Genomic DNA, 57,671 nt, shown 5'->3' with positions numbered 1-57,671 from the left:
TGACGGACCGTTCTACGAGCCTCTTCCCTGAGGAAGAACGCGGACGAACGCGGAGGTACCCCCCGGCCTTTCCGGCCGGGGGGTACCTCCGTCTCAGGGCTCGATCAGGCCCACCCTGATCGCGTAGCGGGTCAGTTCCAGACGGTCCCGCAGGCCGAGCTTCTGGAGGAGGTTCGCCCGGTGGCGCTCCACCGTCTTGGGGCTGATGACCAGCAGATCGCCGATCTCCTTCGAACTGTGTCCCTCCGCCACCAGCTTGAGGATCTCCTCCTCGCGCTCCGTCACCGCCTTGGCCGGCAACGGCCTGCCCTGCTCCGCGCGGTCCAGGTAGGTGCGGATGAGGGCCGTCTCGACGCCCGGGTGGATGAACGGTTCGTCGCGGACCGCCGCCCTGCACGCCTCGACCAGGTCGCGGTCCGCCACCGACTTCGGGACGTAGCCGCTCGCGCCCGCCTTCAGGGCCTCGAAGAAGTACTGCTCGTTCTCGTACATCGTCAGGATCAGGATGCGCAGCTCCGGCCGGAGTCGGCTGAGTTCCCGGGTCGCCTGGAGGCCCGTCATACGGGGCATCGAGATGTCCAGGACGGCCAGGTCGACGTCCTCGGAGCGGGCCAGGGCCACCGCCTCCGCCCCGTCCGCCGCCTCGGCCACGACCGTGAGGTCCGGTTCCGCGTCGAGGATGAGACGGACGCCGCCGCGCACGAGCGCGTGGTCGTCGGCGAGGAGGATGCGGGTGGGGGGCCTCGGTTCCGTGGGGTCGGCCGGGCGGCTCGCGGCCCCCGGTCCGGTCGGTCCCGTCGGTTCGGTCATGGCGTCGGCCCGTCCGTCGTGGTGTCGAGGCGGACGTCCGTTCCGCCGTCCGGGCCGTTCCGCACCGTCAGCTCCGCGCCGATCAGCAGGGCCCGCTCCCGCATGCCGGTGAGCCCCGCTCCGTCGGGGGACCGGCCGATCCCGCGGCCGTCGTCCCTGACCAGGAGGCCGACCCCGCCGTGGGGGAGCCGGCGCAGACACAGGTCGACCCGGGTCGCCGCCGCGTGGCGGGCCGCGTTCGTCAGGCCCTCCTGGGCCACCCGGTAGATCACCAGTTCCGTCCCGTCGTCGAGTTCCGGCAGACCCGGCTCGATGTGCGGCCGGACCGTCAGCGAGCGGGTCGAGAACTCCGAGGCCAGGGACCTGAGCGCGCTGTGCAGCCCCAGTTCCTCCAGTACCCCGGGCCGCAGCCGGCGCGCGATGCGGCGGATCTCCTCCAGCCCGGCCCGTGTCGTCTCCTGCGCCTGGTGGAGTTCGGAGCGCAGTTCCGCGGGGGCGTGGTCCGCGGTGTGCTTCAGCTGGAGCAGGACGGCCGTCAGGGTCTGGCCGACCTCGTCGTGCAGCTCCCGCGCGACGCGCCGGCGCTCCTCCTCCTGCGCCGAGAGCGCCCGCGCCGTGCTGGCGGCCCGTTCGGCTTCGAGCCGGTCGAGCATCGTGTTGAACGTACGGGTGAGGGCGGCGATCTCGCCGCGCCCGGACACCTCGGGGCGCCGGCCGGGGCGCCGGAGGTCCGCCGTCCGCATCGCCCGGGTGAGCCGCTGGAGCGGGGCCAGGGCGACCCGGAGGAGGAAGCCGTTGGCGAGGAGCATCGCGACCAGGCCCGCCACGAGCACGATGGCCTCGCCGAGGAGGACGGGTGTGGAGACGGTCACCGGGCCGAACAGCAGCAGGACGGCCACGACCAGGACCGAGGCGTTGAGCAGGAAGATGCGCCAGTACAGCGACACCGCTCCACCTCTCCCGTCGCTCCGGCCCCGCCGACGCCTGTTCCCATGGGCCCTGGCGGGCCTCTGACCTGCGGAGGGATCCATGTCCCCCGTCCATCCTGACCAGGGTCGGGCGGTCCTGTCCATCCGTGCCGACACCCATGTTCCGGCGCTCGCGGCGGATGGCACGATGGCCCGCGCACCACGACCATCCAAGGCCGTCCGCGACCACCCACGACCGGTCATGGCCGTCCTCGATCACCCCTGATCACCTGAGACCCATTGGAGGCGACGGGCCCGTGCCTGCTCCGCGGATGAGAACGACACCCCTGCCCGGCATCGGAGTGCAGTACGACTTCACCACCCGGGAACACCGTCAGCTGTCGGTCATCGCCCACCGCGACGGCACCCGGACCGTGAACGTGTACCGGGGCGACGACCCCGACGCCTGCGCGCAGTCCCTGCACCTCACCGAGGCCGAGACGGCCTCGCTGATCGACGCGCTGCTGCCCGCGCACCACAGCGCGAACGTCCTTCACACCACCGACCTGGGGCTCGTCGCCGAACGCATCGAGCTCTCCGCGCACTCGTACTGGAACGGGCGCCTGCTCGGCGACACCCGGATGCGGACCGAGGCGGGCGCCTCCGTCGTCGCCGTACTGCGCCGCTCCGGGGCCGTACCGTCCCCGACGCCCGCCTTCCGCCTCGCCGGCGGCGACACGCTCATCGTCATCGGCACCCGCGAGGGTGTCGACGCCGCCGCCGCGATCCTCGGTCAGGAGTGAGGGCCCTGTGCATTCTGCGGTCTTCCTGATCGAATTCGGCGCCATCATCCTCGGACTCGGCCTGCTCGGGCGTCTCGCCGGCCGGTTCCGCTTCTCCCCGATCCCGCTCTACCTCCTCGCCGGACTCGCCTTCGGCAAGGGCGGCCTGCTGCCGCTCGGCGCCAGCGAGGAGTTCGTCGCCATCGGCGCCGAGATCGGTGTCATCCTCCTGCTCCTCATGCTCGGCCTCGAATACACGGCCAGCGACCTCGTCACCAACCTCAAGACCCAGTACCCCGCGGGACTCGTCGACTTCGCCCTCAACGCCCTGCCCGGCGCGGCCGCCGCGCTGCTCCTCGGCTGGGGACCCGTGGCCGCCGTCGTCCTCGCCGGCGTCACCTGGATCTCCTCCTCCGGAGTCGTCGCCAAGGTCCTCGGCGACCTCGGACGGCTGGGCAACCGCGAGACCCCGGTGATCCTCAGCATCCTGGTCCTCGAAGACCTCGCCATGGCCGTCTACCTGCCCATCATCACGGCCCTGCTCGCCGGGGTGGGCCTCGCGGCCGGCAGCGCGACCCTCGCCATCGCCCTCGGCGTGGCGGGCGCGGTGCTCTTCGTCGCCGTCCGCTACGGCCGGCTGATCTCCCGCTTCGTCTCCAGCGACGACCCGGAGAAGCTGCTCCTCGTCGTCCTCGGCCTGACCCTGCTGGTCGCCGGTGTGGCCCAGCAGCTCCAGGTCTCCGCCGCCGTCGGCGCGTTCCTCGTCGGCATCGCGCTCTCCGGAGAGGTCGCCGAGGGCGCCCACGCGCTGCTGAGCCCGCTGCGGGACCTGTTCGCCGCGGTGTTCTTCGTCTTCTTCGGCCTGCACACCGATCCGGCCAGCATCCCGCCGGTGATCCTCCCCGCGTTCGCGCTGGCCGTCGTCACCGCGCTGACGAAGATCGCCACCGGCTACTGGGCGGCCCGCCGGGCCGGGATCGGCGTCAAGGGACGCTGGCGGGCCGGCGGCACCCTGGTCGCGCGCGGCGAGTTCTCGATCGTCATCGCCGGGCTCGCCGTCACGGCCGGGGTGCAGCCCCAGCTGGGGCCGTTCGCCACCGCGTACGTCCTCGTCCTCGTGGTGATCGGGCCGCTCACCGCCCGCTTCACCGAGCCGATCGCCGCGTACGTCACCCGGCGCCGCGCCCCCGCCTCCCCGGTGGCCGCGGCGGCGCCCGAGCCGGCCCCCGGGGCCGGCGCACCGGCCGCCGGGCCGGACCTCCTCGACACGGAGACCGCCGCCGACCGGGTGTGAGGGACGGCGGCCCGTGGCGGCGGCCGCGCCGTTCAGTACGATGGGCCGCTGTTCCGAAGCGGAGGAGGGTGACATGACCGACGGGAACGACGTCGGGGCGGAGCCCTCCCCGCCCAGGCGCGGGCAGGGACAACTGGAGGCGCAGGTGCTCGCCGCGCTCCGTGCGGCCTCCGAGCCGGTGCCCGTGGCCTGGGTACGCGAACGCCTCGGCGGCGGCCTCGCCTACACCACCGTCATCACCATCCTCACCCGCCTCTGGGCGAAGGGCGCCGTCGAACGCGAGCGCGCCGGCCGCTCCTTCCGCTGGACGGCGGTCGCCGACGAGGCCGGGCTCGCCGCCCTGCGGATGCGGAAGGTGCTGGACGCGGAGGCGGACCGGCAGGCGGTCCTGGCCCGGTTCGTGACCGGACTCTCGCCGAACGAAGAGCGACTCCTTCGTGAACTGCTCGCCAGGAACGCCGAGGAGGAGGAAGGCTAGCCGCCATGGGAGTCTTCGTCTTCCTTCCCCTGGTCCTTCCGCTCACCGCGTGGCCGGTCGCCCGCCTCGCCGAACAGCGGCTCCATCCCCGTACCGCGACCCGGCTGCTCGCCGTCGTCGCCGGTGTCTCGGCGGTGTGCAGCACGCTCTGCCTCGGGCTGCTCGTGATCGTGGGCACCGCCCAACTGCCCGGCAATCCGCTCCCCGACAGCTGGTCGGACCCGGATGTGCGGGCGGCCCTGCCGTACGACGAGATCGCCGGCCGCGCCGCGATCCCCGCGCTGTTCGCCGTCCTCGTCTCCTGCGGGGAGGCCGCCTGGCGCCAGCTGCGGGTACGCCGCAGGGCGGCGGGCGCGCTCGGCGGGCTGCCGCCGACGTCCGTCGCGGTGCTGCCGGACCGCACCCCGTACGCGTACGCGCTGCCCGGGCGGCGGGGCCGGATCGTCGTCAGCACCGGCATGCTCACCGGGCTCGGCCCGGACGAGCGCCGGGCCCTCTTCGCGCATGAGCGGGCCCATCTGGCCGGGCGTCATCACCGGCACCTGCTGACGGTCCATCTCGCGGCACGGGCCAACCCGTTCCTCCGGCCGCTGCGCACCGCCGTCTCGTACACCGCCGAACGCTGGGCCGACGAGGACGCCGCCGCCGAGGTCGGCAGCCGTCGCGTCGTCGCCCGTGCCATCGGCAAGGCGGCCCTGCTGGCTCCGCGCGCACCGGCCGCCACGCTCCCGGCCCTGACGGGGGCGGGGCCGGTGCCCCGGCGGGTGGCGGCCCTGATGCGCCCGGCCCCGGTCGGCCGCGCCTGGCCGCCGGCCTGCACGGCCGTCGGCCTCGCCACCTGGGCGGCGGCCGCCGGCGCGACCGTCTCCGCGCTGTCCTCGGCGAACTCGGCGGTCGTGCTGATCCTCGTGCTCCGAGGGGTCGCGGCGCCGGTGCAGTGAGAGGGGTGCGGGACCCGCGTCCGCGGGCCCCGCACCCCTCCTGTCAGCGCACTCCGGCCGTCAGAGGTCGAACTCGTGCGGCGGCAGGTCCAGCGTGAAGCACGCCTCGCGGACCACGGCCTGCTCGGTCTTGTCGAAGTCGCCGTCCGCGCCGCCGATGACGATGCCGATCTGGACGACGGCCCGCGCCTCCGCCGGCTTCTTCTTCGCCTTCGCGATCTCCTGGAGCACGCTGACCTTGCCGAAGTCGAAGTCGGCGGTCAGCTTGTTCAGGTTGTCGTCGAAGCGGCGCTGAAGGTCGGTCGCGTCGAAGTTCTGCAGCACTTCGTTGCTCGCGATGAGCTGGGCGACCCGGCGGCGCTCGGCGGGGTCGATCGTGCCGTCGGCGGCGGCGACCAGCGCGCACATGGCCATGCTCGCGTCCCGGAACGCGCCGCTCTTCAGGTCGTTCTTCTTCGCCACCAGCTGGGTCTGCATCGTCGATGCGGATTCCCTGATGCGGTCCCACAGGGCCATGAACAACTCCAGACGTCGATTACTTCTACGATTCTGTAGAACGTAGCAGCGCGCCGCGGGGTTCCCGGGAAGCGAGGGCCGTTCACATCGTGGAGTTCCCCGTTCCCCTGTCCGATAGCGAAACGTGACATTGTACGATGCTCCTCCGTGACACCTCGGAGGACGCACGATGGGTGACCTGAAACAGTACGGCCTCGTCAGAGCCCAGGAGCGGCTCCGCGACCAGGTCGGGCACGCCCTGCGCGCCGCGCTCATAGCGGGCGAACTGCGCCCCGGCCAGGTCTACTCGGCCCCCGGACTCGCGAGCGACCTCGGCGTGTCCGCCACCCCGGTCCGCGAGGCCATGCTCGACCTGGCCCGGGAGGGCCTGGTCGAACCCGTCCGCAACAAGGGCTTCCGCATCACCGAGGTCAGCGAGCGGGACCTCGACCAGTTCACCGAACTGCGCACCCTCATCGAGGTGCCCACCATCGGCCGCGTCACCGAGAAGGCCGACCGCGAGCAGCTGGAGGCGCTGCGGCCGGTCGCCGAGGAGATCGTCTCCCGCGCCCGTGACCACGACCTGATCGGCTATCTGGAGGCGGACCGCCGCTTCCACCTGGCGCTCCTCGCCCTCTCCGGGAACGACCGCCTGGTCGAGACTGTGGGGGAGCTGCGCAAGCGGTCCCGTCTCTACGGTCTGACCGGCCTCGACGAGGCCGGCAAGCTCGTCTCCTCCGCCGAGGAGCACATCGAGCTGCTCGACCTGATGATCGCCGGCGACGCGGGCGGGGCGGAGGCATGCATGCGGCGCCACCTGGGCCACGTACGGTCGCTGTGGGCCGACGCCCGCGACGAACCGGTCGGTCGCAAGGACTGACGGGGCGCCGGGAGAGGCGGCGGGGCGGGCGGCGCGAGGGGCGGCGGAACGCGGCGGTTCCGGGAGGTCAAGTCGCCCCCACGCGGCGGCTCCGGGAGGTCAACTCGCCCCGACGCGGCGGGAATCGAGCTCCTGGACAGCCTCCCGAAGCTCTATATGCTGACAGCATGCTTTCAGCCGACTCCGTGCCCGGGAACGCCACCGCCCCCGTCGCCCCCGTGCCCGCACCGGCCACCGCGGCCCGGCTGGCCACCGTCGGTTCGTCACCGGTACGTGAGATCCTGGCGCTCACCGCGAGGCCCGAGGTCATCTCCTTCGCGGGCGGTCTGCCGGCGCCCGAGCTGTTCGACGTCGAAGGCATCCGTGCCGCGTACGACCGGGTCCTGACGGAGCATCCGCGGTCCGCGCTCCAGTACTCGACGACCGAGGGCGACCCGGAGCTGCGCACGGCCGTCGCCGCCCGGCTCACCGCGCGGGGCCTGCCCACCGAGGCCGACGACCTGCTCGTCACCACCGGCTCGCAGCAGGCCCTCACCCTCCTCACCACCGCCCTCGTCGAGCCGGGCGACGTCGTCCTCGTCGAGGACCCCTGCTACCTCGCGGCCCTCCAGACCTTCGGCTTCGCCGGGGCCCGCGTCGTCCCCGTGCCCACCGACGACGACGGCATCGTCCCGGAGGCACTGGAGGAGATCGCGGCCCGCGAGAAGCCCACCCTCCTCTACGTCGTTCCCACCTTCCAGAACCCCACGGGCCGCACCCTCCCCGCGGAGCGCCGCCACGCCGTCGCCGAGGCCGCCGCACGGCACGGGTTCTGGATCGTCGAGGACGACCCGTACGGCGAACTGCGGTACGACGGCGAGCACATGCCCTCCATCGCCTCCGACCCGGTGGCCGCCGACCGCACCGTGCTCCTCGGCTCCTTCTCCAAGGTGATGGCCCCCGGCCTCCGGCTCGGCCACCTGCGCGCCCCCGCCGGGCTGCGCCGCGCCTGTGTGATCGCCAAGCAGGCCGCCGACCTGCACACCTCGACCATCGACCAGGCCGCGGCGGCGCGTTATCTGCGCGACAGCGACCTCGACGCGCACCTCGCGGTGATCCGGGCCGCGTACCAGGAGCGCAGGGACGCGATGCTCGGCGGGCTGCCCGGCGCGCTGCCCGAGGGCAGCCGGTGGAACAGGCCGGAGGGCGGCATGTTCATCTGGGTGACCCTGCCCACGGGCCACGACGCGACCGCGCTCCTGGAGACCGCGATCGGCCACGAGGTGGCGTACGTCCCGGGGGCGCCGTTCTTCTGCGGCGAGCCCGACGCCCGGTCGATGCGGCTCTCGTTCACCACGCATGCGGCCGAGGAGATCCGAGAAGGTCTCCGGCGGCTGGCGAAGAGCTTCGCGTAGCCACGACCGGGGGACCACACCGTGACACAGCACGAACTCGACATCCTCGCCTCCGACCGGGAACGGTTCGAGGCCGAGGAGCGACTGCGGGCCGCCGTGGAGAACGGCAGACTCGCGCTGGAGGAGCTCGCGCCCCGGCTCGACGAGGTGCACGCCTCGCGCACCCGGGGCGAACTGGAGACCGCCTGCCGCGGGCTGCCCGCTCCGGGGCCCCGCGACTCGCTCGTGGTGGACCGCGCCCCGACCTCCCGGGGCTTCGTGGCGGGGATCTTCGGCGGCTTCGAGCGCAAGGGCAACTGGGTCGTCCCGCCCCGGATGACGCTCTGGTCGATGTGGGGCGGCGGCAGACTCGACCTGACCGAGGCGCGGTTCAGCAGCCAGGACACCGAGATCCGTGCGGTCGCCCTCTGGGGCGGGACGCGGATCGTCGTCCCGGAGGACGTCGACGTCGAGGTCCGGGGCCTCGGTCTCTTCGGCGTCTTCGACAGGCGCGCGGCGAAGCGGGTCGGCACGGCGGGCACGCCGCGCGTCGTCATCAAGGGCCTGGCCCTCTTCGGCGCCGTGGTGACCCGTACGAAGAAGAAGTGAGCCACCGGCTCCGGCCGGCCCGGCCGCTCCCGGAGACCGCCCCGTCATCACCTCGTGTCGTTGTTGGGCCGAACGGGTGAGGAGCGGGAGGATGGGGGCATGAGTAGGTACGAGAGGTACGACGTCACCGACGAGCAGTGGGAGGGCCTGGCGCAGGTCGTGCCCCTGCGCGGTCGTGACGAATGGCCGTCCAGGGTCGACCACCGCACGATCCCCGAGCAGTACGAGTCCGCCGAGCACCGCCGTATGGTCGTGCTCCGGGTGCAGGTCTTCGCCGACGCCCGCGAGGTCGCCGAGTACCTCATCGCCCAGATCCCGGTGCTCCTCGATCTGACGAGCGCCGACACCGAGGTCGCCAAGCGCATCCTCGACTTCAGCAGCGGTGTGGTCTTCGGCCTCGGCAGCGGGATGCACCGCGTCGACCGGAACGTTTTTCTTCTCGCCCCCGCCGGTACGGAGGTCGAGGGCGCGGAGGGTGAGGACGAGGACGGCATGGTGGGCGGCAGGACCGCCGGCGTCCCCCGATCGTAGGAAGGTCATCTCGACGTAACGGTTCGTCAGGTGGAGGACTGCGTACGGTCCGGGCATGGACCTCAACGGCGGCTCCGCGCTCGCCCGCACGTCAGACGCCCCCTTCTCCGCCGTCGCCGCACCCACCGTGGCCAGGCCCCGCGTCGCCGGGCCCTCCGGTGCCGTACCTCCCCTCGCCGCGCCTTCCGCCGCCGCGCCCTCCGTCGCCGGGTACCCCCGGGGCGGGCGCGGCGGCGGGTGGCTCCGTGCCCGACCGGCCGTGACCGAGCTGCGCCTGTCGGCCTTCGCCGGGCACCGCGCCGTCACGCACGCGCTGGGCCCCGTCACCCTCTTCACCGGACCCAGCGGCAGCGGAAAGTCCACCACCCTGCGGGCGTACGAGGCGCTCGCCCGGCTCGGGGCGGGCGATCCGCTCGACGAGGTGTTCCCCGACGCCGCCGACTGCGTGCCCGAACGGGCCAGGCCCGACGCCCAGGGCAGGCGCGGGTTCCGCATCGGGTGCACCGTCGACGGCCCCGAGGGTCCCGTCCGCCTCGACCTCGCCGTGCAGGCCGAACCCCGGCTCCGCATCGTCGGCGAACGGCTCTCCGGCCGCGGCCGCACCCTGTTCGCCACCGCGCTGCGCGACCCCGGACGCCCCACCGTCCAGGCCGAGTGGCACACGGCCGGCGCCACCCCGGTCACCCGGGCCCCGTTCCCCGACGACCTCCTCGGCACGGCCCTGCTGCCGCTGCGGGTCGCGGGCAAGACCCCCGGGCAGCTGGAGGTCCTCGCCGCCGCGGAACAGGTCGTCATCGGACTCCGCTCGGCCTTCGCCTGCGACCCCCGGCCCGAGCGGATGCGGGCACCCGTACCCCCGGGCGAGGGGCGCCTGCGACGCGACTGCCGCAACCTCGCGGAGGTCCTGCACCGCACCCACACCGACTGCCCGCGCCGCCACCAGCGGCTCGCGGCCGTGGCGGGAGGGGGCTGCGCGGGCCCCGTCACCGGGCTGGGGGTTCGAGAACTGGTGGACGGCACCGTCCGGGCGGTCGTCGAACGGGGCGGCCGGCCCCCGACCCCGCTCGGCCGCCTCGGCGACGGGGAACTGCGCTACCTGGCCCTCGCGCTCACCCTGCTGACCGGTCCGGGTGTCCTCGCGATGGACCGGATCGCGGAGGTCCCCGACGCCGTGCAGTCCCTGACGCTGCTCGCCGACGGACTGGACCGGGGGCTCGACGGACGGCAGCTCGGCGAACTGCTCGCCCTCGCCACGGGCATCGCCGCCGACGGGCACATCCGGGTCGCCGGCGCGGTCGGGGAACGGACGGCGGCGGAGGCGCGCCGGACCCCCGGGGTGACGGTGGTAGACCTGGGCACGTGACCGACAACGATGTAGCGGGACTGCAGCGCAGGCTGGCCGAGTTCGCCTCCGCGCGCGACTGGCAGCCCTACCACACGCCCAAGAACCTGGCGGCGGCGCTCAGCGTCGAGGCCTCGGAACTCCTGGAGATCTTCCAGTGGCTGACGCCCGAGCAGGCGGAGCGGGTGATGGACGAACCCGGATCGGCGCACCGGGTGGCCGACGAGGTGGCCGACGTCCTCGCCTACCTCCTCCAGTTCTGCACCGTGCTCGGCGTCGATCCGCTGGCCGCGCTGGCGGCCAAGATCGACCGCAACGAGGTCCGGTTTCCCGCGCGGAGGCGGGGCGGGGCGCCTGGCGGAGAGGGACGTGCGGGAACGGAGGGAGAGGGTGATGAGGGGGTGGAACAGGGGGTGAAGGAGGGGTGAAGCAGGGGTGCGGGGCGGGGTGAAGCGGGGGGTGCTGGGTGGGGACGGACCAAGATCGTCACTCTTCGGAGTGATCGACTTATCCCCATCGAGCCTCCTGTCCACAGATTTCCGAATTCCTCGGGTGTGGGGGCTCAGGGCGCCTCACTCTGGGTAATGGAATGATTGGGTGGATAAGTCGTACGAACGGGGGCGGTGTTGATGGAGGCAGAGCGACTCATCGCGCTCGGCCGGCATGCGCTGGCGGAGAGCGGGACGGCGCAGGACATCGTGGCGGAGGCCTGGCAGGCGCAGGCGCTCGCCCAGGCGATAGGGAACCATCTGGCGCTCGGCGGACCGCAGGAACTGCGCGGCGACGCACGGGGGCTGAGCGAGATCGGGGAGTACCCGGCGTGGGGCGCCGGTGGGCCGAGGGCGGCCCAGCTGACCGAAGTGGCGGACCCGGCCGGGGCGTTGACCGCGCTCGGCGCACTGCTGGGCGAGGTGGGGATCGCGCTCGTCGGGGTGGCCTGCGCCACCGACGAGGAGGGGCTCTACTGGGCATGCATCGAGGCCATCGACGCGGCGGACGAGTCCAGTGACCGGGTGCGCGGGATGCTGCGGCGCCTGGCGGTACGGGACGGGGAGCGGGCCCGCCCTCCCGACCCGGCCCACGACGGCGCGGGTCCGGGGAGGGGGACGTGGTGAGGGGCGCCAGCGGACGGGCCGGACCCGACGGGAATTGTCAGACAGGCCCTAGAAGTGGCGGGGCTCGTGGTGGTCGTAGTGCTCTGTCGGGGCGTGGTGCGAGTGCCGGCTCTTCGACTGGTGGTCGGTGGTGGACTGGCGGTCGGCGGCGGACTGGAGGTCGGCGTCCAGCTGGGTGAGGTCGGCGGAGAGGGCCGCCATCAGTTCCTCCATCTGCTGGAGCAGCCCCTTGGGGGCGCGGGCGCCCTTCTGCTCGGGCACGGACGGCGACACCGGCTGTTCGGGCACGGCCCGCTCCGGCGCGGCTTCCTGGGACATGGCGGCCTCCTCGGCCCGGACCCCGCCGCCGAGGACGGGGCGCGGGAGAGAGCGACGCACCGGCAGCAACCGCCGGTACGCGGGCCGGGCGGTCCGGCTCCGCCCGAGCCAACGACGGGTGCGGGCGGCGGTCACTGGCCCGGGCGGTCGCGGCCCGCCCAGGGGCGGGATATTCACCCGACCGAGCCGGGGCGGTCGAGGAGCTGACGGAGAGGTTGACACGCACCCGACGGTGCAGGATGGAGGCATGGATCTTCGCATCTTCACGGAGCCCCAGCAGGGGGCCGACTACGACACGCTCCTCACCGTGGCCCGCGCCACCGAGGAACTCGGCTTCGACGCCTTCTTCCGTTCGGACCATTATCTGAGCATGGGGTCCGCCGACGGGCTGCCCGGACCGACGGACGCCTGGATCACGCTGGCCGGGCTGGCCCGGGAGACCAAGCGGATCAGGCTCGGCACGCTGATGACGGCCGGCACCTTCCGGCTGCCCGGTGTCCTCGCCATCCAGGTCGCCCAGGTCGACCGGATGTCCGGCGGACGGGTCGAACTGGGCCTCGGCGCGGGCTGGTTCGAGGAGGAGCACAAGGCCTACGGCATTCCGTTCCCGAAGGAGAAGTTCGGCCGGCTGGAGGAACAGCTGGCGATCGTGACCGGCCTGTGGGGGACCGAGGTCGGCAAGACGTTCAGCCACGAGGGGGAGTTCTACCGGCTGACCGACTCGCCCGCGCTGCCCAAGCCCCTGCAGGAGAGGATTCCGGTGCTCGTCGGCGGGCACGGCGCGACCCGGACGCCGCGCCTGGCCGCGCGGTACGCGGACGAGTTCAACATCCCGTTCGCCTCCCTGGAGGACAGCGAGCGGCAGTTCGGCCGGGTCCGGGCCGCCGCCGAGGCCGCCGGGCGGGCGCCCGGCGACCTGGTGTACTCCAACGCGCTGGTCGTCTGCGTCGGCAAGGACGACGCCGAGGTGGCGCGAAGGGCCGAGGCGATCGGGCGGGACGTGGACGAACTGAAGGCGAACGGGCTCGCGGGCTCGCCCGCCGAGGTCGTCGACAAGCTCGGGCGGTACGCGGCGGTCGGCTCCTCCCGGGCCTACCTCCAGGTCCTCGACCTGGACGACCTGGACCACCTGGAGTTGATCTCCGCACAGGTCCAGTCGCAGCTGTGACGGGCGGGGCGGTCCGATGAAGCCGAACCGTTCGCCGGCGGAGGCCCTCGGGGCGGGCGTGGTCGTGCTCGACGGCGGGCTCTCCCAGCAGCTGGAGGTGCAGGGCTGCGACCTCTCGGACGCGCTCTGGTCCGCGCGGCTCCTCGTCGACGGCCCCGAGCAGATCGAGGCGGCGCACGCGGCCTACGTACGGGCCGGTGCCCGGGTGCTGATCACCTCCAGCTACCAGGCCACCTTCGAGGGCTTCGCCGAGCGGGGCGTGGGCCGGGAGGAGGCGGAACGGCTGCTCGGCAGCAGCGTGGAACTGGCGCGGAGGGCCGGGGAGCGGGTCGCGGAGGAGGTGTGGGTCGCCGCGTCCGTGGGGCCGTACGGGGCGATGCTCGCCGACGGCAGCGAGTACCGGGGACGGTACGGGCTGTCCGTGCGGGAGCTGGAGGCGTTCCACCGGCCCCGGATCGAGGCGCTCGCGGCGGCGGGGCCGGATCTCCTGGCGCTGGAGACCGTCCCGGACGCGGAGGAGGCGGAGGCGCTGCTGCGGGCGGCCGAGGGGTGCGGGGTGCCGCTGTGGCTGTCGTACACGGTCGAGGGCGGGCGGACCCGGGCCGGGCAGGACCTCGCGGAGGCCTTCGCGGTCGCCGCGGGGAACGACCAGGTGGTCGCGGTCGGGGTCAACTGCTGCGACCCGGCCGACGCCGGCCCGGCCGTGGCGCTCGCCACGGCCGTGACCGGCCGGCCGGGCGTGGTCTACCCCAACAGCGGGGAACGCTGGGACGCCCGCGCGCGGGGCTGGCGCGGCGGCGCCGCCTTCGACCCGGCCCTGGCCACCGACTGGGTGGCCGCCGGCGCCCGCCTCGTCGGCGGCTGCTGCCGGGTGGGCCCGGCGACGATCGGCGCGCTGGCCGCGGTGCTGGCCCCGGACGACAGGGGCTGAGCCGCGGGGCGGGAGCGGCACGAGTAGGGATCCGGGCGGGCGGGCTCCGGGGGCGGAGCCGGTGGGGGCGGGCCCGGTGGCCGGCCCCGGTGGGTGGCCCCGGGCGGTGCGGTCGGGTGGCGGCGCAGCCCTGCTCGGACGGTTCTGGCTCGGGCCGCGGACGGGTCCGGCTCGGGCTGTGACGGGGTCCCGTTCGCACCCCGCTCCGCCCCGCCCGGGTCCGGTTCGGGTCGTGCCCGGGTCCCGTTCGCACCCCGCTCCGCCCCGCCCGGGTCCGGTTCGGGTCGTGCCCGGGTCCCGTTCGCACCGCGTCCAGGCCCGCCCGCCCCCGCCCCCGCCTCCGGCCCCCCGCCCGTTCCTCTCCGCCGCCCCCCACGGGAAAATGCCTGGTCGGGCGGTGCGGTGCGGCTCATACTCGGGAGGGTGTTCCTGACGATCAGTACGACCGGCAACCCGGAGCGTCCCGCGACCGATCTCGGCTTTCTGCTGCACAAGCATCCCGAGCGGGCGCAGACGTTCTCGACCTCGCACGGCACGGCGCACGTCCTCTATCCCGAGGCGAGTGCCGAGCGGTGCACGGCGGCACTTCTCCTGGAGGTGGACCCCGTGGCGCTGGTGCGCCGCGGCAAGGGCAAGGGCCGGGGCGGCGCCCCGGACTCCGCGCTCGCGCAGTACGTGAACGACCGGCCCTACGCGGCGTCCTCGCTGCTGGCCGTGGCGCTCGCGAAGGTCTTCACGACCGCGCTGCACGGTGTCTGCAAGGCGATGCCCGAGCGGGCCGCCGCTCCGCTGCCGCTGCGCGTCGAGGTGCCCGCGCTGCCCGCGAGGGGCGGCGCCCGGCTGGTCCGCGCGCTGTTCGAGCCGCTGGGCTGGGACACGGTGGACGCCGAACCGGTGGCCCTGGACGGGCAGTTCCCCGAGTGGGGCGACTCCCGTTACGTACGGCTGGTCCTGGAGGGCGAGCTGCGGCTCGCGGACGCCCTCAACCACCTCTACGTCCTGCTGCCGGTCCTCGACGACGCCAAGCACTACTGGGTCGCGCCGGACGAGGTCGACAAGCTGCTGCGCGCCGGTGACGGCTGGCTCGCGGGACATCCCGAGCGGAAGCTGATCACCGCCCGCTACCTCTCCCGCCGCTGGGGTCTGACCCGCGCGGCGGACGAGCGGCTCGAACTCGTGCGGCTCGCCGAGGCCGAGGGCCTGGACGTCGACGACCTCGACAACGCCGTGGACGAGTCGACCGACACCGAGGAGCGGCCGGTGCCGCTCGCCGAGCAGCGCCGCGAGGCGATCCTCGCCGCCCTCGACACCGCCGGAGCGGCCCGGGTCCTCGACCTCGGCTGCGGGCAGGGCCAGCTGGTGCAGGCCCTGCTCAAGGACACCCGTTACACGGAGATCGTCGGCGTCGACGTGTCCGTCCGCGCCCTGACGGTGGCCGCGCGCCGGCTGCGCCTCGACCGGATGGGGGAGCGGCAGGCGGCCCGCGTGCAGCTGGTACAGGGCTCGCTGGCGTACACCGACAAGCGGCTGACCGGCTACGACGCCGCCGTGCTCAGCGAGGTCATCGAGCACCTGGACCTGCCGAGGCTGCCGGCCCTGGAGTACGCGGTGTTCGGCGCGGCCCGCCCGCGCACGGTCCTCGTGACCACGCCGAACGTCGAGTACAACGTGCGCTGGGAGTCGCTGCCCGCCGGGCACGTACGGCACGGCGACCACCGCTTCGAATGGACCCGGGAGGAGTTCCGGGGCTGGGCGGAGTCGGTGGCCGACCGGTACGGGTACGGCGTCGCGTTCACCCCCGTCGGCGCGGACGACCCCGAGGTCGGACCGCCCACCCAGATGGCCGTCTTCACCCGGGCCACCGACCCGACCACCGAGAAGGAGGGACAGGCATGACCACCCCCACCGAGCGCCGTACGCTCCCCGTCACCGATCTGTCCCTCGTGGTGCTGATCGGGGCCACCGGCTCGGGCAAGTCCACCTTCGCCCGGCGGCACTTCAAGCCGACCGAGATCGTGTCCTCCGACTTCTGCCGGGGGCTCGTCGCCGACGACGAGAACGACCAGTCGGCCAGCAAGGACGCCTTCGACCTCCTCCACTACATCGCGGGCAAGCGCCTCGCGGCGGGGCGGCTGACCGTCGTCGACGCGACCAACGTCCAGCAGGAGGCCCGGCGTCAGCTCGTCCAGCTGGCCCGCTCGTACGACGTGCTGCCGATCGCGATCGTCCTCGACCTGCCCGAGGAGGTGTGCCGGGGACGGAACGCCGCGCGCCCCGACCGGGCGGACATGCCCGCGCACGTCATCCAGCGCCACCGCCGTGAGCTGCGCCGTTCGCTGCGCGGTCTGGAGCGCGAGGGCTTCCGCAAGGTGCACCTCCTGCGGTCCGTCGAGGAGGTCGACGCGGCCGAGGTCGTCCTGGAGCGCCGCTTCAACGACCTGCGGCACCTCACCGGCCCCTTCGACATCATCGGTGACATCCACGGCTGCCGTTCCGAGCTGGACACCCTGCTCGCGAAGCTGGGCTACGTCGACGGACGCCACCCCGAGGGGCGTACGGCGGTCTTCGTCGGCGACCTCGTCGACCGGGGGCCCGACTCGCCGGGCGTGCTGCGCCGGGTCATGGCGATGGTCGCCTCGGGCGACGCCCTGTGCGTGCCCGGAAACCACGAGAACAAGCTCGGCCGCCGGCTCAAGGGCCGCAAGGTGCAGGAGACGCACGGCCTCGCCGAGACCATCGAGCAGCTGGGGCACGAGAGCGAGGAGTTCCGGGCCGAGGTCGGGACGTTCATCGAGGGGCTCGTCAGCCACTACGTCCTCGACGGCGGCAACCTCGTCGTCTGTCACGCCGGACTGCCGGAGAAGTACCACGGCCGTACGTCGGGGCGGGTGCGTTCGCACGCGCTGTACGGGGACACCACGGGGGAGACCGACGAGTTCGGGCTGCCGGTGCGCTACCCGTGGGCGGAGGACTACCGGGGACGGGCCGCCGTGGTCTACGGCCACACGCCCGTGCCCGACACCTCCTGGATCAACAACACGATCTGCCTCGACACCGGAGCCGTGTTCGGCGGGAAGATGACCGCGCTGCGCTGGCCGGAGCGCGAACTCGTCGACGTACCGGCCGAGCGCGTCTGGTACGAGCCGGCCAGGCCGCTCGCGACCGAGGCGCCCGGCGGGCACCAGGGGCGACCCCTGGACCTGGCGGACGTGCACGGGCGCCGGATCGTGGAGACCCGGCACCTGGGCAACGTCGCCGTGCGCGAGGAGAACGCGGCGGCGGCCCTGGAGGTGATGAGCCGGTTCGCGGTCGATCCGCGCCTGCTGGCCTATCTGCCGCCGACGATGGCGCCCACCGCCACCTCGAAGGAGGAGGGCTATCTGGAACACCCGGCCGAGGCCTTCGCCCAGTACCGGGCGGACGGCGTCGAACGGGTCGTGTGCGAGGAGAAGCACATGGGCTCCCGGGCGGTGGCCCTGGTCTGCCGGAACGAGGAGGCGGCCCGGGAGGCCTTCGGTGTCGGCGGAGTGACCGGCGCGCTGCACACCCGTACCGGCCGGCCCTTCTTCGACGACCACGAGATGACCGAGCAGGTCCTCGGCCGGCTGCGGACCGCGATCGAGGCCGCCGGGCTCTGGGACGAACTCGCCGCGTCGGGCGGGGCGTCCGGCACGGGGGACTGGCTGCTGCTCGACGGCGAGCTGATGCCGTGGTCGCTCAAGTCGGCGGGGCTGCTCCGCGCGCAGTACGCGGCGGTCGGCGCGGCCTCGGGCGCCGTCCTGCCCGAGGCGATCACCGCGCTCGAACAGGCGGTGGGGCGCGGCGTCGAGGGCATCGACGGGCTGCTCGCCCGGCAGCGGGAGCGGGCGGTGGACGCGGAGGCGTTCACCGAGGCGTACCGCAGATACTGCTGGCCTACGGAGGGTCTGGAGGGGGTGCGGTTCGCGCCGTTCCAGCTCCTCGCGACCCGCGGTCGCTCGCTGGCGGCCGTGCCGCACGACGAGCAGCTCGCCTGGCTCGACCGGCTCGTGGAGCACGACCCGACCGGGCTGCTCCAGGTCACCCGCCGGCTCGTCGTCGACACCGGTGACGAGGCGTCCGTCCGCGCGGGCGTCGACTGGTGGCTGGAACTGACCGGCGCCGGCGGGGAGGGCATGGTCGTCAAGCCGCTGGCCGCGCTCGTCCGCGACGCCAGGGGCAGGCTCGGGCAGCCGGGCGTGAAGGTCCGCGGCCGGGAGTACCTGCGGATCATCTACGGCCCCGAGTACACCCGGCCGGAGAACCTGGAGCGACTGCGGCAGCGTTTCCTCGGCCACAAGCGGTCCCTGGCCCTCCGTGAGTACGCGCTCGGCCTGGAGGCGCTCGACCGGCTCGCGGACGGGGAACCGCTGTGGCGGATCCACGAGGCGGTCTTCGCGGTCCTGGCGCTGGAGTCGGAACCGGTGGACCCGAGGCTCTGAAGGGAGTCGACAGGCCGTCGGCCGTGCCCTCGCGGGCTTCGGCCGGCGGCCTGTGCGTTCTTCTCGCTGCCGGGCGGCATTCGCGAGTTCTTCCCAGGGCGTTCGCACGGTCTCCGCACCGGCGCGGCAGGGGGCGCAGGGGTGGCGGAACCGGCGCTCCCCTGCGCCCCCTGTGCCCGTTGTCGCGTTTCTTCCGCACCCTCTAGCGTTCTTCACCCCATGACGTGACACAGTGTCAACTATGTGACGGCACAGGTCACGTGAGGTGGGAACACACACACGAACGCGCCGGTCGACCACCGGCGGGCGGTCTTCCCCGGAGGGCCCGAGGACGGTACGGGGGTGAGGGCGCGGTGAGTCTCTTCGGCCAGGAACGCTCCTTCCTCCACGCCCTCCCCGCCGCCGACCGCCGCTCCCTGCTCGCCGAGGGCGCCCGGCGCCGCTACGAGCCCGGCGAGGTGATGATCCGCGAGCGCGACACCAGCGCCTATGTCCTCGCGCTGCTCTCCGGCTGGTCCGTCGTCTCGGTGGGGACCGAGCGCGGCTCGCGGCTCATCCTCGCCCTCCGGGGCGCTGGGGAGGTCGTCGGCGACCTCGCCGCCGTGGACCGGGGCCCGCGCAGCGCCAGCGTCACGGCCCTCGGCGAGGTCGAGGCGGTGGCGATCTCCGGCGACCGGTTCCGGCGCTTCCTCGCCGCCCGCCCGCACGCCACCTCGCTGATCATGCGCCAGCTCGCCACCCGGCTGCGCAGCGCCGACGTCGAACGCCGGGCGCTGGCCTCGGAGACCGTGCTCCAGCGCCTCGCGGCCCGGCTCGTCGAGCTGGCAGAGCGGGCGGGACGCCGGGCCGACGCCGGGACCGTACTCGAACTCCCGCTCCCGCAGCACGATCTGGCGGCGGCCATCGGCGCCACCCGTGAGGCCGTCGCCAAGGCCCTGCGCCTGCTGAGGGAACAGGACGTGGTCCGCACCGCGAACCGCACGGTCGTCGTCATCGACATGCGGGTCCTGGTGCTGCTCGCGGAGGGGCGCGCACGCCCCGGCGGAGACCCGGCGGACCAATCTCCGCCGGGTGTGTAAACGGCTACATCGCCGGTCGCGGAACGCGGCCAGTCTGAACCACGTACCACCACGGCACGAACGGCACCGGGGCATCACACAGGGAGTCCGAGAGTGAGCAGTGCGGGACTGAACGGGGAAGTGGGCGGGATCCACCGGTTCGTCGTCTTCGGCGACATCTGCGGTTCCGGGACCCTGGACATGGCGGAGAAGAAGCTCCAGCGCGCGGCGATGTACGCCGCGTTCGACGAGGCGTACGGCTCCGTCGGCGTCGAGCCCGGCACCTTCCACCAGGAGGACCGGGGCGACGGCATCCTCGTCGCCCTCCGCCCCGACGTGCCGCCGACCCTCATGGTCGGACGGTGGATCGACACCCTGTACGAGAGCCTGCGCGCCCACAACCAGGGGCGGAGCCGGCCCCTGCGGCTGCGGATCGGCATGAACGCCGGTCTCGTGGTCCAGGACCGGCACGGGCTCGTCGGACGGGCGGTGGACCTGGCCGCCCGGCTCTGCGACAGCCCCCCGGCCAAGCGGATCATGAACGAGGTCCCGGAGGTCGACCTGTTGGTCGTGGTCTCGGACTGGCTCTACGTGAGCGTGGTCGCCGAGGGCGGGCGCTATGTGGAGCCCGGCCACTACCGGCCGGCCCGCATCCGCGCCAAGGAGACCGACGAGACCGCCTGGTTCCACGTGCCGCGCAGGCCCGCGCCGCCGCTGATCGGGCCGGAGGGGGAACTGCCGCCCGAGGGGGAGGGGGAGCCGGCGGTCGCGGGGGAGCGACCGCCGGCGGAGGGGTCACGGACCGGCGTTGGGCCGTCGCGGGGGGACGGCCCAGCGCCCCGGACCGGAGGGGGCAGCCGTACGTACCACGTCGGGGGCGACCTGCTGGACGTCCACGGCAACACCATCCACGGCGGGTTCACCGGAATCCGCAAGGGCGTGGAACAGCAGCGCACGGAGCAGAGCGCGGAGCACGGTTCGGGGGCGGGTGAGCCGGAGTGAGCGACCAGGACGATGCCGCGCCGCACCACGACGGCGGAGACGCCGGCCACGGTCACGACGGCCGGGCGGACGCGCAGGACAGGGGAGCCGACCGGGGCGGGGACCGGGGGGACCGCGCCGATCGCGGTGACAGGGGCGACCGCGGCGAGCGCGGGGCCCGCGACGGCGACCGCGCGGGCGGCGCCGAGCGCACCGACGGCACCGCCGAACAGCCGCCCCGCGAGCCCAGCGTCTTCGCCGCCGCCGACCGGGGCCCGCTCGGCGGCGAGAGCGACACCGGCGGCGCCGCCACGGCACGCCGGGCCGTCCGCACCTGGGCGGGCGGCGCCGCCGACCGGCTCACCACCATCCACGGCGACGGCACCGTCTTCGAGGGCAACCAGATCTTCGCCCTGTACGGCTCCGACCGCGCCTCGCACTTCGTCCAGGGCCCCGTCCCGCCCGAGACGCTCGACCACCTGGGGCGGGTGTACTGCGCGACCGCCGGCTACCCGAGGATGCGGGAACGGCTCCGCGACCACCGGGTCCTCGTCCTCTGCGGCGAACCCGGCAGCGGACGCAAGGCCACCGCGCTCGCCCTCCTCGACGAGCTGACCGGCGGCAAGGTGTTCCGGCTCGACCCGCGCCACGGCGTCGACGAGATCACCGAGGAGGCCCTCCAGGAGAGCGGCGGCCACCTCCTGGAGCTGCTGACCGAGGACGTGCGCGCCGAGACGGAGCCGGGCGGCTCCCGCTCCGGCCGGGGCGAGCGCGGCACCGCCGTCCGCCGCCCCGCGCCCCGCCTCAGCGAACTGCACCTGGACCGCTTCGGCGAACTGCTGCGCGGCCGGGACGCGTACGGGATCGTCCTCGTCGAGAACGGGGAGCTCGCCGACCGGCTGCTGCGCGGCCGGTACGGCATGTACTGCGCGCCGCCGCCGGCCGACGAGGTCCTGCACCGGCACCTCTGGCACCGGCTGCGCGCCGAGCCGGACGAGGCCCTCGGGGACGCGCGGGCGCGCGCCCGGCGGCGGGACGTCGTCGCCGCCCTCGGTCTGGAGGAGCTCCGGCCGCGCGAGGCCGCCCGGCTCGCCGACCACCTCGCCCGGCACTGGCGCGGCGAGGTCGACGACGACGAACTCCTCGCCGAGTGCTCCTCGTTCGTCCGCTCGCAGGCCCGGGAGTGGTTCGCCGGCGCCGACCGGCCGGGCGCGCTCCCCGAGGCCCTCCCGGCGCTGAACGCCGGGGCGTTCCGCATCGCCGTCGCCGTATTCAACGGTTCCGCCTACAGCCTCGCCGCCGAGGCCGCCGAGCTGCTCGCCTGGGAACTCGCCGTCACCCTCGATCCCGAACAGGCCCCGGGGCGGCGGCTGTTCGGTACGCACGCCGAGCACCGGCCGGTGCAGGCGCGGGCCGTCCTGGAGGACGGTGAGCTGGACCTCGGACCGGCCAAGGTGCCGATGCGGGCCGTACGGTTCCAGGGCGAGGCCCTCGCCGGAGCCGTACTCGGCGAGATCTGGCACGGCTACCACAACGTGCGTGGCCCGGTGGCCCGTTGGCTGCGGACGCTCTGCGACGACCCGCGCCCCGAGGTGTGGGTGCGGGCCTCCATCGCGGCCGGTGTGCTCTGCTCCTGGGACTGGATCCACGGCTTCCGTGAACTGGTCGTGCCACTCGCCGCGACGGACGAACCGGTCGCCCGGATGGCCGCCGCGACCGCGCTCGCCGAGGCCGCCCGCGACCCGCGCGTCCGCCCGGCCGTCGCCGCCGTACTCAAGGACTGGTCCGGATCCGGCGAGGACACGCTCGTCAGGACCGCCCTGCTCGCCCACGGCTACGTCCTGGCCGCCGGAAGCGTCTCCGGCTCCCTCGACGCCCTGGCCAGGGTCGTCAGGACCCGCGAGGCGACCGACGTCGACGTCCTCGCGCCCGCCTCCTTCAGCGTGGCGCGGCTGCTCGCCGCCGGCGAGCCCGCCCCCGTGCTCCACCGTCTCCGGCAGTGGCTGGAGGACGGGCGGCTCAACCTCGCCAACCTCGTCCACCTGGCCGTCATCCGTGCGCTGAGCACCCGCACCACCCAACTGTGGGGGCTGCGGGAGGTCCCCGAGCTCGACGGGCACGCGAGCCGCCCGCTGCTCGTCGCCCTGCTCGCGACCCGGCCCGAACTCGCCGGGGAGCTTGCCTGGTTGCTCCGGCACACCCTCACCACGGCCCGTTCCGGAGAGGCGGCCGTCGAGGCCTTCGGCGGGCTGCTCCGGCGGGCCGCGAAGGACCCGGAGGCGCTTCGGCTCGTCTGCGCCTTCCTGCCCCGCCTCGCGGTGGACCGCCGCGACCGCGACCGGCTCAGGGGCCTGCTGAACGAACTGGTCCGGGACCGCGACCGGCCCCTGGACAGAGGCGCGGCGCGCCGCATGTGGGACGCCGTGACGGAAGGAGCGAACCGATGACCGGGCCCGAGCAGCACAGGAACGCGCGGCCGGACGAGCGGGCCCGCGCGCACGACCGGGACCGCGACGGGCGCGGCCGGGACGAGCGGGCCCGGGACGGGCGGGAACGAGCCGCCGGGCGGGAGCGGCCCGAGCGGGCCGGGGACGGCCGGGAACGGCAGCGGTACGACGGACAGAACGGCGGCCGGCCCGGTGGCGGCCGCGACGAGAACCTGGACATGGACCCGGAGCCGGGGACGGACGGGGACACGGACGCCGAGCGGGAGCGGGGCGGTCAGGGGCAGGAGCGGGTACGGGGGGCGGGGCGGCGGAGCGGGGAGCCCGGCGGTTCCGGGGCGGGTTCCGGTTCCGCCTCCGGTTCCGGCGGCCGGGCGCGCGGGCCGCTGATCGGGGAGTACGCGCCCCCGTACCGGCGCAGGAGCGGCCGGGTCGCCGCCGTCCTGCTCTACCGCAACGGCGGGCACCGGGTGATCTGGCCGGACCGCACCGAGGACGTGAACAAGCCGATGTTCGGCTCCGCGTACACCGTCTTCGAGGTCCAGCTCGGGCGCAACGTCACCGAGTTCCGCCTGCGGCTCCCGGCCGCCGGGGACGGCGTCTTCTTCGAGGCCGTCGCCAAGGTCCAGTGGGTGGTGACCGATCCGCACCTGGTCGTCCAGGAACAGGTCGAGGACGTCGCCGAGTTCCTCCACGACGAACTCCTCGACGGGCTGCGCAGGCTCTCCCGGAGGTTCCGGATCACCGAGGCGCAGCGCGCCGACGAGGCCGTACGGGAGGAACTGGGCGCCGGCCGCCTGAGCTTCGGCCGGGACATCGGACTGCGGACCAGGGTCCTCGTCTTCATCGACCTCGACGACTCCGTCAAGGCCGAGGTCTCGCGGCGGGACAGGGTCGGCGTCACCATGGAGGCCGACGAGCGCGTGGCCGAGGCGGAACGGCGCCGGGAGGCCGCCGAGCGGGCGCTGGTCGCCGACCGGGCCCGGGAGATGGAGGCCCTCTTCCGGCGCGGTGACCTCGCGCAGATCGCCCACCACATGGCGATGCACCCGGACAAGCAGTGGGAGATCCGCACCCAGCTCCAGCGGGAGCGGCGGGAGGGCCAGGCGGACTACCTGGCCGTCTTCAACCGGCTCCTGGACACCGGAGTCCTCGAACGGCACGACATCGGCGAGCAGATGTACCAGGTGCTGATGTACCTGCGGACCCAGACCGGCACCGTCCTCGGCGGCATCACCGACCGGGTGCTCAACCCCTCGGGCGAGTCCGCGCGCCGCCGCCTGGAGCCGGGGGCCGCGCTGCCCGAACCGAGCCTTCCCGACTGGGACGAGGAGCACGGGGACGCCCCGCACGACCCCCGGGTGTACGAACCGACCCGGGTGGAGTCGGGCTCCGAGCGGGACCGGGACCGTGGCCGGGACCGGCATCGGGACCACGGCCGCGACCGGTACGAGCCCGACGACCCGTTCGAGCGGACGGACGCCTACGAGCGGAACGACCGGTACGACCGCGACGACCCGTACGACCGAGACGGGCGCGGCGACCGGTCGCGCGGGCCCGACCGGTCCGGCCGGCACAGCTCCGGGTTCGACGACTGGGACGAGACATGACGGGCCCGGGTCCCGCGCCGGACCCCGTGACGAGCCCCGATCCGGCCCCCGTACGGGCCCCCGTCCCCGTCCCCGTGCCACCGGAGGAGCTGAGGTTCATGGCCGAGCGGCTGCTCTCCACCGTCCGTGAGGACATCGGGCGGGCCGACACCAAGGCCGCGATCCTGCTCTCCGGCGCGCTGGCCTTCCTCGCCGTCGTGTTCTCGGGGGAGCGCTCGCCGCTCCCCACGGCCGGTGTCGGGCTCGCCCTCCTGCTCGCGGCGGGCGTGCTGTGGACGGCCGGTGTCCTGATGCTCGTCTCGGTGGTCCTGCCCCGCACCCGGGTCGGCGCCGACCGCACACTGCTGCGCGAGCTGACGACCGGGCCGTCCGGAACGGAGCTGCGCCTGCGGCTCACCGCCTCCGGCACGGACGCCACCGACTGGCTCCTCGAACAGGCCGGTGTGCACGGCCTCGTCCTGGCGGCGAAGTACCGGTGGCTGCGCCTGGGCGTGTCCGCCCTCGCGCTCGGCGCCCTCCTGGCCCTCTTCAGCGAACTGTGGTGAGAGTGAACATGCACTGGACCGACAAGGGGGGCCTCCTGCTCCTCGCCGGGGCGCTCCTCGCGCTCTCGGGCCCGTTCGCGGCGACCACCGCCTCGGGCGCGCCCCGTACGACCGCGCCCGGGGCCGCCCACGCCCTGCCGAAAGCCCCCGCCCGGGCCCCGTACGCCCCCGCCGACCCCACCGACGGCCCCGACCCCATCGACTTCGCCGTCGTCGTCGACCAGTCGGCGAGCCTCGCCGACAAGGACCTCGCGCGCGAGACCGAGGCGGCGGCGCTGCTCAGCCAGGGCGAGATCTCGGAGCGCTCGCGGGCCGCCGTCATCGGCTTCGGCAGCTCCGAGAAGCCCGGCCAGTCGCCCGTACGGGAGGTCTGCCCGCTCACCGTCGCCGACGCGGCCGGCCGGGAGCGGCTCAGCGACTGCGTCCAGCAGCTGAACCACCGCGACCGGGAACGGACCGGCCCCGGCACCGACTTCCCGGCGGCCGTCCGCCAGGCCGTCACCCGCCTCACCGAGGGCGGACCGGCCGGCGGCGCCCGGCCCGGGGCGCCCGTCGTCCCCAAGGTCGTCTTCCTCCTCACGGACGGGAAGCTCGACGTCGCCGACAGCCCGGAGTACGGCACCGACCGCGACAGCCGGCAGTCCAACGGCGCCCGCAGGCTCACCGAGGAACTCGCCCGCGCCCGGCAGGCCGGCGTACAGATCTGGCCCCTCGGCTTCGGCACCGAGATCGACGGCGCCGCCCTGACGGCCATGGCCGAGGGCGGCTACCGGGGCGCCTGCTCCGAGATCCCCGGCTCCGTCCCGCGCATGCGCGTCGTCGGCACCTCCGCCGAGATCGACAAGGCCCTCCAGGAGACCTTCGCCGCCGCCCGCTGCGCCCGGATCGCGCAGGGCACCGTCGGCAAGCCGCCCGCCGACCTGACCGTCACCATCCCGCCCATCGCCACCGACGGTTCCCTCACGGTCGCCAAGCACGACCCGAAGGTGCAGGTCACGTACTACGACCCGGCAGGCCGCAAGGTGCCGGTCCGGGGCGAGTTCGACGGCTCCTCCTTCGAGGTCAGCGGACAGAACGGCCCCGTCGAGGCGCTGCGCGTGAAGAACCCGCTGCCCGGCCGCTGGCGGGTGCACATCGAGGCACCGGTCGGCCACCGCGACCGCGAGGTCGCCGTCCGCGCCATCTGGCAGGGGCGGCTGCGCTCCACCGTGGTCCTCGACCCGGCGTCCCCGCGCGCCGGGGAGCGGGTGAAGGTGGAGGTGCGGATGCAGACCCGGCGCGGCGTCGTCATCACCGACCCGAGGCAGCTCGCCGGCCTCGCGGTCTCCGCGGAACTGAAGGGCGACGGCTTCGAGCCCGTCGACTTCCGGCTCGCCGACGACGGCAGGGCCCCCGACGCCACCGCCGGCGACGTGCGGTTCACCGGCACCCTCACCGTCCCCGCCGGTGCCACGGGCGACCTGGAACTCGTCACCCGCATGGACGCCCCGGGGATCACCTCCGACCGCCGCCCGCTGCACGCAGGCGTCTCCGCGGGCATCCCGCTGGTGACCGCGGGCCTCGTCGTCGAGCCGGCGACCGTGCACCCCGGGGGCACCGTCCGCGGCACCCTCGACGTCACCAACAACGACACGGCGCCGCACACCCTGCGGCTGGCCCTGGCGGACCAGGTCCCCGGCGCGGAGCTCACCGTGACCCCCGCGACCGTCACGGCCCGGCCGAACGGCGCCACCAGCGTCCCCTTCACGATCACGCTCGGGAAGGGCACGCCGCTGGGCGAACTCGGCGGCCGGGTCGCCGTCGTGGACGCCGGCGACGGCGACCGCGTCCTGCGGGGCGCCTTCCTGTCCGTACGGGTGGTGGCACCGCCCACCTGGTGGGAGCGGTGGTGGAAGGCCGTGCTCGCCGGGGCCGCCGTCGTCGCCCTCGCGGGAGCCGTCCTCGGCATCCGCCTGGCGGCGCGCCGCCGCCGCCGGGACATGACCGGCGTCACGCTCGAACTGTGCCAGGACGGAAGGCCGTTGGACTCGCTGACCGTCCGCCGCGGCCAGAGCCCCGGGGGCGCCTTCGTCTTCGCCGTCGACGAGCCCTACGGAGCCCCGCCCACCCTCCGCAGGCTCCCCGGCGGCGGCTCCTCCGCCGCCCACGTACTGCGCCGCACCGGCGCGGGCGAGCTGCTGCTGCGGCCCCGGGGCGGCGGCCAGGTCCCGGTGCGGCCCGGTGAACCGACCGGGCTCGGCGACCACGAGCTGGTCGTACGGGGCGGCCGCCCGGCCCCGCCCGGCTCCCGCGGCGGCCTCCGGCCGGGGAGGTTCGGCGGGCCCCGGCGCACCGGCCCCGGCACCGGCCCCCGCGGACACAAGGACGACGGCGGGCGCCGCGGCGGCTCGGGCGACGCGGCACCGGACGCCTTCCCGGACGCCGGCCCCGACGCCGGCGGCGACTACGACGGCAACTTCTGACCGGGCCTGCGAGGAGAACGACATGAAGATCTACCAGCCCATGCTCTTCGTCGGGCTCGGCGGCACCGGCGGGCGCATCGGCAGCGAACTCGAGCGCAGCCTGCGCCGGGAGCTGTGCGGACCCGACGGCACCGACCTGGTCGACGGCGGACGCCGGCTGCCCTTCCAGCTGCCCGACTGCCTCCAGTTCGTCTACGCCGACTTCAGCGAGGGCGAGATCGTCAGCCAGCCGCAGTTCAAGGCGAAGGGAACCGAGGCCGCCGCCTTCGCCCGTACCTCCCGGATCGTCCGCGACCTGCTGCCCACCGACTTCGACTCCTCGCCCGAGGTGACCCGGATGCTGCGGGTCTCCGTCCCCGAGGAGACCCGGCTGTGGCTGCCGCCGCAGGCCCGCCAGCCGCGCGTCGCCCCCCTCAACAACGGTGCCGGACAGCTGCCGACCGTCGGCCGCGCCGCGCTCTTCGCGACCGTGCGCTCCGGCCTCGAACCCGTCCTGCGGCAGCTCCGCGAGGCGATCGGGGCCATCGGCCAGGCGGCGGGCGACCTCCGGCGGGTCGGCGGCGGACGGATCAGGGGCTGCGACGTGTTCGTCGCCTTCTCCGTCGCCGGCGGCACCGGCGCGGGCATCTTCTACGACTTCATCCACCTCATCGGCCACGAGTTCCGCAACGCCCGGGTCCCCGGCGTGAAGATCTACCCGCTCGTCGTCATGCCCTCCGCCTTCCCGCCCGAGGCCGGCGGCGGCCGGGAGGCCGAACTCAACTCCGCCCGCGCCCTCGTGGACCTCTCCCGGCTCGTCGACGACCAGAACGTCCCCGACGCCCTCGACCAGGTCGGCGACGTCGAGGACCGGGGCCGGCTCAGCGTCACGTACCCCGGTGACGGAGTCGTCGCGCTGCGCCCCGCCACCATGCAGACCGCGTTCCTCTTCTCCAAGCCGGCCGTCATCGGCAGCGACGACCTGCGCCGCTCCATCGCCGCCATGGTGATGTCGCTGATCGGCACCGACCTCGGCGACGACAACGGCTCCGCGACCCGCGTCGAGGAGGACTACCAGTCCTTCGCCGCGAGCTTCATCAACAAGAGCGTCGAGCGCTCGACCCCGGCCCGTACCGGCATCGGCTACCGGGGCATGTCCACGAGCCTCGCCGCCTCCCTCACCGTGCCCGTCGACGACCTCGCCGAGATCGTCGCGGCCCGGCTGCTCGCCCAGGCGGTGCGCGGGATGTCCGAGCGCGCCCGGCGGCCCGACCGGGAGGGGCAGAACCACGTACGGGACCTGTTCACCCGCTCCGGCGTCGGCCGGCTCTGGAGCCGGGAGGCACCCGACGTCCCCGCGCCCGAGCAACTCCCCCGGGGCAAGGGGAAGATCACCCAGGAGCTGCGCAACCGGCTCGGGGACATGGAGGAGGCGCTGCGCCGGCTCGACGGCAGTCTCGCCCGTGAAGTGCCGCGCCTCACCGAGGACTTCAGGCCGAGCGCGGGAGTGCGCGAACTCCTCGGCCAGATGGACCCGTTCCAGGTCGAGGCCGTCCTCGCCGGACTCCCCGGACACCCCGACCGGGTGGCCAGGGAGGGCTTCACCGGCATGCTCGACAACCGGCGCAACGAACCCGAACGGCCCCCGAACGTCCAGACCTCCGCGCCCGCCATCCCCGCCGTCCGGGGCAGCGTCGGCGGAGTCGTACCGGCCCGGTGGAGCGACCCCGACGTGCAGGACGCGCTCGCCGCCCAGGAGGCCTGGTACCAGTGGCGGGCCCGGACCCTGTGGCACCGCGGCTGGCAGGCCGGCGAGGCCCAGTGGCGGCCCTCCCTCAACCGGGTCTTCGCCGAGGTGACCGAACTCGCCAAGGCGCTCCGCGTCCACGAGCACGACGAGGCGAAGGCCTTCGCCGAACGCCGCCGCGACCTCTACCGCGACGACCGCGCCGGCATCGCCTACCTGCTGCCCCCGCAGAACACCCTGCGCGCCTTCTACGACGACGTCGTCGACCGGCTCGCCCAGAGCCTGGGCCTGCCCGAGTCCGCCGACGCCGCCGCCCTCCTCGGCCGGCTCGTCGGCCCCGACGACTGGCGGCGGGCCCTCGACGCGGTCCGCCGCTCGTCCGGGGCGGCCGTGAAGGAGATCAAGCAGGTCGTCGAGCGGCGCGTCAAACGGCTCTTCGGCGAGGCCAACGACGATGTCTTCGCCCGCCCCCTGCTGCCCTCCATGGAACTGCTCCTGCGCGCCGCCTCGGGCGACGAGACCGCCGAGGCGAAGGTCGACCCGCGCTGGCTCGACCAGTTCCGCGCCCGCCTCGCCGGGCTGATCCCGGTGGGCTTCGTGCCCGACGGCAGCGGCCCGCTCAAGATCCTCATCGTCCACCCGGCGAGCGAATCCGACGGCAGGGCCCGCGACTTCCTCGAACAGGAACTCAACCTGCCCGCCCGCGTCACCCCGGAGAGCCGGGCCGGCGACACCGACTCCATCACCGTCGTCTTCTTCCGCAGCGGCATGAACCTCACCGACATCTCCGAGGTCCGCAGCGTCCTCAGCCTCTGGTCCGAGGCCCGCGACGCGGGCGGCGAGGACGACTTCCTGCACTGGCGCCAGCGCCTCGGCTACCAGGACGACTGGCTGGTCTCCACCGAACACGACCGCCAGCGCATCCTGCACCGGCTGCTCTGCGCCCTCTGGAACGGCCACATCGACGCCGAGGGCCCCGCCGACTCGCCCCATGTCGTCCGCATCCGGCTCCAGGACGGCGAGTCCGCGACCATGTCGCTGCGCCTGGAGGGCTTCGACGGCTCGCTCTCCAGCTGGGCCGGGCTGCTCCGCGCGTACGAGCGCTGGGCGCTGCTCGACGAGGGGCAGATCATCGAGCAGTTCTGCGAACGCCTGATGCAGGCCCTGCCGAAGGGGCTCGCCCAGATCCCGTCGCCCCCGTCGGCGCTCTTCACCCACTTCGTGGAGCGGGTCGCCCCGCGCCAGCTCGCGCTGATCGACGAACTCGTCGCCGAATACGGCGAGTACGGGGACACCGACAGCGAATGGCTCGCCCCGCTGCGCCACTTCTGGGAGGTCACCTACCCGGGCGCCCTCGACATGCGCTTCCCGAGGGCCGCCCGCGCGACCAGGTCCACGCTGAGGGCCCTGTACGAACGGCACGGGGCGCGGGGGAAGGGGAGCGGGGCCGGGGTGGAGGCCGGGAGCGGGGCGGCCGGCGGTGGTGTCGTGCCCGATCCGCGTACGGCCTACGGGAACGGCGACGGTCCCGGACCCCTGCACGGACCCGCACCCGCACCCGTGCCCGCGCCCCGGCCGCCCTCCGCCTACGAGGGCGACTGGGAGCTGGAGCCCGAACCGGACTTCGGCCCGGAGTTCGGTCCTGGCTACGGGCCGGGCCACGAAGGGGAGGCGGAATGAGCCCGCGCGTCCTCCCTGAGCGACCACTGCCGGGGCACGCCGTCTGTCTGGACCTCCGGACGGCGGGGGCCCACGACCCCGACGCCGTGGTCCGCGCGGCCCTGGACGCCCCGCAGCCCGGCGGCGAGCGCCGCTTCCTCGTCGTCGACGAGGCCGACCGGCTCGTCGCCCACCAGCGGCTCTACGAGCGCCTCTCCTCGTACGGGCCCGCCCACATCGTCTGTCTGGCCGTCGGCGAGCGGGGCGCGCGGAGCGTGAGCCGCTCGCTCACCCTGCGCCCGCCCGCCGCCGGTGTCCTGTGGCTGTTCGACACGGTGGAGGACGGCGTTCCGGGCGAGGCCGTGCTGCGCCCGCTCGTCGCGGTCCTCTCGACGCCCGAGGTCTTCGACGCCGTGCTCCGCGCGCTCGGCGAGGTCGTGCACGGCGTGGCCGTGCCCGCCGCGCGCGTCCTGGAGCACGACCTGACCGACGAGGCCCGGGCGCGCGCCTGGCGGCAGGCGGTGGAAGGGCTGGCGGGCCAGGACGTACCGGCGGGCACCCCCTCCGCCGAACAGGTGCCGGGCACCCTGGCCCTGCTCCTCGACGAGGGGGTCCCGCGCTCGCTGGCCGGCCACCGCTGGCTGCCGCCCCAGGGCAGGGCGGGGTCCGCGATCGGCGCGTGCGAGGAGGCCGTCGGGGACGCCGTCGACGACTACCAGCGGATCCGGGGCGCCGCCGGGCTCCTCACCCGCGCCGGCCGGTCGGTCGACCTGCCGGGGGACATCGAGCGGGTGACACGGGAACTGGGCCGGTTCCGTGCCGTCGTCGCGGACGCCTTCGGCGCGGCGGGCGGCAGCCGGCTCACCGCCGAGCACCGGGGCCTGCTCCGCGACCGGGGCATCGAACTGCCCGAACTGCCACGGGAGATCACCCGGGCCGGGATCGTCCCGGCCCTGCGCGACCACACCCACGACCTGATCGGCAAAGGCCTGCCGCTGCGGTCGGTGGCGGCCCGGCTGTCCGCGCTCGCCGCGCGCACCGCACCCGTCGGCAGCGCCGCCCGGCTGGCCCGGCTCGACGCGATCTGCGGGCCGGAACGGCTGCGGCGGCTCGACGAACGGCACGCCTTCACGGCCGGCGGATCCCGCCCGGCGGCCTTCGCGGTGACCGGGCTGCTCGCCCTGCTCGCCGGGGTGTGGCCGGTCCTCGGCTGGTTCCTCGGCCCGGCCGCGGGCGGGGTCGCCGCCGGGCTCGCCCTGCTGATGCTGCGGCGCAGGCCGAACCGTTCGCCGGACGGGCGGATCGACGGCGGCGGCTCGACGGGGGCGGCACCCCGCCTCCTGGGGGGCCTGGTCGGCGGCCTCGTCGGGGCGGGCGCCGGCCTGTTCCTCGGCCTGCCGGCGTGGGCGGGCGCGGTCGCGTCCGCCGCGTCCCTCACGGCCGTCGTCCTGCTCGCGCTGCGCGACTGGAGCCGCGCCGTCGACGACTGGTGGGCGCGGGCGGACCCCGAGGAGGCGTGGCGCGTCCTGCGGGAGATCCAGACCCTGGTCGTCACGACCGCCGTGCACGACTGGCTCTTCGCCGAGGTGCGGCACCACTGCTCGGCGGGCGCGGGGGCGGTGTCCCGGCTGCTCCGTGACCTCGCGGCGACGGCGGACACCCACGGTCGGGCGTACGAGCGGGACGGGTCGCCCGGTGCGGCCCCGCGCGCCTCCGACCCCGCCCCGCCGGAGGCGGAGACCCGTACCGCCGCCTGGAGCTGGGAGGACTGGGGCGGCGGGGAGGAGAACGACGACGTCTGGTCCGACATGGACGAGGAACCCCGGCCGCCGTCGCCGCCGGGCCGGCCCTCCGGCCCCTCCCTGGCCAAGCCCACGGACCCGTACGCGACCGGTGGGGCGGGCCGACCGGAGCCCGTGGTCCCCGACGGCCCGCCGTCGTCCGTCCCGCCGCCCTCGTGGCTGGAGCGGCGCTACGGGGACGGCGGCCCCCTCCTCGTCGACACGCTCGTCGGGGACCTGGTCGCCGGCACCCTCCTGATCCTCGACCGGTGCTGGGCGGGCATCGAACGCGACCCCGGCGCCCGCGCGTCCGCCCTGCACGAGCAGCGGATCGCGGAACTCCTGGACGAGACCCGCCTCCGCCTGGAGCGCGATGTGGCGGCCTCGCCGCCGCCCCGCTACGACGGGCTGCGCGATCCCGAGGCGCTCACCGCCCTCGCGCCCTTCGCCGACCGCACCGACCGGCCCGACGCCGCCCGGCTCACCGGGGTCGCCCCCGACGCGGTCGCCCGGCTGCTGCTCGCCGAGGACGACCCCGGCCACACGATCCCGCTCTGCGGCCCCGAACACCTCAGGCTGCTCTCCCACGATCCGCTCGCCGCCCGGCAGGTCCGGTTCGTACCGGAGGCGATGCGGCGCGGGGCCGCCGGGGACGACGTGTGGCGGGGCACCGCCGAGGACGTCGTGTGGACCGGCGCGGGACGCCACGCCGGAATCCTCCGTCTCGTACCCCTGCGCGCGGACGTCGTGCACACCGTCCGCGCCCAGGAGGCGGGAGAACCGTGACAGACCCGAACCACCGGAACGACCGGAACGACCCGAAGCACCGGAACGAAGGGGGAGGGCCCGCCGACGCGCACCGCCGGGAGGACCCCGGGCCACCGGCCTACGCGTACCGCCGGGAGGACGCGGGGCCGCCCGCCGACACCGGCCGGCCCACCGGCGTCGGCCCGCGGGACGACGCGGGCCGGCCGGTCGACGCCGGGCCGCCCCCGCACGCGAACCACCCCATCGGCCCCGACCACCCGGACCATCTCAGCGCCCCGAAGCCGCCGCCCCACCCGTACTACCAGGAACTGGAGTTCCGTACCCCGCAGGAGGAGACGGTCCGCTTCGTCGTGCGGTACGGCGAGGACCACAGGCCCCCCGACCGGCCCGGGTTCCTGGCGCGCCGGGCGTTCCTGGGGACGGCGGCGGTGCCGGTCCACCAGTACCGGCTGGCCTCGTCCGCGCAGGGCGACCCCCGGGCGTTCGGGCTCCTGGAGCGCGAGGTGTCGGCCGCCGTCGCCCTCGAACGCCGTTACGGCGGAGCCCGGTTCGGCGCCGTCCTCACCCGGGTCGTCGGCTTCGACCTGACCGCCGCCGAGCCCTTCGTGCTGTACCGGCCGCCGGGCGGGCGTCCGCTCACCGACTGGGCGGGGCGTCTCTCCGCCGAGCACCAGGAAGCGGTCGTCGGCCAACTCGCCATGGCCGTACGGCTGCTGGGCGACGTCGACCTCGTCCACCGGGCGATCACCCCCGACACCGTCCGGTGGGACGGCACCCGCGTCCGGATCCGCGAGCCGTACGCGGCGCTGCGCGCCGGTGAGCCGCGCGACCCCTTCGGCGTCGCCCCCTGGGCGTCGCCCGAGCAGCGTGCGGGGCGCGGTGCCGCCGATCCGCGCGACGACCTGTGGTCCGTCGCGGAGATCGCGTACCTCCTGCTCTCCGGCCGTCCCGACCGGGGCGAGGGGCCGCCCGGCGACCTCGCCGACTACCGCCGCCTCGCCGCCCTCGAACACAGCGGCCTCTTCTCGCCGCGCGCGGCCGAACGGCCGCACCCCGCCGAGCTGTTGAGGCTGCTCCATGTGCCCGATCCGCTCGCCGGAGGCCTCGGGCCGGCCGATCCGCTCGACCGGTGGCGCGCCGAGTACGACCACCAGGTCGCCCGGAAGCGGGCCCTGACCGGTACGGACCGGCAGGGGGTGCGCGGCCCGTCTCCGGACGCACCGGGCCCCGTCCCCGACCAGCGCCCCTCGCGGACCACCCTCATCGGCCGCATCTTCGGCGGCGGCGGCAGCGGCTCCGGTGGCGGCGCATCCGACCGGTCGTCCCGCACCCCCGCCCCCGCGCCGGAGTCTCCCTCCGCGCCGTGGTCCGGACCGGCGCCCTCGTCGGCCGTCGTGCCGGAGGCGCCCGCGCGGGCCCGGATGTGCCCGCACTGCCTGCTGCCCGTCACCTACGACGAACGGCTCCTCGTCACCATCGACGCCAAGGGCAGCCGCATCCCGCTGGACCTCAGCGCCGAACGCCGTCCCGGCCACCGCTCCGACGCCCTCCGCAAGGCGTACCACCTCTGCCCCCACACGGGGGAGGGCGACGAGGAGCACGAACTCCCCGTGCCCTACCTCACCAACGGCGAGCCCCTCACCGTCGCCCTCGTCGGCAGCTCATCCGTCGGCAAGACGCACCTGCTCGCCGCCATGCTGGGCGAGGTCGAGCTCGGCGGCCTCGAACCGTACGGACTGAAGTGCCGACCGCTCAACCCCGAGGCCCACCGCACCTATCTGCGCGAACGCGTGCAGAGCCTCCAGCAGGGGCGGCAGCTCGGCCGCACCGGACAGCAGACCTTCGCCCGGTTCGCGGACGGGCTGCTCGTCTCGGCGGGCGGCGCCACGCCCCGGCCCGTCGTCTTCTTCGACCTCGCGGGCGAGGACCTCGCCCAGGACAGCGAGGTCGGCCGCTTCCTCATGGGCGTCGACGCCTTCGTCTTCGTCCTCGACCCGCTGCGGGCGCTCCGGATCTCCTCCCTCGACCCCGTACGGGAACAGAGCGGGCTGCGGCGGCGCGAACTCGGCGACGAGGCCTTCGCCACCGTGCTCAACCGGATCCCCCGGCAGCGCGGCGGGCTCGTCGCCGCACCGGCCGCGCTCGCCGTCAACAAGAGCGACCTCGTCCGCTTCGAGCCCGTCGTCGACCGCTGGCTCGGCCGGGCCCTGCCCGGCCGCCACGACCCGGCCGCGCTGCACTCCGAGAGCCGGGACGCGTACGCCTTCCTCGCCCAGCACGCCAGTGCCGCCTGGCTCAAGCCCTTCGACGACTGCGCCGACTGCACCCTGCACTTCGTCGCCGCGACCGGCGGGCAGGCGCGCGGCGACCGATTTCCGCACGGGGCCCGGCCGCGCCGGGTCCTCGCGCCGCTGCTGTCGCTCTTCGCCGCGTGCGGGCTGCTGCCCGGGGCGGAACCCGCGGGAACGAGAGAGGAGATCGACCGATGACACGGTCGGAGAACGAGGTCGACCAGATCGTCTTCCGCTGGGACAGCGAGAACCTCACCGGCAGCACCGGCTTCGGACCGGTCGCCTGGTCGGGTCCCCGGGACGAGGCGGAGACCCTCTTCAGGCTCTCCGCCCCCGTCCTGCGCGCGAGCGGCGACGAGACCCGGCCCGCCCTCGTCCGGCTCCAGCGGCGGGCCGACGTCATGCTCATCCGGCGCACCCCGTTCACCGAGGCCGACGGCGGGACCTCCGTGCTCTGCCACGCGCTCGTCGGCGCGCCCGCGCTCCTCCCGCCCGCCACCTGCCTCGGGCTCCACGCCTGGAACTGGGAGGGCGCGGACCTGGACGCCGCCGCCGTGCGCGGCCCGCTGCCGGTCGTCCAGGAGGCCGTCCTCCTCCGGGCGTCCAGCGGGGGACAGGGTGAACTCGACCGGGCCCTGGCGCACGTCGCCGACGAACTCACGGGCACGGTGGCCGAGTTGCTCCGTCACCCCGACGAGCGCTTCACCGTCCTCGACGAACGGGGCGACACCGCGGGCCTGGTCCTCTGGGGACTGCACGGCATGTTCGGCGAGGTCGCCGACCGCCGGTGGACCTTCGCCACCCACGACACCGCCGAACTCCCCGCCCTCCGCTTCGTGTTCGTGGGTCGCTGGTCCGGCGCCGCGAGCCGCAACACCGAACGCCGCCGCGTCGACCCGCGTGAACGGTTCGGCGACCGGGCGGAGCAGATCGCGGAGCGCCTGGTCGCCCACCACGTGCGGGGGGCGACGGCGGGGGAGGGCGGCGAGTACGCGGTCGGCAGCGCGCTCCACGCCGCCGCGTCCACCCGCCGAGGCCCGCTCCTGGAGACGGCCGCGCGGGCACTCGACGCGTTGGACCTGCGGGGCGCGGGCGGCGGTCCCGGGACGCGGCCGGCACCGGAGGCCGGGTCCTGGGGAGAGGAACCCCGTGAGGAGACACCGCCCGTACGGGGCCGGAGGGGCGCGGTACGGGGGTGGCTGACCTCGGGGTCCCGTACGGGGGAGGCGGAGACGCCCGGGGGCCGGCGGGTCGGCGACGACGGGGACCGGGGCCGCGACCGGGACGTGGACCGCGACCGGGACGTGGACCGCGACCGCGCATGGGACCGGGACTTCGACTTCGGCTTCGAGGCCGACCGGGCTCCCGGATACGGCGAACCGGGTGGGCCCTCCGTGCCGGTTCCCGGCGCACGGACCCCCGGAGCCGTCATCCGACCGGGCCCGTCGGAGCGCCCGGACCTGTGGTTCCGCCCGGAGAAACCGGAGAAACCGGAGAGCCCGCAGAGCCCGCAGAGCCCGCAGAGCCCGGAGAACCCGGAAAGCCCGAAGGAAGCGGACAGGGCCGGGACGACCGACCAGGGCCGACCCCTCGACCCGTACGGGGAACCCGTCCGGGCGGAGGAGGCCGCACCCCCGGCGCGGTCCGTCACCCCCGAGCCCGCGCCGCCCGAGCTCGCGCCCGCCGAGCCCTTGTTCCCCGAGCCCTCGTTCCCCGAGCCCGAGGGCCCGTACGGTCCGCCCTCCGAGCCCCCCGCCCCCGGGGACGACCCCTACGCCCGCCCCTTCCTCCCCCCGAACGTCCCCCAGTGGACCGGACCCGGCGCCTCGGGCCGGCGCGCGGCCCTGAGACGGGTACGGGGCCGTGGACGGGAGGTCGAGAGCGGGCTCGTGCACAAGCTGCCGACCGCCCGCGGCGCGCTGGAGGCCCGTGGTCTCGTCGAGCGGGGCGGCAGCCGCGAGCTGCTCGACGCGCTGCGCCGCCCGCAGCGGTACGAGATCCTCACCGTCCTCCTCGGGGAGGTCGCACGGCGGCTGCCCGCCTGGGGCCACCCGATGCGCCGGGAGCTGTGCGAGGTCGTCCTCGGGTGGGAGCTCTGGGCGGCCCGGCCGCCGGGTGCGGACGCCGATCCGTCGGATCCGCCGCCCTCCCGCCGCGCGGCCAACGCCGCCGAGCTGCACCGCTGGGCCGTCCGTCCCCTCCTCGGCGCGGGCGACGCACCGGTCGGCACGGTCGCCGCGCTGCTCTCCCGTCTCCGTACGAGCCCGGCGCCGTCCGCCCGGGAGGCCTTCTGGCTGATCGTCGACCGCGAGCGGCCGGGCCTCCCGGAAGCGGTCTGGCTGGCCCTCCTCAAGGAGGCGTACGGGGTGCCCCGTACGCCGCCGGGCCCGGGGACGCCGGGGCAGCGGCCCGGGTCCGGCCCGGGCGGTCCACCCGGCGGGGACGACCCCGACGACCCCGACAACGGCTACACCCGCCGCTTCCTGGGCCGCGTCGGGCTCCTCCTCGGCGGCCTGGTGATCGCGATCCTCCTGGTGGCCGTACTGACCTGACCGCACCCGCCGCACAGTTCGGCCCGACCCGCCCCGACCCGAAACGTGGGCCCGCGCCGCCCCGCTCCGTCAGGATGGACGTATGGGATTCCATGTCGACTCCGAGACCGGGCGGCTGCGCCGCGTCATCCTGCACCGGCCCGATCTGGAGCTGAAGAGGCTCACCCCGACCAACAAGGACGCCCTGCTCTTCGACGACGTGCTGTGGGTGCGCAGGGCCCGGCAGGAGCACGACGGCTTCGCGGACGTGCTGCGCGACCGGGGCGTGGAGGTCCACCTCTTCGGTGACCTGCTCGGCGAGTCGCTCGACGTGCCGGCGGCCCGCTCGCTCGTCCTGGACCGGGTCTTCGACGAGAAGGAGTACGGGCCGCTGGCCGCCGACCACCTCCGGGCCGCGTTCGACTCGCTGGACGCGGGCGCGCTGACGGAGGCACTGGTCGGCGGGATGACGAAGCGGGAGTTCCTGGCGGCCCACCGCGAGCCGACCTCGGTGCGGTTCCACGCCCTGGACCTGGACGACTTCGTGCTCGGGCCGCTGCCGAACCACCTGTTCACCCGGGACACCTCGGCCTGGATCTACGACGGCGTCTCGATCAACGCGATGCGCTGGCCGGCCCGGCAGCGCGAGACCGTGCACTTCGAGGCGATCTACAAGCACCATCCCCTCTTCACGGGCGCCGAGGCGGGCTCGTTCCACACCTGGTCGGAGGGGCAGGCCGACTACCCGTCGACGATCGAGGGTGGCGACGTCCTGGTCATCGGCAACGGCGCCGTGCTGATCGGGATGAGCGAGCGGACGACCCCGCAGGCGGTGGAGATGCTGGCCCGGGGCATGTTCGCGGCCGGTTCGGCGCGCACGATCATCGCGCTCGACATGCCGAAGCGGCGGGCGTTCATGCACCTGGACACGGTGATGACGATGGTCGCCGAGGACACGTTCACGCAGTACGCGGGGCTCGGGATGCTCCGCTCGTACACGATCGAGCCGGGCGACGCGGGACAGTCGCTGCGGGTGACCGACCACCCGCCGGAGCAGATGCACAGCGCCATCGCGGCGGCGCTCGGGCTCCAGGACATCCGGGTGCTGACGGCGACGCAGGACGTGCACGCGGCGGAGCGCGAGCAGTGGGACGACGGGTGCAACGTGCTCGCGGTGGAGCCCGGGGTGGTCGTCGCGTACGAGCGGAACGTCACCACGAACACGCATCTGCGCAAGCAGGGCATCGAGGTGATCGAGATCCCGGGCAGCGAGCTGGGCCGGGGGAGGGGCGGCCCGCGCTGCATGAGCTGCCCGGTGGAGCGGGACGCGGCCTGAACCGGGGACGGAAGGGGGCTGTATATAAATGTTGAAGTGCGTATACACTTCCAGCGTCCCCGATCGCCGTCCCCCGACCCGTACCCCCAGGAGCGCGTCCCATGGCCACAGACCTCATCGGCCGCCACTTCCTCAAGGAGCTGGACTTCACCGCCGAGGAGTTCCGCGCCCTGGTCGCGCTCTCCGCCGAGCTCAAGGCCGCCAAGAAGGCGGGCGCCGAGGTCCAGCGGCTGCGCGGCAGGAACATCGCCCTGATCTTCGAGAAGACCTCGACCCGCACCCGCTGCGCCTTCGAGGTCGCCGCCGCCGACCAGGGTGCCTCCACCACCTATCTGGACCCCGCCGGTTCCCAGATGGGCCACAAGGAGTCGGTCAAGGACACCGCCCGCGTCCTCGGCCGGATGTTCGACGGCATCGAGTACCGGGGTGACGGCCAGTCCGTGGTCGAGGAGCTCGCCGCCTTCGCCGGCGTCCCCGTCTTCAACGGGCTCACCGACGACTGGCACCCCACCCAGATGCTCGCCGACGTGCTCACCATGACCGAGCACACCGACAAGCCGCTGGAGACCGTCGCCTTCGCCTACCTCGGCGACGCCCGTTTCAACATGGGCAACTCCTACCTGGTCACCGGCGCCCTGCTCGGCATGGACGTGCGGATCGTGGCCCCGGAGGCGTACTGGCCGGCCGCGGAGATCGTCGAGCGGGCCCGCGAGCTGGCCGAGGCCAGCGGGGCCACGATCACCCTCACCGCGGACGTGGCGGAGGGGGTCCGGGGCGTCGACTTCGTCGCCACCGACGTGTGGGTCTCCATGGGTGAGCCCAAGGAGGTGTGGGACGAGCGGATCGCCGCCCTCGCCCCGTACTCCGTGACCATGGACGTGCTGCGCGCCACCGGTAATCCGGGCGTCCGGTTCCTGCACTGCCTGCCCGCCTTCCACGACCTGGGCACGGCCGTCGGGCGGGACATCCACGCCCGGCACGGCCTGACCGAGCTGGAGGTCTCCGACGAGGTCTTCGAGTCGTCGCACTCGGTCGTCTTCGACGAGGCGGAGAACCGGATGCACACGATCAAGGCGGTCCTGGTCGCCACGCTCGCCGGTCCGGCGGCGGAATAGCCTTGCACCTGATTGGGTGAATATGCGTAGTGCGGTTTACGATCGCACGATTCAGGGGGGTCCGGGCGCACATGCTCGGACCCCCCTCACGCATGCACGACCAGAGACGAGAACCACCGCATGACCTCGCGGATCAAGACCCCGCAGCAACTCCTCGCCGAATCGGGCGCCGACCTGGAGGGCCACGGCCTCAAGCGCACCATGGGCCTCTTCCAGCTCGTGTGCTTCGGTGTCGGCGCGATCGTCGGCACCGGCATCTTCGTCGGCCTCTCCGACAGCGTCGCCGAGGCCGGCCCCGCGGTCGTCGTCTCCTTCGTGCTCGCCGCGATCACCTGCATCTTCACCGCCTTCTCCTTCGCGGAGCTGGGCGGCGCGATCCCGGTCTCGGGCTCCTCGTACTCCTTCGCCTACGCGAGCCTCGGCGAACGGACCGCCTTCCTCGTCGGCTGGTGCCTCCTCCTGGAGTACGGCGTCTCCGTCTCCGCGGTCGCCGTCGGCTGGAGCCAGTACCTCAACGAACTGCTCGACAGCCTCACCGGCCTCCAGCTGCCCACCGCGCTCTCCTCCGGACCGGCCGACGGCGGGGTGATCAACCTGCCGGCCGTGGTCGTCATCCTGCTCGCCGCGACGCTGCTGGTGCGCGGGGTCCGGGAGAGCGCGCGGGCGACCGCCGCCATGGCGATCCTCAAGATCGGCATCCTGATCGTCTTCTGCGCCATCGGCTTCTCGGCCTTCGAGGACGGCAACCTGTCGCCGTTCGCCACGGACGGCCTCGGCGGGATCACCGCGGGCGCCTCGGTGGCCTTCTTCTCGTACATCGGCTTCGACGCGATCACCACGGCCGGCGAAGAGGTGAAGAACCCGCGCCGGAACATCCCGATCGCCATCCTCGTCTGCATCGGGATCGTCACCCTGCTGTACTGCGCCGTCGCGCTCTCCGCGATCGGCGCCCTCGGTGCCGACGCCGTGGCCGACCAGCCCGCCGCGCTCTCGCTCGTCGTCGACGAGGTCACCGGCTCGTCCGTCGGCGGCGGTGTCATCGCGTTCGGCGCGGTCGTCGCCATCGCGTCCGTGGTCCTCGCGGTGATGTACGGGCAGACCCGCATCCTGATGTCGATGTCCCGCGACGGCCTGGTGCCCCGGGTCTTCGAGCGGGTCTCGCCGAAGTCCGCGACCCCGGTCGCCAACACCTGGATCGTGGCCGCCGTCTTCGCCGTCCCCGCGGCCTTCGCCTCGCTCGACGTGGTCGTCAACCTGACGACGATCGGCACCCTCGCCATCATGGCGGTCGTCAACCTCGCGGTGATGGTGCTGCGGCGCCGTGACCCCGGGCTGCCGCGCTCGTTCCGGGTGCCGCTCTTCCCGCTCAGCCCGGTCCTCGGGATCGGCTTCTGCCTCTATCTGATCTGGGGCACCGGCTGGACGACCTGGGTGCAGTTCGCGGGATTCCTCGTGGTCGGCGCGCTGGTGTACGCGCTGTACGGGCGGCGCCACTCGCGCCTGGTCACGGCTCCGAGCGAGGGCGCTGCGACGGGATCCCCGGGAGCGTGAACCAGACCGCCTTGCCGTGCGCGGTGGGGCGGTGCCCGCAGTCGCTGCTGAGCGCCCGGATGAGGAGGAGGCCCCGGCCGTGCTCCTGCCAGGGGTCGACCTCGGTCTCCGGGTCGGGGCAGACGAGCTGGCCGGGGCGGGCGGGCTCGGAGTCGTGGACCTCGATCTGGCAGCCGCCGGGCGCCGAGAGCAGCTCGACGACCAGCTCGATGGGGCCCCGCCCCGCGGTGTGCTCGACGGCGTTGGCGACCAGCTCGGCGGTGAGCAGCTCCGCCGTGTCGCCGTCGGGGCGGCCGACGGCCCCGGGGCCGATGTCGGCGAGGGCGGTACGGATCAGGGCGCGGGCGATCGGCACGGCGGCGGTCGTGTGCGGCAGCTCGACGCGCCAGGAGACGGCCGGACCGCCGACCGGGGGTCCGGTGGCTTCGGGCATGGGGCAGGCTCCCTTCACCGTGTGGGGGCGGGTGGGCGAGTGGGGTGGAGGCATCCCGAGACGTCCTGGTTTCAACCATACGAGGTGCAATTTATTTCTCCAGGGGCGCCCCTCCCCGGTGTGCGGGGACCTCGGTCACCCCTCGCGGGGACCTTGGGCGGCCCCCCCGGTCCTCCTTGTATCGCGCAGTCGTGACGACAGTCACAACAGAGTGATACCCTCCGAACGGAGGAAGGAGGCCGTTCCGGATGAGCCCCTTTACCGGTTCCACGCCCCGCACGGCCCACTGGGAACACCTGCGCCTCGACATCGACCGGGGCATCGCGACCGTCACCCTCGCCCGCCCCGCGAAACTCAACGCCCTCACCTTCGGCGCCTACGCCGACCTGCGCGACCTCCTCGCCGAGCTGTCCCGTGAGCGCGCCGTCCGCGCCCTCGTCCTCGGCGGCGAGGGCCGCGGCTTCTGCTCCGGCGGCGACGTCGACGAGATCATCGGCGCCACCCTCTCCCTCGACACCGCGCAACTCCTCGACTTCAACCGGATGACCGGCCAGGTCGTCCGCGCCCTGCGCGAGTGCCCCTTCCCGGTCGTCGCCGCCCTGCACGGCGTCGCCGCCGGGGCCGGGGCCGTCCTCGCCCTCGCCGCCGACTTCCGGGTCGCGGACCCCACCACCCGCTTCTCCTTCCTCTTCACCCGCGTCGGCCTCTCCGGCGGCGACATGGGCGCCGCCTACCTGCTGCCCCGGGTCGTCGGGCTCGGCCACGCCACCCGCCTCCTCATGCTGGGCGAGCCGGTCCACGCCGCCGAGGCCGAGCGCATCGGCCTGCTCAGCGAGCTGACCGAGGAGGGCGCGGCGGGGGAGCGGGCCGCCGCCCTCGCCCGCCGTCTCGCCGACGGCCCCGCGCTCGCCCTCGCCCAGACCAAGGCCCTGCTGACCGCGGAACTCGACATGCCGCTCGCCGCCTCGGTCGAAATGGACGCGGCCACCCAGGCCCTGCTGATGAACGGCGCGGACTACGCCGAGTTCCACGCCGCCTTCACCGAGAAGCGGCCCCCGAAATGGCGGGGGTGCTGACGGTGCCGGGCCCCGGCGGGGACCGGGTCCGGCCGGCCGTCTCCCGGATCGCCGTCATCGGCGGCGGCCCCGGCGGCCTCTACGCCGCCGCCCTGCTCAAGCGCCTCGACCCCGCCCGCGAGGTCACCGTCTGGGAGCGGAACGCCCCCACCGACACCTTCGGCTTCGGCGTCGTCCTCTCCGACGAGACCCTCGGCGGCGTCCGCGACGCCGACCCCGTCGTGTACGAGGCGCTCCGCCGCGACCTCGTCCGCTGGGACGACATCGACGTCGTCCACCGCGGCCACCGCACCACCTCCACCGGCCACGGCTTCGCCGCCCTCGGCCGCCGCCGGCTCCTGGAGATCCTGCACGCCCGCTGCACCGGCCTGGGCGTACGGCTCCGCTTCCGCACCGAGGCCCCGCCCGCCGACGCCCTCGCCGCCACCCACGACCTGGTCGTCGCCGCCGACGGCGTCCACAGCCGCACCCGCGAGGCCCACGCCGAGCACTTCCGCCCCCGGATCACCCCGCACCGCTGCCGCTACATATGGCTCGCCGCCGACTTCCCCTTCGAGGCGTTCCGGTTCGAGATCGCCGAGACCGAGTACGGCGTGATGCAACTGCACGCCTACCCGTACGAGGCCGGCGCCTCCACCGTCATCGTCGAGATGCGCGAGGAGGTGTGGCGGGCGGCGGGCTTCGCCGAACTGGGCGAGGCCGAGTCGACCGCCCGCTGCGCCAAGATCTTCGCCGAGGCGCTCGGCGGCCGGGAGCTCCGCGCGAACAACTCCGCCTGGACCGTCTTCCGTACCGTCGCCAACGCACGCTGGTCCCACGGCAACACCGTGCTCATCGGCGACGCCGCCCACACCGCGCACTTCTCCATCGGCTCCGGCACCAAACTCGCCGTCGAGGACGCCCTCGCCCTCGCCACCGCCGTCGACGCCCACCCCGGCCTCCCCGAGGCCCTCACCGCCTACGAGACCGCACGCCGACCCGTCGTCGAGTCCACCCAGCGCGCGGCCGCCGCCAGCCTCCACTGGTTCGAGGAACTCGCCGGCCACGTCGACCGGCCGCCCCGCCGCTTCGCCTTCGACCTCCTCACCCGCAGCCGCCGCGTCACCCACGCCAACCTGCGCCTGCGCGACCCGGCCTTCACCGCCGCCGTCGAACGCGACTTCGGCTGCCCGCCCGGCACCCCGCCCCTGTTCACCCCCTTCCGGCTCCGCGGCCTGACCCTGCGCAACCGGATCGTGGTCTCGCCCATGGACATGTACGTCGCCGAGGACGGCGTCCCCGGCGACTTCCACCTCGTCCACCTCGGCTCCAGGGCGCTCGGCGGCGCCGGACTCGTCATGACCGAGATGGTCTGCGTCAGCCCGGAGGGTCGCATCACCCCCGGCTGCACCGGCCTCTGGACCGAGGAACAGGCCGCCGCCTGGGCCCGGATCGCCGACTTCGTCCACACCTCGGCGCCCGGCACCGCGCTCGGTGTCCAGCTCGGCCACTCCGGCCGCAAGGGCTCCACACGGCGCATGTGGGAGGGCATCGACCAGCCCCTCCCCACCGGGAACTGGCCGCTGGTCGCCGCCTCGCCCCTCCCGTACCGCCCCGGCGTGAACCAGGTCCCGGCCGCCCTCGACCGCGCCGGACTCACCGCAGTGCGCGAGCAGTTCACCGCCGCGGCCCGCCGCGCCGCCCGCAGCGGCTTCGACCTCCTCGAACTGCACGCCGCCCACGGCTACCTCCTCTCCGGCTTCCTCTCCCCGCTCACCAACCACCGCACCGACGCGTACGGCGGCGACCTCGAAGGACGGCTGCGGTTCCCCCTCGAAGTCTTCGACGCCCTGCGGGAGGTGTGGCCGGAGGAGCGCCCGATGACCGTGCGCGTCTCGGCCACCGACTGGGCCGAGGGCGGGACGACCGACGAACAGGCCGTCGCGGTCGCCCGCGCCTTCGCGGAGCACGGCGCCGACGCGATCGACGTCTCCACCGGCCAGGTCGTCCCCGAGGAGACGCCCGCCTACGGCCGCTCGTACCAGACCCCGTACGCCGACCGGATCCGCAACGAGGCCGGGGTGCCCGTCCTCGCGGTCGGCGCGATCTCCTCCTGGGACGACGTCAACTCCCTGCTCCTGGCGGGCCGCGCGGACCTCTGCGCCCTCGCCCGCCCGCACCTCTACGACCCGCACTGGACGCTCCACGCGGCGGCCGAGCAGGGGTACGAGGGCCCGGCTGCCCCCTGGCCGGCCCCGTACCGGGCGGGCAGTCGGCCGCCCCCCACGGGCCGCCGGGAGTAGCCCCCGCCCGGGCGCCGTGGACGCTCGCGTATGCGGGTGCGACGCGGAACCATGTCCACCGGACCCCCGGCCCACTTGAATGGGGACATGACACAAAACAGGGGTGGGAGCGGCGCCGGAGCGGTCCTCGGCGCGGCGACGGTGACGACCGGACTGCTGGCGGGGGTGTGGTTCGCGTACGTCTGCTCGGTGATGCCGGCGCTGGCACGCAGCGACGACCGGGTCTACGTCGAGGTGATGCGGAACATCAACGACGTGATCCAGAACCCGGTCTTCTTCACCCCGTTCCTCGGGGCGCCGCTCCTCGCGGCGGTGGCCGCCTGGCAGCACCGGGCCGGCCGGGCGCGGCTGTGGACCCTCGCCGGGGCCGTGCTGTGCGCGGCGGTCTTCGTGGTCACGGCCGCGGTGAACGTCCCCCTCAACGACGCCCTCGCCGCGGCGAAGGACCCGAGCGCGGCCCGCGCCGCCTTCGAGGGCCCCTGGGTGGCCTGGAACCTGGTCCGCGCGATCCTCTCGACCCTGGCCTTCGGCTGCCTCCTGGGAGCCCTGGCCGCACGGAGGGACCGGGGCCGGGCGAACGCCGTCTAGACGGTGTCCCCCGCGAGGAACGGCCGCACGTACGGGGCGCCCCGGTCCCGCAGCAGCTCGTGCAGGGAGGCGAAGACCTCCGCCGAGCGCCGGCCGGGCCAGTCGTCCGGGAGGAGCTCCGCGGGCAGGACCGGGTCGGCGTACGGCAGCCGGCGCCAGGAGTCGAGGGCGAGCAGATAGTCCCGGTAGGCGTCCTCGGCGCCCGCCGGGGCGGACCGCCAGGCCCGCAGCACCGGCTCGTGCGCCGCGAGGAACTCCTCGTGGAGCGCCGCGATGGCGGGCAGGTCCCACCAGCGGGCCACCGCCTCCGCCGTCGGCGCGTACCCCAGGTGGTCGCCCCGGAAGAGGTCCACGTACGGGGAGAGCTCCAGGCGCTCCAGGGCGTTCCTGGTCTCGTCGTACAGCCGCGCGGGCGCGATCCAGACGCCCGGCGCCGCCGTGCCGAAGCCGAGCCGGGCGAGCCGGGAGCGCAGCAGGTGCCGCTTGTGCCGCTCGGCCTCGGGGACCGAGAACACGGCGAGCACCCAGCCCTCGGACAGCTTCGGCTCGGCGCGGGCGTAGATGCGGCGGTCGCCGTCGTCGAGCAGCCGGCGGGCGTCCTCCGAGAGGGCGTACCCGGCGGCGCCGTCCGCCGTACGGCCCGGCAGCAGCAGCCCCCGCCGCTTCAGCCGCGACACGGAGGAGCGGACGGAGGGCGCGTCGACCCCGAGCACCCCGAGCAGCCGGATGAGCGCCGCCACCGGCAGGGGCGCCCCGTCGGGCGCACGGCCGTAGGCGCCGTAGAGGGAGACGATCAGGGATCGGGGGGTGTGCTGCTCGGCCACGTGATCACTTTAGGGGGTGGCACCGGTGTGGTGCCGGGCACGGTCGTGCCCGGTCAGGCCGGGTCGCGGAGGCGGAAGCGCTGGAGCTTGCCGGTCGCCGTGCGCGGCAGCTCGTCCAGGAAGACGATCTCGCGCGGCGACTTGTACGGGGCGAGGCGGGCGCGGACGAAGGCCCGCAGCGCGGCGGCGGTGGCCGCGTCGCGCGGCACCCCCTCCCGTACCACCGTGTAGGCGACGACGACCTGGCCGCGCAGCTCGTCGGGGCGGCCCACGACGGCCGTCTCCACCACGTCGGGGTGGTCCAGGAGCGTCTCCTCGACCTGTGGTCCCGCGATGTTGTAGCCGGCCGAGATGATCATGTCGTCGGCCCGTGAGACATAGCGGAAGTAGCCGTCGGGCTCGCGGACGTAGGTGTCCCCGGTGACGTTCCAGCCCTCCCGCACGTACTCCTCCTGGCGCGGGTCGGCCAGATAGCGGCAGCCCACCGGGCCCCGCACGGCGAGCAGCCCCTCCTCGCCGTCCGGGAGGGCCCGGCCCTCCCGGTCCACGATCCTGGCCTGCCAGCCGGGCACCGGGCGGCCGGTGGTGCCGGGGCGGATGTCGCCGTCGGCGGCGGAGATGAAGATGTGGAGGAGTTCGGTCGCGCCGATGCCGTTGATGAGCCGCAGACCGGTCCGCGCGTACCAGGCCTTCCAGGTGGCCTCCGGCAGGTTCTCGCCCGCGGAGACGCAGCGGCGCAGCGAGCCCAGCTCCGGGGCGGTGCCCTGGACCAGTTCGTCGAGCATGACCCGGTAGGCGGTGGGGGCGGTGAAGAGCACCGACACCCGGTGCCGCTCGATCGCCGCGAGCAGCTGTTTGGGCCCGGCCTGTTCCAGGAGGACCGCGCTCGCCCCGGCCCGCAGGGGGAAGACGACGAGCCCGCCGAGGCCGAAGGTGAAGGCGAGCGGCGGCGAGCCGGCGAAGACGTCGTCGGGCAGCGGGCGCAGGACGTGCGCGGAGAAGGTGTCGGCGACGGCCAGTACGTCCCGGTGGAAGTGGACGCAGCCCTTGGGCCGCCCGGTCGTGCCGGAGGTGAAGGCGATGAGGGCCACGTCGTCGGCGGCGGTCGCCACGGCGGGATAGCGGCCGGGCCGGTGGGCGGCGAGGGCGAGCAGGTCGTCGGGGCCGTCCCCGCCGAAGGGGGTGACGCGGAGCCCGGCGACCCGGGCGGCGAGGAGTTCGTCGATGACGTGGGCGTCGCAGAGGGCGTGGCTGCACCGGGCCGCCCTGGCCATCACCGCGAGTTCGGGGGCGCGCTGCTGGGCCAGCACGGTGACGGCGACGGCCCCGGCCTTCATCACGGCGAGCCAGCAGGCGGCGAGCCATGGGGTGGTGGGGCCGCGCAGCAGGACCCGGTTGCCGGGCCGGACCCGCAGGTCGGAGGTGAGGACGTGGGCGATGCGGTCGACGTGGTCCTGGAGCTGTCCGTAGCTCCAGACGCCGCCCTCGCCGTCGTGGAAGGCGGGCCGGTCGGCGCCGAGTCGCTCCACCGTGCGGTCGAGGAGTTCCGCTCCGCAGTTGAGCCGGTCGGGGTACACCAGCTCGGGGAGGTCGAAGAGGAGGCGGGGCCACCGCTCCGGCGGTGGCAGCCGGTCGCGGGCGAAACTGTCGAGGTGGGCCGAGGGTGTCAGCTCCATGAGTCCGTCCCCCTGTCGAGGTGGGGTCGCCCGTCGCCTCACGAGCGTATCGTGTTGGTGACGGCAGTCAACTGTTCGCGACAAGCCGTGCGGGGCACCCGAGGGCGCGGGGACGAAACGCGCGGGACGGCGCCCCCGCCGGGGCGCCCTGAGGTGCCGGAGAGGGACCGCATGCCCGCATTCTCGCTCGAACCGGAACAGATCACCTGGTGTGCGGAGCTCCGGGGCCTCGCCGCCGACCGCCTGAAGCCGCTCGCCGACAAGGGCGAGCCCGGCAGGGTCAACCGCCCCCTCGTCGCCGCCCTCGGCGAGCTGGGGCTGATCGCCCGGCTCTTCGACGCCGGCGCCCTCGACCTCTGCCTCCTCCGCGAATCCCTCGCCCGCACCTGCACCGAGGCCGAGACCGCCCTCGCCCTCCAGGGCCTCGGCGGCCACCCCGTCGCGGCCTTCGGCACCCCCGCCCAGCGGGCCCGCTGGCTCCCCGCGATCACCGCCGGACGGGCCGTCGCCGCCTTCGCGCTCTCCGAACCCGGCGCCGGCTCCGACGCCGCCGCGCTCGCCCTCGAAGCCGTCCCCGACGGACGCGGCGGCTGGCACCTGCACGGCGAGAAGCAGTGGATCTCCAACGCCCCCGAGGCCGACTTCGCCACCGTCTTCGCCCGCACCACCCCGGGCGCCGGCTCCCGGGGCGTCACCGCCTTCCTCGTCCCCGCCGACCGGCCGGGACTCGACGGCGAACCCCTCGACATGCTCGCCCCGCACGCCCTGGGCACCCTCACCTTCGACGGCGTCCCCGTCGGCCCCGAGGACCTGCTCGGCGCACCCGACCGGGGCTTCCGGGTCGCCATGAACACCCTCAACCTCTTCCGGCCCAGCGTCGGCGCCTTCGCCGTCGGCATGGCCCAGGCCGCCCTCGACGCCGCCCTCGCCCACACCGCCGACCGCCCCGCCTTCGGCGGACACCTCGCCGACCTGCAGGCCGTCGCCCACCGGATCGCCGAGATGGCCACCCGTACCGAGGCCGCCCGCCTGCTCGTCTACGCGGCGGCCACCGCCTACGACGAGGGCGACCCCGACGTGCCCCGGCGCTCCGCCATGGCCAAGCTGCTCGCCACCGAGACCGCCCAGTACGTCGTCGACTCCGCCGTCCAGCTCCACGGCGCCCGCGCCCTGCAGCGCGGACACCTCCTCGAACACCTCTACCGGGAGGTCCGCGCACCCCGGATCTACGAGGGCGCCACCGAGGTCCAGCGCACGATCATCGCCAAGGAGCTGTACGCACGTCACCGCGAGGAGCCGTCCCCATGAGCCTGCACCGGCACAACCCCGCCGAACTCGCCCCGCCCACCGGCTTCTCCCACGCCGTCACCGCGACCGGCAGCCGGCTGGTCTTCCTCGCCGGACAGACCGCCCTCGACAGCGAGGGCGCGGTGGTGGGGGACACCCTGGCCGAGCAGTTCACCACCGCCCTCGGCAACCTGCTCACCGCCCTCCGCCACGCCGGAGGCACCCCCGCCGACCTCGCCCGGGTCACCGTCTACACCACCGACGTCGAGGACTACCGCACCCACGCCCACGAACTCGGCCGGATCTGGCGCCGGTTGGCGGGCCGCGACTACCCGGCGATGGCGGTGATCGGGGTCGTACGCCTCTGGGACGAACAGGCCAGGGTGGAACTCGACGGTTTCGCGGTCCTGGACGAGCCGGCCCACGCGTGACCTGCGGGATCGCGCACGCCCGGCCGGCGGGCCCCCGATGATCAACTGGTCACCCGTTCGGGTGAGGCTTAGTGTCGAAAGGTGGACTGACCGGCCCACGGCTCACTCACCCGGCGGACCCGAGGCGCCACATGAGTACACCCAAGCCGACGACACCGGCACCGACCGCCACGCCGAAGAAGAGCGGCGACGGCAAGGGCATCGCCCTGTTCGTGATCGCGTCCTGTCAGTTGATGGTGGTCCTCGACATCACCATCGTGAACATCGCGCTCCCGCACATCCAGACCGCGCTGGACTTCTCCACCACCAGCCTGTCCTGGGTCGTCAACGCCTACACGCTCACCTTCGGCGGTCTGCTGCTCCTCGGCGGGCGCGCGGGCGACATCCTCGGCCGCCGCCGGGTGTTCATCTTCGGCGTCCTGCTCTTCGGCCTCGCCTCGCTCTTCTGCGGCCTCGCGCAGAGCGAGTGGCAACTCCTCGCCGCCCGGTCGCTCCAGGGCGTCGGCGGCGCGATCGCCTCGCCGACCTCGCTGTCCCTCATCACCACCACGTTCGACGAAGGCCCGGAACGCAACCGGGCCTTCGGCGTGTTCGCGGGCGTCTCGGCCGGCGGCGGCGCCATCGGCCTGGTCGCGGGCGGCATGCTGGTCCAGTGGCTCGACTGGCGCTGGATCTTCTTCGTCAACGTCCCCATCGCGCTGGTCATCGCCTTCCTCACCCCGCGCCACGTCAAGGAGTCCGCGCGGCACCCCGGCCACTTCGACCTCGCCGGCGCGCTCACCTCCACGCTCGGCATGGTGGCGCTGGTGTACGGGTTCATCCGGGCCGCCCAGGAGGGCTGGCGCGACCCGTACACGATCGGCTCGTTCGCCGCGGCGGTCGTCCTGCTCGCCTCGTTCATCCTCATCGAGCGGCGCTCCCGGCAGCCCATCACCCCGCTGCACATGTTCGCCGACCGCAACCGCTCGGGCACCTACGTCATCATGCTCTGCCTCGCGGCGGCCATCTTCGGCATGTTCTTCTTCCTCACCCTGTTCGTGCAGCAGGTGCTGGGCTTCAGCCCGCTGACGACGGGTCTTGCGTTCCTGCCGGTCAGCGCGATCATCGCGGTCGGCGCCGGCTTCACGTCCAACCTGCTGCCGAGATTCGGCCCCAAACCCTTCATGGTGACGGGCTCGCTGCTCACGGCCGTCGGCCTCTCCTGGCTGACCCTGACCTCGGTGGACTCCACCTATGCGGGCAGCATCCTCGGCCCGCTCCTCGTCTTCGGCCTCGGCATGGGCCTGATGTTCGTGTCGCTGACGATCATGGCCCTGTCCAACGTCGAACAGCGGGAGTCGGGCGCCGCGTCCGGCCTGCTCAACGCCATGCAGCAGGTGGGCGGTTCGCTCGGCCTGTCGATCCTGGTCACGGTCTTCGGCACGGCCAGCCGTAACGAGGCCGAGACCCAGGTCCCGTCCTTCCTGTCCCAGGCGGGCCCCCTGGAGAAGGCCCGCTTCGCGGAGACGGGCCAGCTCCCGCCCCCCTGGGCCGACCAGGTCCTCACCTCCGGCGTCTCCGCGGGCTTCGTCACGGCGGCCGTCTTCGCCGTGATCGGCGCCCTGGTGGCCCTCTTCGTCATCAAGGTCCGCCCTTCGGACATCGAACGCCTCAAGGGCGGCACGGGAATGATGCCGGGCGGGTGAACGGGGTCGCCGGAACCGGTTCGTCCCCCCGTACAACCATGGCTCGTTCCCGACGGTCTTGATCACGCATGTCCCATGACATGTGCAGGATCACGACCGAAGGAACGCATGAGAACTGCCCGACAGACCGCGGTGGCCACCACCCTGGTCCTCGCCGCGGCCGGCGGACTCCTCGCCACCGCACCCACCGCCTCCGCCGCGGTGACGTGTGCCTCCCCGCTCTTCAAGCGGGAGTACTTCGCCAACACCACCTTCACCGGCACCCCGAAGCGCGTCGACTGCGACAGCGCCGTCGCCGAGAGCTGGGCGGGCGCCCCCGCCTACGGCCTGCCCCGTGACCGGTTCGGCGTCCGCTGGACGGTCACCCGCGACTTCGGCTCCGGTGGCCCCTTCGCCCTGTCGGTCGCCGCCCGGGACGGCGTCCGCGTCTACCTCGACGGCGTCCGCAAGTACAGCGTGTGGACGGACCTGGCCACCGTCCGCGCCGGGACGGTCAACCTGACGATCCCGCAGGGCCGCCACACCCTCCGCGTCGACTTCGCGAACTGGACCGGCACGGCGGACGTCAAGTTCTCCTACCTGCCCCGCACCTCCGCCACCGTCGACAAGGTCCGCCCCCTGACCCCGGCCGGCTTCGCCGTCGCGTACGACAGGGCCACCGGCCGCACCCGGCTCGCCTGGGCGAAGAACAAGGAGATGGACCTCGCCGGCTACCGCGTCTACCGACGCCTCTCCGGACAGGCCTTCCCCGCCCGCCCGGTGGTCATCACCGGCACCGCCGCCACCACCGCCACCGACGCGCCGCCCGCCACCGGACAGACCTTCGTCTACGAGCTCCGCGCCGTCGACCGCGCCGCGCACGAGTCCGCGGGCACCGTCGATCTGTCCGTCGCCACCGTCGACCGGACTCCGCCCGCCGCCCCGTCCGGCGTCGCCGCCGCGGTCTCGGCGAGCGCGGTGACCGTACGCTGGACGGCTCCCGCGGGCGCCGCGACCCACCGCGTGCAGCGCGCCGCCGCCCCGGCCGGACCCTGGACCACCGTCGTCGAGTCCCTCGCCGGCGCGGCCTCCTACCGGGACCTCACCGCCGACTTCCACCGGCAGCAGTACTACCGGATCGCCGCCCGCGACACGGCCGGCAACCTCTCCGCGTACTCCGCGACCGCCACCACCGGCGCTCCCGACACCACCGCGCCCGCCCCGGTCACCGGCCTCACCGCCCAGGGCACCACCGCGGGCAACCGGATCACCTGGACGGCCCCGGCCACCACCGACACCGCCGGCTACGAGGTGTTCGCGGCACCGGCCGGCCAGGAGGACCCGGACGGTCCCGAGTACGTCACCGGCACCTCGTACCACGACGCCCTCGCCGGGACCGGCGCCGAGACGGTCTACCGGGTCCGCGCCGTGGACCACTACGGCAACCTCTCGACCGCGACGGAGGCGAGCACCGGCCGGCCCACCCCGGCCGCCGTCCCCGCGCCCGTGATGGAGGGCGCCGCCCCGAGCGACCTCCACAACGTGGTCACGTTCCGCCCCGGCGGCCCGGACCCCGTCACCGGCCATCGCGTCTACCGCCGCGCGAACACCTCGTCCGCCTGGACGCCGGTCGACACCACGGACCCGTACACCTTCACCGGCACGGACAGCGGCGCACCGCTGGGCCGCGCGTACTACTACGTGGTGGCCCTGGACGCCGACGGCAACGAGGGCCCGCCGTCCGCCACGGCCGAGGCCGTCCGCGACCGCCCGGTCCTGACGGCGCCGCTGTCGGCGCCCGTGCTGACCGTCGTCCAGGACGTCCGGATCGCCGTCGTCGTCGACGTGAAGCCGGCGGACGCGGACCGGGGCAAGGGCATCACGGGCTACGAGTGGAGCTTCTCCTGCACGGACGGCAGCCGGCACAGGACGACGGGCGAAACCGCCCGCATCCAGGCCTCCGTCCCCTACGCGGGCCCCTGCGACCTGTGGGTCCGCGCGATCGGCCACTACGGAAGCACGGGAAACACCGCCTACCAGGACTTCTTCTGGACGAGGTGAGACGACGGACGCGGCGGTGACGCCCGCGCCACCGTGACACGGACGGCCCCCACCCCTCGTCGGGGCGGGGGCCGTCCGTGCGCCGGAGGCTCAGATGTCCCTGAACTCATAGACAAAGCTTCTGACCTGTGCAAACGCTCCCTCCCGAAGATCATCTTGCACGGTTGTTGCACAAGCCGAACGGTGCAGGAGTCACGCGGCCCTGGTGTAGGCGCTCCGGACCGCGATGCGGACCTTGGAACCGGCTCCCACGACCCGGTGCACGTATTTACGCAGGGTAAACGCGGGATCGGCGTGTCCGAGTCGGTCCGCGAGCGTGTACACGTCTACCCCGCCGTTGATCATCATCGACGCGTACAGGTGTCGGAGCGCGTGCATCATCACGTCGCGGGACTTCTCCCAGCGTCGTCCCTTCGCGTCGGGCTCCAGGGGCTTGATGAGGCCGGCCGACGCCAGGGCGGGCTTCCAGCGGTAGGAGTTGAACCAATTCGACTGAATGGCGGTCTTCTCCCGGGTGTAGAAGATCAGCCGCACCGTGACCGGGTCGCCGCCTTTGCTGCCCCACGGTCGGGTCACCTTGACCGGCGGGTACTTCTCCATATGCTCGCGCAGGGGGATGGCCACGTCGTCGGTCAGCTCGACCCACCGGTCCTTCGGGTCCTCGTCGTCTCCGCCCTTGGGGAGGTCGTATACGAGGAACGAGCCGTCGTGGACTACTTGCCGTTGCACGTGCACCATGGCGCCGTCCGGATGTGCCCAGTCGATATCTTCTGGTGACAGGCCGAATATTTCTCCTTGCCGAAGACCCAGGCCGCGACCGCAGTCGACGAGTGCTTTGTAACGGTCTGGCAATTCGGCACGGATCCTCTCGGTGTCCTCCCAGGCGAGGGTCAAATTGGCCCGGCCGCCACCTCCTCGCTTCGGCTTGGCGTCCTGCACCGATTTGGCGAGGCACGGATTTTTGTGTATCAGGCTGTCGTCCACGGCCAGGTCAAAGACAGCCCGAAGATTGTCGAAGACCAGGCGCAGTGTGGAACTTTCGAGTAGCCTGCGACGGTCGTGCAACCAGTCCAGCAAAGATGAGGCGTTCACGTCCTTTACGCGCATCTTCCCAACTGCGGTAGGAACGACATGCAGGAGAATCCGCTCCTTGTGGCGTCGGTAAGTCCGTGGATTCTTGTGTTCGTGCCCCTTGAGCCACGTAAGGGCGAGTTCACCGACCCTGACCTCTCCGGCGCGAGGGTTGATATATGAACCGTCGTCCACTCCGGACCGCATCTTGATCTCATGCCTGCGGGCTTCGACCTCGGTGCGGAACAGCTCCGTCTGCTGGACATCTTCCCGGTTGCGCCATCGGGCCTGCCACCGCTTCCCCGTTCCGTGATCCCGCGTCGGAACTTTGCCGTGTTCCTTGCAGGTTGACTCCCCGTCTATCGGGCGCGACTTGTGCCAGCGGTCGTACGGCATCGACTCAACTCCTGGTTCTCGACGGGCCTTTGAGTCTATTTGTAGACTCTCTTGAATCAGGGTCATCGTCGACGGCGAAACTGTGTGCCCGTTCATCGCGCCCTGAGTGAATTGGATGTTGATCCAGGTGAGCTGAAGATGTCAAATGCATTCTTGGGGTCTTCGCGACAAAGGGTGCAGAGTGGTAGGGAAGATTTCACCTAGACGAACGCTCGCTGAGGGTTCGACGAGGGCTCGCCGAACCCTCAGCGAAGATTCGCCTGTGTCCTTCGAGAGTTCGCAAGAGTCGTAGGCATTTCGTCGAAAGGCCCTCCGTTTGGTCCGGCCGGAATTTAGTGCAAACGTTCCGTGCGCCACCACGGCGGAATGCCGCTCACGTGGTTCTTTCCTGCCCGCTTCGAACCGTTCTGGAGTGCCCATGCGTCGAACCACTGCCCGTGCGGAAGAAGCCGCTAGTGGCGCGGGGGACCGTTGTCCCTTGATGAGCGCGGAGGAGCTGGCCGACTTCCTGGGCATACCTCTGAATACGGTCTACATATGGAATCACCGACACCAGGGGCCGCGAGCCCACAAGGTCGGCCGCTATTTGCGCTACCGCTGGCCGGAGGTAGAGGCATGGCTGGAAGCTCAGGCGGTGGATCGCACGGTCTGATTGGCCGTGAGCCTTTTGCATCTTGATCAGGTGGCGAGTTTGAGGGCGACGACGGCACGGACGACGGCGGTGATCCGGGTGGTGCTGCAGCAGAGTTTCCGTAGGAGCCGCCNAGCCTTTTGCATCTTGATCAGGTGGCGAGTTTGAGGGCGACGACGGCACGGACGACGGCGGTGATCCGGGTGGTGCTGCAGCAGAGTTTCCGTAGGAGCCGCCAGCATTTGAGGGTGGCCATGGCGCGTTCGCTGAGGCTGCGGGTCTTGGCGTGATCGCGGTTGTGACGTCGGCGTCAGCCGCGCAGGTTCTTTCCCGGGAACGGGACACGGATCGCAGGGCCGGCGCGCCCTGATATGCCTTGTCGGCCCAGCATTTGTTGTCGTCTGCGGCGAGGACAGCGGGAATGCCGTGGGCCCCGCGCCGCGGTCTGGCCGTGTGTGGCTCCCGGCAGCGCGTTCGAGCCCCAGAGTAGGTGTCCGGGAAGGATCGGCGAGGACTTGCACCTTCATCCCATGGTGCCTCTTCTTCCTGGAGTGGTACGGCCGGTTGCGGCGATGCGGTCGATCGGCAGCACGGTGCCCTCGAGGATCACGTACGCCCTCTTCCGCACGGCCTCCATGGCCTGTTCCAGCGTGGCGCGAGGGCGGCCAGGAGGTCGACGGCCTCGCGTTCTACCGGTGGACCGTCGCGCTCCCGACGCAAAAACTTGCTGCGAGACGGGCGTAGGTGTCGCCTCAACGCAGGTGCGCCAGGACGGACAGGGCCTGCCGACCACAAGTCAGGCGACGCCACCGGGAGCCGATCCGACGACGGCGACCTGCGAGGAGACCGTAGAGGTGGCGGATTGGTGATCTTGGTCGTGAACCCGTCTACCAGGAGCCTTCTTCATGCCCACCTCCGGGGTTGCCCGTCCAACCACCCGTCAGGTCGGAAACGGCTC

45 protein-coding genes and 2 pseudogenes (1 of these 47 running past the window's edge) are annotated in these 57,671 nt (G+C 73.8%); 37 read left to right on the top strand and 10 right to left on the bottom strand.

Features of this window, described 5'->3' with window-relative positions:
* A protein-coding gene (locus ASD33_RS11410; RefSeq protein ID WP_056557513.1) for an SMI1/KNR4 family protein crosses the window boundary here: on the top strand, window positions 1-31 show its final stretch. 491 nt of this gene lie to the left of the window's left edge; 31 of the gene's 522 nt are visible here — the last part of the coding sequence; the start codon falls outside the window, past its left edge; its stop codon occupies window positions 29-31.
* A 62-nt stretch (window positions 32-93) separates the two neighbouring features.
* Here the strand turns inward: ASD33_RS11410 and ASD33_RS11405 are convergent, their stop codons facing one another.
* Window positions 94-810, bottom strand: a complete 717-nt coding sequence (locus ASD33_RS11405; RefSeq protein WP_079044710.1) for a response regulator transcription factor — start codon at window positions 808-810, stop codon at window positions 94-96.
* Window positions 807-1,757, bottom strand: coding sequence for a HAMP domain-containing sensor histidine kinase (locus tag ASD33_RS11400; RefSeq protein WP_056557511.1), 951 nt, complete (start codon window positions 1,755-1,757; stop codon window positions 807-809). Before ASD33_RS11400 ends, ASD33_RS11405 begins: the two co-directional genes overlap by 4 nt.
* Window positions 1,758-2,050: 293 nt before the next feature.
* On the opposite strand from ASD33_RS11400, the gene ASD33_RS11395 reads away from it, so the two are divergent.
* The 4 genes from ASD33_RS11395 (at window position 2,051) to ASD33_RS11380 (ending at window position 5,213) form a co-directional block, all read left to right on the top strand.
* Window positions 2,051-2,521, top strand: coding sequence for a TrkA C-terminal domain-containing protein (locus tag ASD33_RS11395; protein WP_056557509.1), 471 nt, complete (start codon window positions 2,051-2,053; stop codon window positions 2,519-2,521).
* A gap of 7 nt (window positions 2,522-2,528) precedes the next feature.
* Window positions 2,529-3,794 carry a cation:proton antiporter gene (locus ASD33_RS11390; protein WP_056557507.1) on the top strand — a complete coding sequence of 422 codons (1,266 nt, stop codon included), beginning with the start codon at window positions 2,529-2,531 and terminating at the stop codon, window positions 3,792-3,794.
* A 73-nt stretch (window positions 3,795-3,867) separates the two neighbouring features.
* Window positions 3,868-4,272, top strand: a complete 405-nt coding sequence (locus ASD33_RS11385) for a BlaI/MecI/CopY family transcriptional regulator (RefSeq protein ID WP_056557610.1) — start codon at window positions 3,868-3,870, stop codon at window positions 4,270-4,272.
* A gap of 5 nt (window positions 4,273-4,277) precedes the next feature.
* Window positions 4,278-5,213: a M56 family metallopeptidase gene (locus ASD33_RS11380; RefSeq protein ID WP_056557505.1), complete on the top strand. Its 936-nt coding sequence runs from the start codon at window positions 4,278-4,280 to the stop codon at window positions 5,211-5,213.
* A 60-nt stretch (window positions 5,214-5,273) separates the two neighbouring features.
* Here the strand turns inward: ASD33_RS11380 and ASD33_RS11375 are convergent, their stop codons facing one another.
* Window positions 5,274-5,729 carry a TerB family tellurite resistance protein gene (locus ASD33_RS11375; protein WP_056557503.1) on the bottom strand — a complete coding sequence of 152 codons (456 nt, stop codon included), beginning with the start codon at window positions 5,727-5,729 and terminating at the stop codon, window positions 5,274-5,276.
* A gap of 169 nt (window positions 5,730-5,898) precedes the next feature.
* On the opposite strand from ASD33_RS11375, the gene ASD33_RS11370 reads away from it, so the two are divergent.
* From ASD33_RS11370 to ASD33_RS11340, 7 genes are all read left to right on the top strand, one after another.
* Window positions 5,899-6,588 (top strand): GntR family transcriptional regulator, encoded by a 690-nt coding sequence (locus ASD33_RS11370; RefSeq protein ID WP_056557501.1) that lies wholly within the window; start codon window positions 5,899-5,901, stop codon window positions 6,586-6,588.
* A gap of 167 nt (window positions 6,589-6,755) precedes the next feature.
* Window positions 6,756-7,982 (top strand): PLP-dependent aminotransferase family protein, encoded by a 1,227-nt coding sequence (locus ASD33_RS11365; protein WP_079044708.1) that lies wholly within the window; start codon window positions 6,756-6,758, stop codon window positions 7,980-7,982.
* A 21-nt stretch (window positions 7,983-8,003) separates the two neighbouring features.
* The gene (locus ASD33_RS11360) at window positions 8,004-8,570 is read left to right on the top strand and encodes a DUF1707 domain-containing protein (RefSeq protein WP_056557499.1); all 567 of its coding nucleotides are present in this window, start codon (window positions 8,004-8,006) and stop codon (window positions 8,568-8,570) included.
* Window positions 8,571-8,669: 99 nt separating this feature from the next.
* Entirely contained in the window at window positions 8,670-9,101 is a 432-nt protein-coding gene (locus tag ASD33_RS11355) for a cell division protein SepF (protein ID WP_056557498.1), read from the top strand.
* A 55-nt stretch (window positions 9,102-9,156) separates the two neighbouring features.
* The gene (locus tag ASD33_RS11350) at window positions 9,157-10,464 is read left to right on the top strand and encodes an ATP-binding protein (RefSeq protein WP_199863511.1); all 1,308 of its coding nucleotides are present in this window, start codon (window positions 9,157-9,159) and stop codon (window positions 10,462-10,464) included.
* Window positions 10,461-10,871: a nucleotide pyrophosphohydrolase gene (locus ASD33_RS11345; protein ID WP_242426908.1), complete on the top strand. Its 411-nt coding sequence runs from the start codon at window positions 10,461-10,463 to the stop codon at window positions 10,869-10,871. The genes ASD33_RS11350 and ASD33_RS11345 overlap by 4 nt, the downstream gene beginning before the upstream one ends.
* A 201-nt stretch (window positions 10,872-11,072) precedes the next feature.
* Window positions 11,073-11,558 carry a DUF6099 family protein gene (locus tag ASD33_RS11340; protein ID WP_056557604.1) on the top strand — a complete coding sequence of 162 codons (486 nt, stop codon included), beginning with the start codon at window positions 11,073-11,075 and terminating at the stop codon, window positions 11,556-11,558.
* Between the two features lie 48 nt (window positions 11,559-11,606).
* Here ASD33_RS11340 and ASD33_RS11335 read toward each other — a convergent pair whose 3' ends face one another.
* A complete protein-coding gene (locus ASD33_RS11335) occupies window positions 11,607-11,876 on the bottom strand; it encodes a hypothetical protein (RefSeq protein WP_056557497.1) in 270 nt (89 codons plus the stop codon).
* A gap of 247 nt (window positions 11,877-12,123) precedes the next feature.
* Here ASD33_RS11335 and ASD33_RS11330 point away from each other — a divergent pair, with 247 nt between their 5' ends.
* The 17 genes from ASD33_RS11330 to ASD33_RS11250 all read left to right on the top strand — a co-directional run bounded on the left by ASD33_RS11330 (window position 12,124) and on the right by ASD33_RS11250 (window position 42,293).
* Window positions 12,124-13,044, top strand: a complete 921-nt coding sequence (locus ASD33_RS11330; RefSeq protein ID WP_056557496.1) for an LLM class F420-dependent oxidoreductase — start codon at window positions 12,124-12,126, stop codon at window positions 13,042-13,044.
* 16 nt (window positions 13,045-13,060) lie between these two features.
* Entirely contained in the window at window positions 13,061-13,975 is a 915-nt protein-coding gene (gene mmuM, locus ASD33_RS11325; protein WP_056557495.1) for a homocysteine S-methyltransferase, read from the top strand.
* A 423-nt stretch (window positions 13,976-14,398) separates the two neighbouring features.
* Complete coding sequence (locus ASD33_RS11320; RefSeq protein ID WP_056557494.1) at window positions 14,399-15,871, top strand: 3' terminal RNA ribose 2'-O-methyltransferase Hen1; 1,473 nt, start codon at window positions 14,399-14,401, stop codon at window positions 15,869-15,871.
* Window positions 15,868-18,435 carry a polynucleotide kinase-phosphatase gene (locus ASD33_RS11315; RefSeq protein ID WP_056557492.1) on the top strand — a complete coding sequence of 856 codons (2,568 nt, stop codon included), beginning with the start codon at window positions 15,868-15,870 and terminating at the stop codon, window positions 18,433-18,435. The genes ASD33_RS11320 and ASD33_RS11315 overlap by 4 nt, the downstream gene beginning before the upstream one ends.
* Before the next feature lie 353 nt (window positions 18,436-18,788).
* Entirely contained in the window at window positions 18,789-19,514 is a 726-nt protein-coding gene (locus ASD33_RS11310; RefSeq protein ID WP_056557490.1) for a Crp/Fnr family transcriptional regulator, read from the top strand.
* Between the two features lie 93 nt (window positions 19,515-19,607).
* Window positions 19,608-20,495 (top strand): hypothetical protein, encoded by an 888-nt coding sequence (locus ASD33_RS11305; RefSeq protein WP_199863510.1) that lies wholly within the window; start codon window positions 19,608-19,610, stop codon window positions 20,493-20,495.
* A complete protein-coding gene (locus ASD33_RS11300) occupies window positions 20,492-22,921 on the top strand; it encodes a hypothetical protein (RefSeq protein ID WP_056557488.1) in 2,430 nt (809 codons plus the stop codon). Before ASD33_RS11305 ends, ASD33_RS11300 begins: the two co-directional genes overlap by 4 nt.
* Entirely contained in the window at window positions 22,918-24,528 is a 1,611-nt protein-coding gene (locus tag ASD33_RS11295; RefSeq protein ID WP_056557486.1) for a hypothetical protein, read from the top strand. Before ASD33_RS11300 ends, ASD33_RS11295 begins: the two co-directional genes overlap by 4 nt.
* The gene (locus ASD33_RS11290) at window positions 24,525-25,073 is read left to right on the top strand and encodes a Pycsar system effector family protein (RefSeq protein ID WP_242426907.1); all 549 of its coding nucleotides are present in this window, start codon (window positions 24,525-24,527) and stop codon (window positions 25,071-25,073) included. The genes ASD33_RS11295 and ASD33_RS11290 overlap by 4 nt, the downstream gene beginning before the upstream one ends.
* Before the next feature lie 8 nt (window positions 25,074-25,081).
* On the top strand, window positions 25,082-27,535 hold the full coding sequence (locus ASD33_RS11285; protein ID WP_199863509.1) for a vWA domain-containing protein: 2,454 nt from the start codon (window positions 25,082-25,084) through the stop codon (window positions 27,533-27,535).
* Between the two features lie 22 nt (window positions 27,536-27,557).
* Window positions 27,558-30,941 (top strand): tubulin-like doman-containing protein, encoded by a 3,384-nt coding sequence (locus tag ASD33_RS11280; protein WP_242426906.1) that lies wholly within the window; start codon window positions 27,558-27,560, stop codon window positions 30,939-30,941.
* Window positions 30,938-33,487 (top strand): hypothetical protein, encoded by a 2,550-nt coding sequence (locus ASD33_RS11275; protein ID WP_056557482.1) that lies wholly within the window; start codon window positions 30,938-30,940, stop codon window positions 33,485-33,487. Before ASD33_RS11280 ends, ASD33_RS11275 begins: the two co-directional genes overlap by 4 nt.
* Window positions 33,484-35,958, top strand: coding sequence for a hypothetical protein (locus tag ASD33_RS11270; RefSeq protein WP_242426905.1), 2,475 nt, complete (start codon window positions 33,484-33,486; stop codon window positions 35,956-35,958). The genes ASD33_RS11275 and ASD33_RS11270 overlap by 4 nt, the downstream gene beginning before the upstream one ends.
* On the top strand, window positions 35,955-38,312 hold the full coding sequence (locus ASD33_RS36775) for a hypothetical protein (protein WP_056557480.1): 2,358 nt from the start codon (window positions 35,955-35,957) through the stop codon (window positions 38,310-38,312). Before ASD33_RS11270 ends, ASD33_RS36775 begins: the two co-directional genes overlap by 4 nt.
* Before the next feature lie 82 nt (window positions 38,313-38,394).
* Window positions 38,395-39,627 (top strand): arginine deiminase, encoded by a 1,233-nt coding sequence (locus ASD33_RS11260; protein WP_056557478.1) that lies wholly within the window; start codon window positions 38,395-38,397, stop codon window positions 39,625-39,627.
* A gap of 101 nt (window positions 39,628-39,728) precedes the next feature.
* Window positions 39,729-40,742: an ornithine carbamoyltransferase gene (argF, locus tag ASD33_RS11255; RefSeq protein WP_056557477.1), complete on the top strand. Its 1,014-nt coding sequence runs from the start codon at window positions 39,729-39,731 to the stop codon at window positions 40,740-40,742.
* A 120-nt stretch (window positions 40,743-40,862) separates the two neighbouring features.
* Window positions 40,863-42,293, top strand: a complete 1,431-nt coding sequence (locus ASD33_RS11250; RefSeq protein WP_056557474.1) for an amino acid permease — start codon at window positions 40,863-40,865, stop codon at window positions 42,291-42,293.
* Here ASD33_RS11250 and ASD33_RS11245 read toward each other — a convergent pair.
* On the bottom strand, window positions 42,247-42,726 hold the full coding sequence (locus tag ASD33_RS11245; RefSeq protein WP_056557471.1) for an ATP-binding protein: 480 nt from the start codon (window positions 42,724-42,726) through the stop codon (window positions 42,247-42,249). The two genes, ASD33_RS11250 and ASD33_RS11245, sit on opposite strands and share 47 nt — an antisense overlap.
* A gap of 248 nt (window positions 42,727-42,974) precedes the next feature.
* Here ASD33_RS11245 and ASD33_RS11240 point away from each other — a divergent pair, with 248 nt between their 5' ends.
* The 3 genes from ASD33_RS11240 to ASD33_RS11230 all read left to right on the top strand — a co-directional run bounded on the left by ASD33_RS11240 (window position 42,975) and on the right by ASD33_RS11230 (window position 46,672).
* The gene (locus tag ASD33_RS11240) at window positions 42,975-43,802 is read left to right on the top strand and encodes an enoyl-CoA hydratase family protein (RefSeq protein ID WP_056557469.1); all 828 of its coding nucleotides are present in this window, start codon (window positions 42,975-42,977) and stop codon (window positions 43,800-43,802) included.
* The gene (locus tag ASD33_RS11235; protein WP_056557467.1) at window positions 43,787-46,084 is read left to right on the top strand and encodes a bifunctional salicylyl-CoA 5-hydroxylase/oxidoreductase; all 2,298 of its coding nucleotides are present in this window, start codon (window positions 43,787-43,789) and stop codon (window positions 46,082-46,084) included. Before ASD33_RS11240 ends, ASD33_RS11235 begins: the two co-directional genes overlap by 16 nt.
* Before the next feature lie 87 nt (window positions 46,085-46,171).
* Window positions 46,172-46,672 (top strand): anthrone oxygenase family protein, encoded by a 501-nt coding sequence (locus ASD33_RS11230; RefSeq protein WP_056557465.1) that lies wholly within the window; start codon window positions 46,172-46,174, stop codon window positions 46,670-46,672.
* On the opposite strand, the gene ASD33_RS11225 is transcribed toward ASD33_RS11230, so the two are convergent.
* Together ASD33_RS11225 and ASD33_RS11220 are read right to left on the bottom strand one after the other, a co-directional pair.
* Window positions 46,669-47,496 (bottom strand): PaaX family transcriptional regulator C-terminal domain-containing protein, encoded by an 828-nt coding sequence (locus ASD33_RS11225; RefSeq protein ID WP_056557463.1) that lies wholly within the window; start codon window positions 47,494-47,496, stop codon window positions 46,669-46,671. The genes ASD33_RS11230 and ASD33_RS11225 overlap by 4 nt on opposite strands.
* A gap of 53 nt (window positions 47,497-47,549) precedes the next feature.
* Complete coding sequence (locus tag ASD33_RS11220) at window positions 47,550-49,172, bottom strand: AMP-binding protein (protein WP_056557461.1); 1,623 nt, start codon at window positions 49,170-49,172, stop codon at window positions 47,550-47,552.
* A gap of 171 nt (window positions 49,173-49,343) precedes the next feature.
* Here ASD33_RS11220 and ASD33_RS11215 point away from each other — a divergent pair, with 171 nt between their 5' ends.
* The 4 genes from ASD33_RS11215 (at window position 49,344) to ASD33_RS35760 (ending at window position 54,615) form a co-directional block, all read left to right on the top strand.
* Window positions 49,344-50,480: an acyl-CoA dehydrogenase family protein gene (locus ASD33_RS11215; RefSeq protein ID WP_056557459.1), complete on the top strand. Its 1,137-nt coding sequence runs from the start codon at window positions 49,344-49,346 to the stop codon at window positions 50,478-50,480.
* Window positions 50,477-50,890 (top strand): RidA family protein, encoded by a 414-nt coding sequence (locus tag ASD33_RS11210; protein WP_056557457.1) that lies wholly within the window; start codon window positions 50,477-50,479, stop codon window positions 50,888-50,890. The genes ASD33_RS11215 and ASD33_RS11210 overlap by 4 nt, the downstream gene beginning before the upstream one ends.
* A 131-nt stretch (window positions 50,891-51,021) precedes the next feature.
* Window positions 51,022-52,575, top strand: coding sequence for an MFS transporter (locus tag ASD33_RS11205; protein ID WP_056557455.1), 1,554 nt, complete (start codon window positions 51,022-51,024; stop codon window positions 52,573-52,575).
* A gap of 108 nt (window positions 52,576-52,683) precedes the next feature.
* The gene (locus ASD33_RS35760; RefSeq protein ID WP_199863508.1) at window positions 52,684-54,615 is read left to right on the top strand and encodes a PA14 domain-containing protein; all 1,932 of its coding nucleotides are present in this window, start codon (window positions 52,684-52,686) and stop codon (window positions 54,613-54,615) included.
* A 192-nt stretch (window positions 54,616-54,807) separates the two neighbouring features.
* On the opposite strand, the gene ASD33_RS11195 is transcribed toward ASD33_RS35760, so the two are convergent.
* On the bottom strand, window positions 54,808-56,082 hold the full coding sequence (locus tag ASD33_RS11195; protein WP_056557451.1) for a tyrosine-type recombinase/integrase: 1,275 nt from the start codon (window positions 56,080-56,082) through the stop codon (window positions 54,808-54,810).
* A 418-nt stretch (window positions 56,083-56,500) separates the two neighbouring features.
* Between ASD33_RS11195 and ASD33_RS34040 the strand changes: the two genes are divergently transcribed.
* The gene (locus tag ASD33_RS34040) at window positions 56,501-56,734 is read left to right on the top strand and encodes a helix-turn-helix domain-containing protein (RefSeq protein ID WP_079044705.1); all 234 of its coding nucleotides are present in this window, start codon (window positions 56,501-56,503) and stop codon (window positions 56,732-56,734) included.
* A 26-nt stretch (window positions 56,735-56,760) separates the two neighbouring features.
* Here ASD33_RS34040 and ASD33_RS34920 read toward each other — a convergent pair.
* Window positions 56,761-56,846 (bottom strand): annotated as a pseudogene (locus tag ASD33_RS34920) (IS5/IS1182 family transposase); the annotation flags it as partial.
* Between the two features lie 18 nt (window positions 56,847-56,864).
* A pseudogene (locus ASD33_RS34035) lies at window positions 56,865-57,576 on the bottom strand (transposase family protein).
* Window positions 57,577-57,671: the final 95 nt, after the last annotated feature.

Source organism: Streptomyces sp. Root1304 (genome assembly GCF_001426405.1).
In the GTDB taxonomy this organism is placed as follows: Bacteria; Actinomycetota; Actinomycetes; order Streptomycetales; family Streptomycetaceae; genus Streptomyces.
Note: the sequence above shows the minus strand (reverse complement) of the source record. Positions and strands in the feature narration are given on the sequence as shown.

Excerpts from the sequence above, each read along its gene's own strand:
- ASD33_RS11405 (WP_079044710.1), bottom strand. The coding sequence starts at position 810 with ATGACCGAACCGACGGGACCGACCGGACCGGGGGCCGCGAGCCGCCCG.
- ASD33_RS11395 (WP_056557509.1), top strand. The coding sequence starts at position 2,051 with ATGAGAACGACACCCCTGCCCGGCATCGGAGTGCAGTACGACTTCACC.
- ASD33_RS11385 (WP_056557610.1), top strand. The coding sequence starts at position 3,868 with ATGACCGACGGGAACGACGTCGGGGCGGAGCCCTCCCCGCCCAGGCGC.
- ASD33_RS11380 (WP_056557505.1), top strand. The coding sequence starts at position 4,278 with ATGGGAGTCTTCGTCTTCCTTCCCCTGGTCCTTCCGCTCACCGCGTGG.
- ASD33_RS11375 (WP_056557503.1), bottom strand. The coding sequence starts at position 5,729 with ATGGCCCTGTGGGACCGCATCAGGGAATCCGCATCGACGATGCAGACC.
- ASD33_RS11370 (WP_056557501.1), top strand. The coding sequence starts at position 5,899 with ATGGGTGACCTGAAACAGTACGGCCTCGTCAGAGCCCAGGAGCGGCTC.
- ASD33_RS11365 (WP_079044708.1), top strand. The coding sequence starts at position 6,756 with ATGCTTTCAGCCGACTCCGTGCCCGGGAACGCCACCGCCCCCGTCGCC.
- ASD33_RS11355 (WP_056557498.1), top strand. The coding sequence starts at position 8,670 with ATGAGTAGGTACGAGAGGTACGACGTCACCGACGAGCAGTGGGAGGGC.
- ASD33_RS11350 (WP_199863511.1), top strand. The coding sequence starts at position 9,157 with ATGGACCTCAACGGCGGCTCCGCGCTCGCCCGCACGTCAGACGCCCCC.
- ASD33_RS11340 (WP_056557604.1), top strand. The coding sequence starts at position 11,073 with ATGGAGGCAGAGCGACTCATCGCGCTCGGCCGGCATGCGCTGGCGGAG.
- ASD33_RS11335 (WP_056557497.1), bottom strand. The coding sequence starts at position 11,876 with ATGTCCCAGGAAGCCGCGCCGGAGCGGGCCGTGCCCGAACAGCCGGTG.
- ASD33_RS11330 (WP_056557496.1), top strand. The coding sequence starts at position 12,124 with ATGGATCTTCGCATCTTCACGGAGCCCCAGCAGGGGGCCGACTACGAC.
- mmuM (WP_056557495.1), top strand. The coding sequence starts at position 13,061 with ATGAAGCCGAACCGTTCGCCGGCGGAGGCCCTCGGGGCGGGCGTGGTC.
- ASD33_RS11315 (WP_056557492.1), top strand. The coding sequence starts at position 15,868 with ATGACCACCCCCACCGAGCGCCGTACGCTCCCCGTCACCGATCTGTCC.
- ASD33_RS11295 (WP_056557486.1), top strand. The coding sequence starts at position 22,918 with ATGACCGGGCCCGAGCAGCACAGGAACGCGCGGCCGGACGAGCGGGCC.
- ASD33_RS11290 (WP_242426907.1), top strand. The coding sequence starts at position 24,525 with ATGACGGGCCCGGGTCCCGCGCCGGACCCCGTGACGAGCCCCGATCCG.
- ASD33_RS11285 (WP_199863509.1), top strand. The coding sequence starts at position 25,082 with ATGCACTGGACCGACAAGGGGGGCCTCCTGCTCCTCGCCGGGGCGCTC.
- ASD33_RS11280 (WP_242426906.1), top strand. The coding sequence starts at position 27,558 with ATGAAGATCTACCAGCCCATGCTCTTCGTCGGGCTCGGCGGCACCGGC.
- ASD33_RS11275 (WP_056557482.1), top strand. The coding sequence starts at position 30,938 with ATGAGCCCGCGCGTCCTCCCTGAGCGACCACTGCCGGGGCACGCCGTC.
- ASD33_RS36775 (WP_056557480.1), top strand. The coding sequence starts at position 35,955 with ATGACACGGTCGGAGAACGAGGTCGACCAGATCGTCTTCCGCTGGGAC.
- ASD33_RS11260 (WP_056557478.1), top strand. The coding sequence starts at position 38,395 with ATGGGATTCCATGTCGACTCCGAGACCGGGCGGCTGCGCCGCGTCATC.
- argF (WP_056557477.1), top strand. The coding sequence starts at position 39,729 with ATGGCCACAGACCTCATCGGCCGCCACTTCCTCAAGGAGCTGGACTTC.
- ASD33_RS11250 (WP_056557474.1), top strand. The coding sequence starts at position 40,863 with ATGACCTCGCGGATCAAGACCCCGCAGCAACTCCTCGCCGAATCGGGC.
- ASD33_RS11245 (WP_056557471.1), bottom strand. The coding sequence starts at position 42,726 with ATGCCCGAAGCCACCGGACCCCCGGTCGGCGGTCCGGCCGTCTCCTGG.
- ASD33_RS11240 (WP_056557469.1), top strand. The coding sequence starts at position 42,975 with ATGAGCCCCTTTACCGGTTCCACGCCCCGCACGGCCCACTGGGAACAC.
- ASD33_RS11235 (WP_056557467.1), top strand. The coding sequence starts at position 43,787 with ATGGCGGGGGTGCTGACGGTGCCGGGCCCCGGCGGGGACCGGGTCCGG.
- ASD33_RS11230 (WP_056557465.1), top strand. The coding sequence starts at position 46,172 with ATGACACAAAACAGGGGTGGGAGCGGCGCCGGAGCGGTCCTCGGCGCG.
- ASD33_RS11220 (WP_056557461.1), bottom strand. The coding sequence starts at position 49,172 with ATGGAGCTGACACCCTCGGCCCACCTCGACAGTTTCGCCCGCGACCGG.
- ASD33_RS11215 (WP_056557459.1), top strand. The coding sequence starts at position 49,344 with ATGCCCGCATTCTCGCTCGAACCGGAACAGATCACCTGGTGTGCGGAG.
- ASD33_RS11210 (WP_056557457.1), top strand. The coding sequence starts at position 50,477 with ATGAGCCTGCACCGGCACAACCCCGCCGAACTCGCCCCGCCCACCGGC.
- ASD33_RS11205 (WP_056557455.1), top strand. The coding sequence starts at position 51,022 with ATGAGTACACCCAAGCCGACGACACCGGCACCGACCGCCACGCCGAAG.
- ASD33_RS35760 (WP_199863508.1), top strand. The coding sequence starts at position 52,684 with ATGAGAACTGCCCGACAGACCGCGGTGGCCACCACCCTGGTCCTCGCC.
- ASD33_RS11195 (WP_056557451.1), bottom strand. The coding sequence starts at position 56,082 with ATGCCGTACGACCGCTGGCACAAGTCGCGCCCGATAGACGGGGAGTCA.
- ASD33_RS34040 (WP_079044705.1), top strand. The coding sequence starts at position 56,501 with ATGCGTCGAACCACTGCCCGTGCGGAAGAAGCCGCTAGTGGCGCGGGG.